The organism is Bradyrhizobium campsiandrae (assembly GCF_014529705.1).
Lineage (GTDB): Bacteria > Pseudomonadota > Alphaproteobacteria > Rhizobiales > Xanthobacteraceae > Bradyrhizobium > Bradyrhizobium campsiandrae.
On sequence record NZ_JAANIH010000009.1, the window covers coordinates 57672 to 114224 of the forward strand.

Consider the following 56553-nt stretch of genomic DNA (forward strand, 5'->3'; position numbering starts at 1 on the left):
CACCGAAAGCGACGTCGCGGCCCACGAGAGTCTTGCTGCGGTCGAGGACAGCCTCGCCACCCCCGCAGCCTTCGCCGAGATCTCCGACGAGTTCTCGCTCGATGCTGCCGCGGAAGCCGAGGACGAAGCCATTCTCGACGCCATCGCGCTGGAGATGGGCGCCCCCGATCCGGAGTTCGACGCGATCGTCGAACCCATGGAGATGGAAGCGCCGGTTCTTGAGCCGATGCCGGAGCCAGTGGCCGCAGCGGTGGCGGCGCCCGTCGCCTTCGAGGCACCGGTCGCGCCGCACGTTGAAGAGCCTGAGGTCGAGGAGCCGGTGACCGAGGCGCCGATTGCGATGGAATCGCTCGCGCGCCTCACCGAGGCCATCGCGGAGGCCGCCGCTGAAGTGATGGAGCAGCCGGCGCCCGCCATGGCGGCCGCGACGATGTCAGCCGCCGCCCCCAGCGCAGCGTTGCCGATGCCGTCTCCCCTGCCCGAGCCCTCGCTCGGCGCCACCATCCTCGCCAGCGGCATCGTGCAAAAGCCCCGCCCCGCCGCCAACGACGGCCTCGCCCCGATCCGCCGCATGACCCAGGCCGAGAAGATCGCATTCTTCTCGTAAGGGCGGTCACGCGCACGACTGCGTAGGGTGGGCAAAGCGCAAGCGTGCCCACCACCTGTCTCCGAACGCAACGGATGGTGGGCACGGCGCTTCGCGCCTTTGCCCACCCTACGCTTCCAAGCACTTGGCGAATAGCTGAGACGGGCGTGACCTAGATCACGCCCTCTCGAGGGTGACCGCAATCACGGACCGCGGGTTCGAACGCGACCTAGTCTCCTCGCAACCAATCTCGCATCGAGATGAGTGCCAAAGGAGCACGCCATGTTCCGCCTGAAATCCACCCTGATGATCACGGGCCTGCTCGGAAGCCTGTTCGGCTTCGCCTGTGGCCCGGTGTCCGCGCAGGTCGCCCCCGTCGAACCCGCCCCGACCGCATTGCAAGGCCCGGAGCAGCGGGTGGCGCTGGTGATCGGCAATTCGAACTACAAGAATGCGCCGCAGCTCGCCAATCCCGACAACGACGCGCAGTCGATGGCGCAATTCCTCAATTCGGCTGGCTTCGAGGTGATCTCGGCCACCGATGTCGGCCAGAACGACATGCTGCGCGTGGTGCAGGATTTCTCGGCCAAAGTGTCGGCGCGCGGCCCGAACACGGTGGCGATGGTCTATTACGCCGGTCACGGCGTGCAGCTCGCCGGCGAGAACTATCTCGTTCCCGTCGATGCCAAGGTCTCGAACCAGACCGAGCTCGTCAACGATTCTGTTCGCCTCGTCGACGTGATGTCGACGCTGGAGACGATTCCGAGCCGGATGCGCATCGTCATTCTCGATGCCTGCCGCAACAACCCGTTCCCGAACGTGAACGACGCGGGCCGCGGCCTTGCCATCGTCGACGCGCCGAACGGCTCGATCGTCGGCTATTCGACCGCGCCGGGCGCCGAAGCGCTCGACGGCACCAATGGTCACAGCCCCTACACGCAGGCGTTCCTGAATATCGCGCGGCAGCCCAACGTGCCGATCGAGCAGCTATTCAAACGCGTGCGCCTCGAAGTGAACCAGACCACCAGCGGCGCGCAAGTCCCCTGGGAGAGCTCCTCGCTCACCTCCGACTTCACCTTCTTCGGCGACACGGCCGTTGCCGCCAACCGCGCGCCGGTGAATACGCCTGTGGTGCAGATGGCCTCCAACCTGCCGAGCCGTTCGGCGCGCCAGGCCTATGACTACGTGTTGTCCGAGGGCAGGCCCGAATATTATCAGGAGTTCGTCGCGATGTATCCGCACGACCCGCTGTGCGATCACATCCGCTGGCTGCTTGCCAATCTCCTGATCACGCAGGCCTGGCACCAGGCGGTGCTCGCGAACTCGCCAATCGCCTACAAGGCCTTCTACGACAGCTACGGCAACAGCCCCTATGCGCAGATCGCCCATAAGCTCGAGGCGCAGCCGAAGCTGATCCCCCTGATGCAGGCGACGAAGTTTTTGGCCCCGCAGAACATTGCCCCGACGCTCAAGATCGGCAATCTCGGCCAGCCCAAATACATGCCGCTGATCCAGCATGGCCAGCAAAGCAATGGTGGCTCACCGATGAACGCCAACCTTCCGGTCGTGCAGAAGCCGGTCGACAGCACCGTCAGCAAGATCGTCACTTTGCCCGCACCGACCAACACCACGACGAACAATGGCGGCATCGGCAAGATCGTGACGCTGCCGGCAACCAACACCGCGCAGAACAACGGCAACAACAATGCCGGCACGGGCAAGGTCGTGAGCATGCCTGTGAGCGTCGGCAAGGGAGGCTCGACCGTCGATGCCAAGCCGGTCGTTCAGACGCAGAGCAACCCGATCCGCATCAACAACGGCGTGAAGCTGAACAACACCCCGGTGAACAAGGTGCAGGTCCAGAACAACGTCCAGAACAACCGGCCGCAGTTCAACACCGTCGTCAGGACCAGCAATGGCGGCGGCAACAACTTCCGCCAGTCGATGAACCAGTCACAGGGCATGGGCGGCGGCAATCACCGCAGCTTCATGCACTGATTGCGGCAAGCGACGAACGACGAAGGGGCAGAGCGGAACCGCTCTGCCCCTTTGTCGTCACTGAGTGCGATGGCCGACGCCGGCCCCCCGGAAGTCGCATGAAAGCATTGACACCACGCGCACCGCCGTCATCCTGAGGTGCGAGTGGCGCGATGCAAGGCATCGCGCCGGGAGCCTCGAAGGATGATGTTGTGGGCATCTATGTCTACATGCTGCGATGCGCGGACGGTTCTTTCTATATCGGGAGCGCCACCGGCGAGGACACGTTCCAGCGGGTGGACCAGCACAATGCTGGCGCCTATCCGGGATATACCCATTCGCGGCGACCGGTCGTCCTGGTGTGGTCCGAGCATTTCGACCGGATCACAGACGGCATCGCTGCAGAGCGGCAGCTCAAGGGCTGGAGCCGGGCGAAGAAGGAGGCGCTCATTCGGTCGGATTGGAAGGCTGTGAGCCACTTTGCGCAGCGGCGCGCGGGAGCGCCTAGATCGAAGAAGTAAATGTGGGTGTGACGGGCAGACGGGCCGTTCATCCTTCGAGGCTCTCCACGCGGCGCGTTGCGCCGCGTGTTTCGCACCTCAGGATGACGGGTTCGAGAGGTACACACCCTTTATCTCGGACGATCGGTCTTCTTGCCCAATTTAAGAGTCCAGCCCTCTGCGCCTCGCACCAGCTCTGCCTCCTGATCGTAGGACGTCTTGCCGTTGATCCACGCCTTCAGCCTGATGTGCGTATCATCTTTCCAGGTCGTGAGTTCCCAATTCTCGTATTGCTTGGCCTGATAGTTGAATTCCAATTCTGGCGGGTCCGTTCGCATCGACCATACAGCGATGTCGTACTTGCGTTCGCAAGCGTCGCTGTCATCGATTGACAGCAGGTACCTGCCATTCGGCGACAACACCGGCATTGCGGACATGACGGTTTCGCGGCCGGTCCGCCGACTGACAAACAGATAGTCGCCGCACTCGTAAAGCCCCTTCTCGACCAAATAAAACTGGCTCTGCGGAAAATAGCGCAGCATTCTGAAGACGAGACATTTGGAGGCGTCGACATTCTCGCCGTCGCAGGCTGCGGAATTGCCGATGTAAGCCTTCGACGTTCCACCATCGAGATTGAGGATCAAGGTATCGCCTTTGCGCTCGAACAAACCCTTCAGCTTGGCTTGGCACGTAGCATCCTCGACTGCAAGACCGTCCTTGAAATCGCACACGATGGGTGATTGAGCCGGAGCGGCTTGTCCCAGGCACGAGCTTGTCAAAAACAGTGTGGCAAGAACAGAGAGCAGAATATGTGATTTCGCGAACATACCGGCACTCGGCGAGGTTGCTGACTTGAACATTGCAGCGTCCTACGCGACGTGCACTATCCTAGTCCAGAGCGACACTGCGCTGCCCTGCTCTATGTCAGAAATTCACGCCACCAGCTCGGCGAACAAATCCGCGTCGACATTGCCGCCTGAAAGCACGATGACGACGTTCTTGCCGGCAGCATCAAGACGGCCCGCCAGCAGCGCGGCAAGACCGACCGCGCCGCCGGGCTCAACAACGAGCTTCAGCTCGTGATAGGCGAAGGCGACAGCCGCACCGACTTCCTTGTCCGATGCGGTGACGCCGCGCGCGAGCAGCTTGCTGTTGATCGCGAACGTCATCTCGCCCGGGATCAGGGCCATCAGCGCATCGCAGATGGTGCGGCCCGCGGGCGGATGCGGCTCGCGATGGCCTGCGGTCAGCGACAGGCCGTGATCGTCGAATGCCTCGGGCTCGGCCACCACGATTTGCGCTTGCGGATAGCGCGCCTTCACGGCCGTGGCGACGCCCGCGATCAGGCCGCCGCCGGAGGCCGGCGCCACCACGATATCAGGCGACAGGCCGAGCATCGCCATGTCTTCCGCGATCTCGCGGCCGGCGGTGCCCTGGCCCGCGATCACGAACGGATCGTCATAAGGCCTGACCAGCGTCGCGCCGCGCTTCTCGGCGATGCCGCGCGAGATGGCTTCGCGATCGTCGTTGTAGCGGTCGTACAGCACGACCTCGGCGCCATAGGATTTGGTGCGCTCGCGCTTCGACAGCGGCGCGTCCGCCGGCATCACGATGGTGGCCTGCATGTCCAAGATCTTGGCCGCCGCCGCCACGCCCTGGGCATGGTTGCCGGACGAGAACGCGACGACGCCGCCGGCGCGCTTGTCCTGCGGGATCGAGAACACCTTGTTGAAGGCGCCGCGGAACTTAAAGGAGCCGGTGCGCTGGAGCATCTCCGGCTTCAGGAACACCTTTGCGCCGACGCGCTCATTGAGCACGGGAAAGGACAACAGCGGGGTGCGGACGGCGAAGGGCGCGAGCACGCGCGCTGCGGCGTCGATATCGGCGGGGCCGATCGGAAGGGGCTGTTCGGACATGGCGCGATGTTATCGCGGCTGGTGAGCCCCGGGCAAGACACCTCCGCGAGGGTTTTACACCCTAGGCCACGAAGCGCGGCTGTTCCGCCCCGTCCCGGCCCGGCAGCACCGCGCCGACCGCGCGAATGCTGTCGATGAACGCCCGGGCCGAGGCTTCCCAGGTATAGGCGGCGGCGAATTCGACGCAGGCCTGCCTGGAAATGTCGAGCGCCGCGAAACAGGCGTTGCGCAGATCGTGATCGAGCGCGCCGACCGGCGCATCGCCGATGACGTCGCGCGGCCCCTTCACCGGGAAGGCCGCGACCGGCAGGCCGCTCGCCAGCGCCTCGAGCAGGACGAGGCCGAACGTATCGGTCTTGCTCGGAAACACGAAGACGTCGGCGGCGGCATAAAGGTCGGCCAGCTCCTCGCCGTGCTTTTCCCCGAGGAAGATCGCCTCAGGATAGGCCGCTTCCAGTGCGTTGCGCGCCGGCCCATCGCCGACGATCACCTTGGTGCCGGGCAAATCGAGGTCGAGGAATGCTTCGAGGTTCTTCTCCACCGCGACGCGGCCGACCGAGAGGAACACCGGCGCCGGCAGGCAGAGGTCGACCGCACGGGGGTGGAACAGATGCGTGTCGACGCCGCGCGGCCACAGCACGACATTGTCGAAGCCGCGCTCGCCGAGCTCCCGGGCCAGCGCCGGCGTCGCCGCCATCACCGCCCGGCTCGGGCTGTGGAAGCGGCGCAGCGCCCGCCAGATCAGCGAGCCCGGAACCGGCACGCGGGCGCGGACATATTCGGGAAAGCGGGTGTGGAAACTGGTCGTGAACGGCAGCTTGCGCTGGCGGCAATAGCGGCGGACCATCAGGCCGATCGGCCCTTCGGTCGCGATGTGGATGCTGTCGGGGCGCGCTTCCTCGATCAGTCTTGCAATGCGCGCCGGGCGCGGCATCGCCAGCCGCACGTCGCGATAGCTCGGCATCGCGAAGGTACGGAACGATTGCGGCGTCAGAAACGTGAACTCGACACCAAGACCCTCCAATTGAAGACCTTTTGCGGCGTCAGCAAGCTTGGTCAGCGTCCGAACCACACCGTTGACTTGCGGGTGCCAGGCGTCGGTCGCGACCAGGATGCGCATCAAGCAGCTCTCGTCAGGCAGCTCTGGCTGCCACTTGCGGAACTTGCGCCGGCTTATGCAGCTGATCCGCCCAGGTGATGATCTCGAACTGGCCGTCGTCGTGCTCGACGATCGCGGTGCAGCTCTCGACCCAGTCGCCACAGTTCATGTAGCGGATGCCGGCCTCGTCCCGGATCACGGCGTAGTGGATGTGCCCGCAGATCACGCCGTCGGCGTCATGGCGGCGCGCCTCGGCGGCGAGCGCCTCCTCGAATGCGCCGATATAGTTGACGGCCTTCTTCACCTTCTGCTTGGCCCATTGCGACAGCGACCAGTAGCGCACGCCGAACATGCGGCGGAAGAAATTGACCAGGCGGTTCATCTGGATCGCGAAGTCGTAAGCCCGGTCGCCGAGATGGGCGAGCCAGCGCGCATTCTGCACTACGAGGTCGAAGATATCGCCGTGGATGACGAGATAGCGCTTGCCGTCCGCGCCGGTATGGACGGCGTTCTCGACGACGTCGATGCCGCCGAAATGCGTGCCGTAATATTTCCGCAGGAACTCGTCGTGATTGCCGGGCACGTAGATGACCTTGGCACCCTTGCGCGCCTTGCGCAGCAGCTTTTGCACCAGGTCGTTATGCGATTGCGGCCAGTGCCAGCTCGATTTCAGCGCCCAGCCATCGATGATGTCGCCAACGAGATAGATCGTGTCGGCATCATGGTAGCGCAGGAAGTCCAACAACAGGTCAGCTTGCGAACCACGGGCTCCGAGATGGACGTCGGAGATGAACAACGTGCGAAAGCGCCGCTCAGGGCTCTCGTCACTCACATCGTAACTTCCCATGCGACAGCCTGTAACAATGTCCCGTGACAGGGGGATGACGATTGAACCTTTGAGGCACCCTCAGATACGAATCAGACCTTGCCTCGCCCTCCCCGCGAATATCAGCCGCATGCGACAATCAGGCGACATGGATAGCGATGCGCCTCCGTGAAAGTCCGGGCTAGCGCGGTGGAAGAGGCCCAAATCCGACGTGATGCAAGCCGCGAACAGGCGGGTTATTTTCCGGAAGCGACCACCGCCCGAACAACCAGCGCGATGCGTTCGCTGCGCACATTGGGCCTTATTCGGCCCGAACGTTCGAGTTCGGCCAGCCCATGGAGCGCCGCCCAAAACGCCTCGGTTGCAACGGCTACATCGGCGCAAAACGGCGTCACGACCGCCGCGAGGGCTTCGAACCCCGCCCTTAGTTCCGGCTTGGTCTCGGCCGAGGCGAAGCGCAGATCCGTCGGAAGGATAAACATGGCCTGATAGAGCGCCGGGTTATGGAGCGCGAAGTCGAGATAGGCCGTCGCGACATTCTTGACGGCGTTTCGTCCAGTCGACCCGTTCGCCGCGTCCCGAAGAGCGACTGCGATCTCCCGAAAACCTTCCAGCGCAACCGCGCTGACAATCGCATCCCTGTTTTCGAAATGCGAATAGAGCACGGGCTGGCTGTGTTCGATCTCGTCGGCAAGCCGACGGATCGTCACGGCGCTCCACCCCTCACGCTCCGCGATCACGCGCGCGGCCGCGATGATGCGACGTTCGCGCTCGGCGCGCTGCCTGTCTTTCCGCTCCGCGATCCCCAACCTTCGATCTCCCACCTCAGGACAGTCGAAATCTATATCGGCGCTTGACGATCTAGCAATGCTAGATTATGTAGTCTAGCAACGCTAGATTATCTCAGATCGGTAGGATGGATCTCATGCACTGGCTTCCGCTTGGAACGGCACTGCTTCTGGCTTTCGGGATTATTGCGATCGGAATCCAATATGTCGTGAGCCCGAGGGCCGCGACACGCAGTTTCGGCCTGCCACTGCCTGAAGACGGCACCAACACCGACTGGTGGCTCCGCCTCAAGGGCGTTCGCGACATCACGGCAGGATTGACCGTTTTGGCATTCATCGCCTGGGGTGTCCCCCGCGGCGTCGGCATCATCCTGTTTGTCGAAACCGCCATCCCCATCGGGGACATGCTGGTCGTGCTTGGCGGCAAGGGGTCTGCAAGAAGCGCGCTCGGCATTCACGGCCTCACAGCGGCCATCATGGTTCTGGCAGCCATCCCCCTGATGATGGATGTGCCGTAGGATCGCCCGCGCTGTTTCAGTCTGCCTGCTCGTTGCCGGATTCTCTGGCTCAGACCGATGTTCCAGGCCCGCGATCCGAAGCTGCGTCAGTAAAACTTGTGGAAATGATGGACCGGGCCATGGCCGCGACCGACGCTGAAGCGGTCGGCGGCTGCGATCGCCGCGCTGATCCAGTCCTTGGCGTTGCGTACGGCCGTTTCGAGATCCTCGCCCTTGGCGAGGCCCGCCGCCACCGCCGAGGACAACGAGCAGCCGGTGCCATGGGTGTTGCGGGTCGCGACGCGCGGCGCGGCGAGCACGATCGTTTGGTCGGCACCGACGAGATAATCGATACTCTCGCTGCCCTCGCCGTGCCCGCCCTTGATCAGGACCGCGCGGCAGCCAAGCCCGAGCAGACGGCGCCCCTGGCTTTCGATCTCGGCCTCGCTGCGCGCGACCGGCGCGTCGAGCAACGCCGCCGCCTCCGGCAGATTCGGCGTGATCACCGAGGCGAGCGGCATCAGCTTCGTGCGCAAGGCATCGACGGCCTCCGCGGCCAGCAGCCGGTCGCCGGAGGTTGCGACCATCACGGGATCGAGCACGACACACGCGGGCTTCCAGCGCGACAGCGCAGCAACGATCGCATCGATGCTGCCAGCCTGCGCGACCATGCCGATCTTCACCGCCCCGACATCGAGATCGGAGAACACCGCATCGATCTGCGCGGTGACGAAATCGGCAGGCACCGCGTGAATGCCGGTGACGCCTTTGGTGTTCTGCGCCGTCAGCGCCGTGATCGCGGACGCACCGTACACGCCGAGCGCGGCAAAGGTCTTCAGGTCGGCCTGAATGCCGGCGCCGCCGCTCGAATCCGAGCCGGCAATGGTGAGCGCCACGGGCGTGCTCATTGCGGGATACGCTCGCTCGAAAAAGGCTCGCTCGAAGAAGGCTCGCTCGAAGAAGACATGGCCCTGTCCTAGCGCGCCGGCGGAGCCCCAGCAAGCCGGCGAATCAGGCGAAGCCGGCACTGCCGGGCATTGTCGTCCCGCAAGCGTGCATATCCTTCGAAAATATGACCACGGCATCGCCCGGCCTTGGCGCCCGGGCGCGTGAATGACACGTTAGCGGGAGGATTCGTCTAGCGACGCTAAATTGCAGGCTGCCTCGGCCCGCAATCTTCTCGGGAAGAGATCATGTGGGCCTATTTCGAACGTCTCCTCGACACCTCGATGTTCTCACCGCACGGCATCTGCCTGCTGTGGGAACCTGAGCTGATTTGGCTCCACGTCGTCTCCGACGCCTGCATTGCGCTCGCCTATTTCTCGATTCCCTTTGCGCTCGCGATCCTCGTCACCAAACGGCGCGACCTCAAATTCGGTTGGGTCTTTTGGGCCTTCGCGATTTTCATCATGGCTTGCGGCCTGACCCATGTGCTGTCGATCTTCACACTCTGGGTGCCGATCTATGGCATCGAGGGGCTGGTCAAGGCGGCGACCGCGCTCGCTTCGATCTTCACCGCGGCCGCGCTCTGGCCGCTGCTGCCGAAAATTCTGACCATCCCCTCCCCGTTCGAACTGCAAAAGGTCCAGGCCGCGTTGGAGGAGGAGGAGATCAAGACCCGCGATGCAACGCTGCTGCTCAAACAGGTCGGAGAGGCGCAGCGCGCGATGCGCGAAAGCGTGACGCGGCTCACCGCGGTCGTCGAGACCGCCGTCGACGGCGTCATCCTGTTCGACGCGCAGAACCGCATCCTGCTGTTCAACCCGGCCTGCGAGCGGTTGTTCGGCTACCAGGCCAGGGAGGTGATGAACCGCAACGTCAGGGTGCTGATCCCCGGCGATGCCGGCACCGGGCCCGACGGCCGCGGCCCGGATTTCACGACCGGCGGCGAGACGATCGGGTTGCGCAAGGACGGGTCCACCTTTCCGATGGACCTGTCGGTCGGCCAAGCCATGCAGGACGGCGAATTGATCTTCGTCGGCATCATTCACGATCTGACCGCGCGCAAGCTGACCGAGCAACAGCTCCAGCAGGCGCAGAAAATGGAGACGGTCGGCCAGCTCTCCGGCGGCATCGCACATGACTTCAACAACCTGTTGACCGTGATCATCGGCAACGCCGAGCATCTCAGCGAGCAGCTCAAGACCCGGCCCGATCTCAGGCAATTCGCCGACGACATCTGCCAATCCGGCGAACGCGGCGCGGAGCTGACGCAGCGGCTGCTCGCTTTCAGTCGCCGCCAGTTGCTGCAGCCGCAGACGATCGATTGCCGCGAGCTGATCGAGTCTATGCTCAAGCTGTTCAAGCGCACCTTGCGCGAGAACATCGAGATCCGCGCCAGTTTCGGATCCGGGACGATCCAGGCCTTTGCCGACCGCTCACAGCTCGAATCGGCCGTACTGAACCTGGCGCTCAATGCGCAGGACGCGATGCCGTCAGGAGGACATCTGACGCTGAGCACTGAGCTCGCCGCGCTCGACGAGGACTATCGCGCCCTGCACCCCGAGGTCGCCTCCGGCGCCTACGCGCTGATTTCAGTCACCGATGACGGCGAGGGCATGACGCCAGAGGTCATCGAGCACGCCTTCGAGCCGTTCTTCACCACCAAGGAGGTCGGCAAGGGGTCAGGCCTCGGGCTCAGCATGGTCTATGGCTTTGCCAAGCAATCCGACGGCCATGTCTCGATCTATAGCGAGCGGGGCCTGGGGACCACCGTCCGGATCTACCTGCCGCGCGCCGGCGGCGGACAATCGCCGAACGTGCTGGACAGCGACGACGACGTGCCGCGCGGCCATGAGACCATCCTGATCGCGGAGGACGATCCGTTCGTGCGCTCCTCGGTGATCCAGCGGGTGGAGGCGCTCGGCTATCGCGTGGTCGCCGCCGTCAACGGCAAGGAGGCCTTGCAGCGGCTGCGTGCCGACCCCGGCATCGACATGCTGTTCACCGATATCGTCATGCCCGGCGGGATGAGCGGCTGGGAGCTTGCCGATCAAGCCCGGCATATCCGGCCCGGCCTGCCGGTGCTGTTCACCTCGGGCTATGCGCTGGAGACCCTGGTCGAGCAGGGCCGTACGCATGCGCAGGCCGTGGTCCTGACCAAGCCCTATCGCAAGGCCGAGCTCGCCCAGCGGCTCCGGGACGCCTTCGCCGCCGCGACCGTGGCTTCGTAGAGCGCCTGCTGGCCTCTGGCGGCCAGCCAGCCCGCTTGCTAAATCGCGCCGGCTTTGGCCTATTAGCCGGCAAAGATGCGCCCTCGGAGTGACTGCAATGGTTCCTTTCTTCGTCCAGATCAAATGCAAGCTTGGCCAGTCCTATACGGTCGCCAACGCGCTTGCCGAAGCCGAGATCGCCTCCGAGATCTACTCCACGGCGGGTCAGTACGATCTCCTGGTGAAGTTCTACGTCGACAAGGACACCGACATCGGCCACTTCGTCAACGAGAAGGTGCAGGTGCTGCCCGGCATTCAGGACACCCTCACCATCATCACCTTCAAGGCGTTCGGCACGGGCTAGCTTTCGCGCCTTCAGCCGCCAGCCTCCTTGCGCTTGGGCGGCGTCGGGCCATCGACCGGCGGCAGCGACTTCAGATAGGCCGCCATCGCGGCGCGATCCTCCGGCTTCAACTGTGCCAGGTTCTTGATCACCGGCCGCATCGCACCCGAGGCGCTGTCCCCCTCGGGCATGTCACCGGTCTCGAGGAAATCGGCGATATCCTTCTCGCTCCAGTCGCCGATGCCCTTCTGCGTGATGTTCGGCACCCAGCCCTCGCCTTCGGGATTGGGACCGCCGGCGAAGCGCTGCGAGCTGATGAGGCCGCCGAGAACATTGCGCGGGCTGTGGCATTCGGCGCAATGGCCAAAACCGTTCACGAGATAGGCGCCGCGATTCCATTGCGCCGATTGCGTTGCCGCTGGCACGAACGGCCCGACATCCATGAACAGCAATTTCCAGATCCCGACATTGCGGCGGATGTTGAAGGGAAACGGCAGATCGTGGTCGCGCACGCGCCCCGAGACCGGCGGCAGCGTCTTCAGGTAAGCGAAGAGATCGCGGACGTCGTCGACCTCGGCGATATGGTAGGAGGTGTAGGGAAACGCCGGGAAATAATGCGTTCCTTGCGGCGAGACGCCACGCGTCACCGCGTTGACGAAATCGGCCTCGCTCCAGCGGCCGATCCCATCGGTCGGATCAGGCGAGATGTTCGGCGCATAGAAGGTGCCGAACGGCGAGCCGAGCGCCAGGCCGCCGCCGAGCCGCAGGCGGTCGGACTGGTTGGGTACGGCATGGCAGGACGAGCAGCCGCCGGCATTGAACAGCTCCTGCCCGTTGGCGAGATCGGGCCCGCGCGTTGGCGCCGGCAAGGCAACGGCAGTCGGCGCGGTCAGCCACCAGTAGACGGCAAAGGCTGCGACAGCAGCAACCAAAACGACATAAATTGTTCGTCGCAGCATTGAGGATCCCATTGAACCGACGCGATTTTACGGATCCTCCCACAGCCGCTCCAGCCACGAATAATTTAGCTGGTTTGATCGTAATCCGGGAATAAAGTCCGCGTCGCACTGTTTGCAGGTTGACAGCAATCAGGCGTCAACAGGGAGAGACCGATGAACAAAGTGCTTTTCGTCACGCTGGCACTGGGAGCCGCCGTCGCGTTCGCAGGGCCGGCCAGCGCGGAGAAACTGAAGGCGACGCTGGACGGCAAGTCCGAAGTCCCCGCGACCACCAGCAGCGGCACCGGCACGGCCGATCTCGACTATGACGCCGCCACCAAGAAGCTCACCTGGAAGGTGAGCTATTCCGGCCTCTCCGGCCCCGCCACCGCCGCCCATTTCCACGGTCCCGCCGAAGTCGGCAAGAACGCCGGCGTCGCGGTGCCGATCCCGGGCATCGCCAACAGCCCGGCGGAGGGCTCGGCGACCCTGACCGAGGCGCAGGCCTCCGACCTTCTCGCCGGCAAGCTCTACGTCAACATTCACACCGCGGCCAATCCGGGCGGCGAAATCCGCGGCCAAGTAACGAAGTAAGCTCGACGAAGTAAGCTCGACGAAGTAAGTCTCAAAAGCAACTTCATCGGCGAAGGCCGGACGCAAGCGTCCGGCCTTTTCGATTCCAGACGCAGTCCCGGCATCGAAAAGGCCATATGACCATGTCTATGCCGCGCTGAGCGCCTGCTCGAGATCGGCGATCAGATCGTGCGGATGCTCGATGCCGATCGACAACCGGATCGTGGAATCCAGTACGCCGATGTTGCGGCGGAGGTCGGCCGGCACGCCGGAATGCGTCATCGTCGCCGGCAGGCTCGCCAGCGATTCCGTGCCGCCAAGGCTGACCGCGAGCTTGAAGATCTGCAAGGCGTTGAGAAACTTCTCCGCCGCCGCCTGCCCGCCGACGATATCGAACGAGAACGTCGATCCGGCCCCTGAGCATTGCCGCGCGAACACGCGCCCCGCGGGCGAGGTCTCCGCGTGATGGCCGAGATAGTGAACCTTCGCCACCTTGGCATGGTCGCGCAGAAAATCCGCCACGAGCCGCGCGTTGCTGTTGGCCTTCTCCATGCGCAGGCTCAAGGTCTCCAGCGAGCGGTTGATCATCCAGCAGGAATGCGGGTCGAGCTGGGTGCCGATGGCGCCGCGCAGCGCCTTGATGCCCTTCATGATCGCCTTGCTGCCGAGCGCGGCGCCCGCGATCAAATCGGAATGCCCGCCGACATATTTGGTCAGCGAGTACAGCGAGATATCAGCGCCGTGCTCGATCGGCCGCTGAAACACCGGGCCCAGCAGCGTGTTGTCACAGGCGATGATCGGCGTGTGGCCCTGGGCCTTGCCGATGGTGTCGGCGACGCGGCGCATCAGCGCGATGTCGACGAGGCCATTGGTCGGATTGGCCGGCGTCTCGACCAGGATCATCGAAACCCGGCCCCGACGCATCGCCTCTTCGGCGGCCTGATTGACCACCGCCTCGTCGACGCCGTCGGCAAAGCCGACCGCGCCGATCGAGAAGCGCGACAGCGTGTTGGTCAGCAGCGTTTCCGTGCCACCGTAGAGCGGCTGGGAATGCAGGATGACATCGCCGGGGCGGACGAATGCCAGGATCGTGGTCGAGATCGCCGCCATGCCTGACGAGAACAGCGCGCAGCTCTCGGTGCGCTCGTAGATCGCGAGCCTGTCCTCGACGATCTCGCTGTTGGGATGGTTGAAGCGCGAATAGACGAGGCCAGCGCCCATGCCCTCCGGCGGCTCGCGCCGGCCGGCGACGAAATCGAAGAAATCCTGCCCGTCCTCGGCGGTCTTGAACACGAAGGTCGAGGTCAGGAACACCGGCGGCTTGATGGCGCCTTCCGACAGCTGCGGATCATAGCCATAGGTCAGCATCAGCGTTTCCGGATGCAGCATATGGTTGCCGATATGGGTCTTCGACGGGAACGGTTTTGTCATGGCCTGTCTCGCTGTTGACTGCGATCGCCGCCGGCGCGTCGGAACTCTGGACAGCGTGAGGCATCAACGCCGCGGCGGCGCGAGCAAACATAGTCGTTCTGACGGCGATCCGTCAGGCCATGGAGGAGAAATAGATGACGCGTGCGTGGCCCGGATGGAGCGCGGCGCAATCCGGGCTACGCATTCGACCGCTACTTCAGCTTCAGCCGGTACGTCTCGTGGCAATCGTTGCAACGGTCGTTGATCGCGGTGTAGGCCGCCTTCAGGCTCGCCACGTCGGTGATCTTGCCCTTGACGTCGGCGAGCGCCTTCTGCACCGGCGGGATTTTGGAATCGAAATCGGCCTTGTTCTGCCAGACCTTCGGCGAGGAGCCGTAGGTGGCGTTCACGACGTCCTGCTTGGGATTGACCTCGAACGTCTTGGCGATCTTGGCAACGTCCGCCTCCAGATTGGCGATCGCCTCGTCGACTGCCTTCTGATTGTAGGGGATGTCGCCCTTCGTCGTCTTCAGGATGACCGTGTACAGGCTCTTGGCCTGCGAGCGCATCAGATTGTCCTGCTGGACCGCAACCTCCTGCTGCGCCATCACGGCGCCCGCACCCAGAAGCAGGGTGCCCGCGACAACAAACATTCGTTTCATGAGTCTTCTTCTCCGGCTCGCAAGTCGGTTTGGGGGAACAGGCGATTGATGGTTAGAACCCGGCGGCGGGCACTTAATTCCCGCCGCGCGGCCGCCGCGCCTTACAGGCTGTGGCGGCGATGGTGCTCGTTGATCGCGATCCACACCCGCTCCGGCGTTGCCGGCATGTCGATGTGGTCGATCTTGTATTCGCGCCAGAGGGCGTCGACGATGGCGTTGACGACGGCCGGACAGGAGCCGATCGCGCCGGCCTCGCCCGCGCCCTTCACGCCCATCGGGTTGGTCGTGCAGGGAATGTTGTTGGTCTCGAACACGAAGGACGGCCCGTCGGCCGCGCGCGGCAGCGCATAGTCCATGAAGGTTGCGGTGATCAGCTGGCCATCGCCGGCGCCGTAGACCACCTGCTCCATCAGCGCCTGGCCGATGCCCTGCATGGCGCCGCCATGCACCTGGCCGGCCAGCAGCAGCGGATTGAGCGTCTTGCCGAAATCGTCGACGATCACGTAGTTGACGATCTTGATGATGCCGGTGGCCGGATCGATCTCGACCTCAGCCAGATGCGTGCCGTTCGGGTAAGTGCCGTCGGCGCTGGCGAAGGTCGCGCTGCCATTCAACTTCGACGGATCGGCGCTGGCGCGCTTGGCGAGATCGGCGAACGAGATCGAGCGGTCGGTGCCGGCGATGCGGATCACGCCGTCGGTGATCTCGAGATCGCCGGCGCTGGCTTCCAGTGCCTGTGCCGCGATCTCCTTCAGTTTCTGCCCGAGCTCACGCGTGGCGCGCTCGACGCTGACGCCGCCTGACGGGATCGAGGCCGAGCCGCCGGTGCCGAGGCCCGTGGCAATCTCCGCCGTGTCGCCCTGGCGGACGTGGACGCGCTCCGGCGCCACGCCGAACTGCTCGGCGACGATCTGCGCATAGGCGGTCTGGTGACCCTGCCCGCTCGACTGCGTGCCGATCAGCACGGTGACGTCGCCGTTGGGATCGAGCCGCACATTGGCGGTCTCCTCGCCCATCACGCCGCAGATCTCGACATAGCTCGCAAGGCCGATGCCGCGGATCAGCCCCTGCTTCTTCGCCGCCTTGGCGCGCTTTGGAAATTCCTTCCACTCGCCGATGTCCATCGCGCGCTTCAGATGCGCGGCGAAGTCGCCGGAATCGTAAACCTTGCCGGTCGCGGTCTTGTAAGGCAGCGCCTTCGGCGGGATGAAGTTCTTGCGACGGATCGCGTCCGGCGTCATGTCGAGTTTGCGCGCACAGGCATCGACCAGACGTTCGATGACGTAGGCGGCCTCGGGCCGGCCCGCGCCGCGATAGGCATCGACAGGCACGCTGTGGGTGAAGATGGTGCGTACGCGGCAGTGGAAGGCCTGGATGTCATAGAGGCCCGGCAGCATGCCGGCGCCGCCATGCGGAATGTAGGGCCCGAAGGTCGACAGATACGCGCCCATGTCGCCCATCAGGTCGCAATCCATCGCCAGGAACTTGCCGTCCTCGGCGAGCGCCATCCTGGCGGTGGTGACGTTGTCGCGGCCCTGCGCATCGCCCATGAAATGCTCGGAGCGATCGGCCGCCCACTTCACCGCCTTCTTCAGCTTGCGCGCCGCAACCGCCATCAGGGCGTATTCGCGGTAGGGAAACAGCTTCGTGCCGAAACCGCCGCCGACGTCGGGACAGATCACCCGCATCTTGTCGGTCGGGATGTTGAGCACGTTCTGGCAGAGGATGTCGCGCAGGCGATGGCTGCCCTGGCTGCCGACCGTCAGCGTCAGATGATCGGCCTTGGCGTCGTATTCGCAGACCGCCGCGCGCGTCTCCATGAAGCTCGCGACCACGCGCGGATTGACGATGGAGATTTCGGCAACCGCATGCGCTTTCGCAAACGCAGCTTCGGTCGCCGCTTTGTCGCCGATCGAGACGTCGAACAGCACGTTGCCAGGCTTGTCCGGCCAGACCTGCGGCGCGCCCTTCTTGACGGCGTTGACGACGCCGGTCACCGCCGGCAGCGGCGACCATTTGACGTCGATGGCCTCGATCGCGTCGCGCGCCTGGTCGATGGTCTCGGCGACCACGAAGGCGATGGAATCGCCGACATGCCGCACCTCGTCCTTGGCCAGGATCGGGTAAGGCGGGCCGGTGAACGGATCGGTCTCGAGGTTGAACAGGCAGGGGAGATTGCCGAGATCGGCGACCTCGGCGGCGGTCAGAATCAGCGCAACGCCAGGAAGGGTGCGGGCGCGGCTCGCATCGATGGTAAATTTGGCATGTGCATGCGGCGAGCGCAGCATCAGGCAGCGCAGCGCGGCTTGCGGCGCGTAATCGTCGGTATAGCGGCCCTTGCCGCGGATCAGCGCGTCGTCCTCCTTGCGCAGCACGCTTTGGCCGACGCCGAACTTGATGGGGGCTGCCATTCGATTGTCCCGTTTCTCATGGTTGTTTTGCCGGCATATTGCCGTGGAAAAACAGGCAGTGCAAACGGGAATAGGCAGGCCGGGCCCGCGAAAAAATGCCCCGTGCCTCGCGCCGCTCCCGGCGAGCCGGCACCATGGCAGGATTATCGTCAAACTCGGACCTGACGCATGCCCGCGAACAAGCCGTGGTGCCGACCACCACTTGCTCGCAAAGCGCATGTCCAAAGCGCATGTCCATGTCTCGTGCTGATCATCTACATCCCGCCGCGGTTCCAGAGGTACCGCGTGTGATCCCTGAGCGCGTCGATGGCTCGCTGAGGCGTGAGGTAGTCGACCTCGCTACGCGTGAGACCGATATCCCTCAGCTCCCGGTCGCTCAAATCCTGCAAGTTGACCTGCGGCCTCTGGTGCCGCTCCCAGATCGCAAGCCAAGCTCGCTTGATTGGCGCAAGAACGCTGCGCCTCGGTGCCGCCGCCGGGCCGGCAGCATCCTTGTCCAGCGCCTTGTCCAGCGCCTTGGCCGACGCCTTGAGGCGCGCGACCAAAGCCTGGTCGATCGTGTCCTTGGCGGACACGATCGCGAGGTTGAGACCGCGCTTTGCGGCATCGACCTCAATTCCGGGTGAGATATCCGTCTGTTGTGGTGGCATCGTACGCTCCTGCTGTTGTGCCGGCAGGGAGCGTGGCCAAACAAAAGGCCCCGTCCGATGCCGGCGGGGCCTGGTGGAAAAGATGTCGTCGTCGACTTGCTAGCGCACGACTCCTTCCACGGCCCAGCCGAAGCGGGTCATGTGGTTGAAGTTGACTTTGCGCGAGCATTTGAACATGCGCTACCAATAGCACCGCAACCGTGCAAAATCAAGAGATGTGCAGAGACTGGGTACACCTTGGGGGCGAGCGCCTCGCTCCGGCGAGCCGAAGTTGAGCTGCAGCACGCTAATGTCGGCTCTGACTATGCAATGGAAGTGTTGGCCATGGTCATCATACGATGAAGGACCACGGTGTTACTTTTGTTACGATCCCGCGCTGATCGAGTTCGAGTTGGGCGGGAATGTCAGAGGATTCGAACAACCAGACGGCCCTAGATAGAGCCTGCCGTTTCTTCCAATCCCCGCCCACTAGCGCATTCACATCCGCTTCAGTCATACCTATGCGCAAAAGCGGCACAAGGTGTTCGTTGTTCAATAAGCGCAACACGCGTTCTGCCCAATGCCTATACCACGCGGCAAACGATAACCCGGTCGGACGAAAATCGTCGTCCTCCGGACGCCCGTCCCAGACCGTCCCGTATGACGCACCTGCAACGACGAGATAAGAGTAATTATCGCAGCCTTGGTGACAGAATTCCAGGATCCCTGGAAGTTCGTAACCCCGAACTCTCTGGCCCAACTCCGCTATTGATTCAACCGATTGACTGAATGGGAATGCCGTTGATAGGTCGCGACCGAAATCTGCCAGAGGTGCCAGACCATAGTACGGACCCGCACCGCCGTTTCCAACGGTCGTCAGAAAGCAATGATAGTCCGGTGGTAGATCAATCCCATGATTGGACTCGAACGCTCTCACTTCCGCCAGCGGCAACACCGGGCCAAATGAGTAGCGGTGTTGACGACTTCCGAATACGCGAAAGGTTCGATCGATAGCCCGGAGGCGGTTAACGAGTTGACCAAGCTCTGCAATCTGCTGTGCGGTTATGAAAGGTCTCCAATCCGTGTTGGTCACCTGTCTATCATGGCCGAGCAAAAGGACAAAGTGCACCTGCATCGGGCGTGGCCGCTTGGTCTGCTTCAGGGCCCATAGCCGAACTGCGCTCTGGTTCGCGACAGCCTTCGCAGGCAGAGCGGACATAACGAAGCTATTGATGCACACCTAGCCGCGAACCAGCGAGACCAGCCAGCTTCGGCCGAACAGCACGAGGATCGCGAGCGCGTAGATGATCGTGCCGCCGACGGCGAGCAGGAGCAGCGTCACCTCATCCCGGAAGTGCATCGCGCCCAGCGCGGAACTGCTGAACCGTGCAATCAGCCAGAACGCGGCGGCGAGGATGATCCCGGTCAGCAGGAATTTGGCGAGCGACAGCAGCCACGCCCGATCCAGCACCAGAAAGCCGCGCCGCACGGCAAAGAACAGCACGAGCAAGAGATTGGTCCAGACCCCGACGGCGGTCGCCAGCGCGAGGCCGATTTGTGCCAGCGACCCCATCAAGGCCACCTTCAGCGCGACGTTGACGGCGATCCCGGTCAGCGACGCCCGGACCGGCGTTGCCGTATCCTTGCGCGCATAAAAGGTCGCGACCGCGCTGCGGATCAGCACGAAGGGGATCAGGCCGATGGCATAGGCCGCGAGCGTGCCGCCGGCGGCGACCGCATCGGCCTTGGAGAACGCGCCGCGGGCGAACAGCGCGCGCATGATCTCGTCGGGCACGGTGAGGAAGGCCGCGACGAAGGGGATCGAGAACAGCAGCGTGAAATCGAAGGCGCGGCGCTGCGCCTTCATGGCGCCGTCGTGGTCATTGGCGGTGATCCGTCTCGACATCTCCGGCAGCAGCACCGTGCCGATGGCGATGCCGATGACGCCGATCGGCAACTGATTGAGGCGATCGGCGTAGTACAGCGCCGACAAGGCCCCCGCAGGCAGGAATGTCGCGATGATGGTGTCGGCGAACAGCGCGACCTGCGTGCCCATCGAGCCGAGCGTCGCCGGACCCAGCGCCTTGAAGAAGCTGCGGACGTCTTCATCGAGCCTGAGCGGCGCAAAGCGCGGCAGGCCGCCATGGCGGGCGAGATCGCCGGCGAGCAGGACATATTGCATGAAGCCGGAGATCAGCACGCCCCAGGCCGCGGCATGGCCCGCGGTCGGAAACCAGACGGCAACCGCCAGCGTCATCATCATCGCGACGTTGAGGAAGATCGAGGCGGCCGCAGCGCTGGCAAAACGCTGCATCACGTTCAGCATGCCGCCATAGAGCGTCACCAGCGTGATCAGCAGCAGATAGGGAAACGTGATCCGGGTCAGTTCGATCGCGAGCTTGCGCTGCTCGGCGTCGTCGGAAAAGCCGGGCGCAAGTAGGCTCATAGCCTGCGGCATGAACAGCCAGGCGACGATCAGCAGCACAACTTGAGAGGCCAGCAGCAGCGTGAAGATGCGGTCGGCGAACAAGTGTGCCGCCGCCTCTCCCTTCTCGCCATGGACATGGGCATAGGCCGGCACCCATGCCGCATTGAAGGCGCCTTCGGCAAAGATCGCGCGAAAATGATTGGGCAGCCGCAGCGCCACGAAAAAGGCGTCGGCCACCGGGCCGGCGCCGAGGATCGCCGCGAGCATGATGTCGCGGGCAAACCCCGTCAGCCGCGAGAGCAGCGTGTAACCACCAACCGTGAAGATGCGTCCGAGCATGGCGGATCAGGCTCGCCGATTGAAGGGATCGAGCACCGCAACGCCCGTGGGTTTGAAGTCGGACACGTTGCGCGTGACGACGGTGAAGCCATTTTCCAGCGCGGTGGCCGCGATCATGAGATCGGCGCTGTCGTTGCCGAGAACAGCGCTCAGTGCGCCCCAGCGACGTGCCGCGCGCAGATCGAAGGGTACGATCCGCTCGCCATAGATGTTGACGAGCTGGTCCAGCCAGGCCGCAAGCGCAGCCGCAAAACCCGGGTCGGACGCGCGCTGCCGGGCGATGCCCCGCTCGATCTCGCCGATGCTGACGACGCTGAGGAAAAGATCGGCGCCGCGCTGGCGCCCGAACCATCTGACGAGCCCTGGATCGCGTTCGCGCCGGCGCAACTCCGACAGGATGACGGTGTCGATCAGGAACATCAGATGCCGGGCTCGCGCATCCGGATCTTCGCCCGCGGAAATTCGCGGTCGTCCTGAGGCATGGCGAGCAGCAATTCGGCAAAGGACGGCGCCTGCGCGCGTTCAAGACGCCGCAGGCGTTCATACTCCGTGATGTCGACGACCATCACCGCCGGCTTTCCGTGCTTCGTGACGGTCTGCGGCGCGCGCCGCGCTGCCTCGACGACCTCGCTGAATCGATTTTTGGCGTCCTGGATGGACCAATCGCGACGGGACATGAGCTGGTCCAATCTAGCTAGAATTTCTAGCCAGAATACGGCGCGGTCGGGTGAGCGTCAATGCGCAAATTCCGGAGCTCGTCCGACGCAGAAGCCCGAAATCAGCCCGCCAGCGCGCCCCGCACGGCCGCGATTACCCGCTCCTGATCGGCTTCGGTCAGATAGGCGTGCATCGGCAGGCTGATGACGTCCTGCGACAGACTTTCGCAAGCCGGCAGCCCGCCTTCGGCGACCGGATACTGCCTGTACGCGGACTGCTGGTGCATCGACTTGCCGTAATAGACCGCCGTCGGCACGCCCTGGGCCTTCAGCGCGGCAGCGAAGCCGTCGCGGTCGGTCCCCTCCGGCAGGCGGATCGTGTACTGCGCCCAGACCGAGGTGTTGCCGGCCGCGAGCCGCGGAATACCGACCACGTTGGACAGGCCGCGCGCGTAGCGCTCGGCGACCTTGTTGCGGGCGGCGATCTCGTCGTCAAAGATCTTCAACTTCTCGAGCAGAATCGCAGCCTGCATCGTGTCGAGGCGGCCGGTCAGGCCGAGACGGATATTGTCGTATTTGTCGGCGCCCTGCCCGTGCACGCGGATGCTGCGCAGCGTCGCCGCCAGATCGTCGTCATCGGTGAAGATCGCGCCGCCGTCGCCGAAGCAGCCGAGCGGCTTTGCCGGGAAGAAGCTGGTCGTGGTGGCGAGCCCGAAGGTGCCGAGCTTGCGGCCCTTATAGCTTGCGCCGAAACCTTGCGCGGCGTCGTCGACGATGAACAGGCCTTCGGCCTTGGCGATCTCGGCGATGGCATCGTGATCGGCGGGCTGCCCGAACAGATCGACCGGAATGATCGCGACCGGCTTCAAGCCGGCCTTGCGCGCAGTCGCAATGCCGCGCTTGAGCGACTCCGGGCTCATGTTGAAGGTCGCTTCATCGACATCGACGTAGACGGGCGTCGCGCCCATTCGCGCCGCCGGCGAGGCCGTCGCGATGAAGGTGAAGGACGGACACAGCACGGCGTCGCCGGGCCCGACATTCTTCGCCATCAGCACCATGAGAAGCGCGTCGGTGCCGCTGGCACAAGCGATCACATGCTTGGCGCCGCAATAGGCCGCGAGCTGCTTTTCGAGCTCCGTAACCTCAGGACCGTTGACGAACTGGCAATGGTCCATCACGCGCTTGACGGCGGCATCGAGCGAGGCGCCGAGCCGGAGCCGCTGCGAGGCGACGTCGATGAAGGGAATGGGTTCGGACCGCAGATGCTGGTTCATGATCTCGTTCTTGGCCTGGCTCTTGACGCCTTCTTGCGTGATCGACATGGACAGGGTTTTAGCCGGCGACGCGGCGCGGGCCCTTGCGGGCGGGCGACGTCGCCGCGGGCCGCGACGGCGTCTCCAGGCACTGCGTTGCGATCTCGAGGCTGGCGACGCCTTCGTCGCCGGTGACCGCCGGAGTCTCGCCGTTGCGCACGGCCTTGAGGAACGCCAGCAGCTCCGCACGCAGCGGCTCGTCGTGGCCGACAGGCAGATGCCGCATCGAATAGCTGCCGTCGGGCTTGAAGCCGAAACATTCGGTGACCTGGCGCGTCAGCAGATCGCCCATCACGTATTTGCCGCGGGTCGCGACCGTGACGCTGCGCGCCTTGAACGGCGTCAGCCAGTTGGTGTTGATGTGCGCGAGCACGCCGCTGGCGGTGCGGAACTGCAGCAGCGCGATGTCCTCGCGCTCGGCGACCGCGCTCGACAGTTGCGGCTGCACCTCGACGATGTCGGATTCTGTGAACCAGCGGATCAGATCGATGTCGTGCACGGCAAGGTCGATGACGACGCCGACATTGGACATGCGCGGCGGGAACGGACCGACACGCGTGATCGCGATGGAGAGAATGTCCTCGCCCGCGATCGCATGCTTGACGGCGGCGACCGCCGGATTGAAGCGCTCGACATGGCCGATCATCAGCGTCACGCCGGCCCTTTGCGCGGCGGCGACGATCTCGCGGCCCTCTTCCACCGTGGAGGCGATCGGCTTCTCGACCAGGAGATGGATGTTTTTCGCAATGCAGGCGAGCGCGACCTCGTGATGCAGATGGGTCGGCGCCGCGATGGTGACGGCATCGACGCCCTCCGCCACGAGTTGGTCGAGCGTCTCGAAGCTGTTGCAATTGGCAAGTTCGGTCGCCCGCGCGCGATGTGCCGGCGACGGATCGACCACGCCGACGAGGGTGACGCCGGGCAGACCGGCGAGCACGCGCGCATGGTTGCTGCCCATCACGCCCGCGCCGATGACGCCGACGCGCAGGCCGGCCTTTGCCGGTTGTGATCCCTTGGAACTCATCTGAGCAAACCCCGATTCACCGCAAATCCCCGGGCCGCTTCTAGCACGGGTGCCACAGATGTGGCGAATGCCGGGCAAACCGCCCGGACACGATTTGATTCAAAAAGTTACACGTTCTCCGGGCCTTAAGCCGCCTAAAGCGGGCTGTTTCGCCCGGATCGCGCGATTCGGAGCTTGCTGGTTACGACCTTTGATAGTCGTCTTCAATCCGGATGATGTCGTCTTCCCCCAGATAGGAACCGGTCTGGACCTCGATCAGTTCCAGCATGATTTTACCGGGGTTCTCCATCCGGTGCACCGCGCCCATCGGGATGTAGATCGACTCGTTCTCGTGCACCGTCTTCACCGTCTCGTTGACGGTGACGCGGGCCGCGCCGCGAACCACGATCCAGTGCTCGGCGCGGTGATGATGCTTCTGCAGCGACAGGCGCCCGCCCGGCTTCACGACGATGCGCTTGACCTGGTGGCGCTCGCCATTGTCGACCGACTGATAGCTGCCCCAAGGGCGATGCACCTTGAGATGCTCCTCGGTCACCTTCGGCGCGACCGCCTTCAGCTTGGTGATGAGACGCTTCAGGCCGTTGGCATCCTGCTGGCGCGAGACCAGAACCGCATCCGCGGTCGCGACCACGACGAGATCGTCGACGCCTTCGAGCGCGACCAGCGCATGATCGGTCGTGACGTTGCAGTTGCGCGTGTCTTCGAACACGGCGGTGCCGTGGGCCGAATTGCCTTGCGCGTCCTTCTCGGACAGCTCCCCCACCGCGCGCCAGGAGCCGACGTCGGACCAGCCGCAGGACACCGGCACCACCGCCGCGCGCGAGGTCTTTTCCATCACCGCATAGTCGATCGAGATCGCCTTGGCGGCGCCGAACGCCTGCGGCTCCAGCGTGACGAAGCCGAGATCGCGGCCGGCATTGGCGACCGCGCTGACCACCGCCTCGACGCTGGCCCCATCCACCTTGCGATATTCGTCGAGCAGCAGGCTTGCGGGGAACATGAAGTTGCCGCTGTTCCAGAGGTAGCCGGAATTGACGTAATCGGCGGCCTTCGCCGCATCCGGCTTCTCGACGAAGCGCGCGACCGCGTGCACCTCGCCCGAGATCACCTCGCCCGGGCTGATATAACCGTATTCGGTCGCCGGCCGCTCCGGCTTGACGCCGAAGGTGACGATGCGCCCCGTGCTCGCGGCAGCGAGGCCCTCGCGGCAGGCGGCGACGAAGGCGGCGTTGTCGCGCACCACGTGGTCGGCGGCGAGCGCGAGCACGATGGCCTCGCTCGTGCGGTTTTGCGCGAACGCCGCGCCGGCGGCGATGGCCGGGCCGGAGTCGCGCCGCATCGGCTCGAGGATCACGTCGGCCTCGATGCCGATCTCGGCGAGCTGCTCCAGCACCATGAAGCGATAGACCGCATTGGTGATGACGACAGGACGGTCGAACAGCGCGGCGTCCGAGACGCGCAGCAGCGTGTCCTGGAAGGTCGAGCGCGCGCCGAACAGCGGCAGGAACTGCTTCGGCCGCACCTCGCGCGAAAGCGGCCACAACCGCGTGCCGGCGCCGCCGCACATGATCAAGGGGATAATGCGTTTGTCCATCGTCATTTCAAACCCTGTAGTGGTCCCGATACCAGGTGACAAAATTGCGGACTCCCTGCGCGATCGGCGTTGACGGCGCAAAGCCGGTGTCGCGCATCAAATCCTCGACATCCGCGAACGTTTCCACCACGTCTCCAGGCTGTATCGGCAGCAATTCCTTGACCGCCGTCCGCCCCAGTTCCCGCTCCAGAAGTTCGACGACATGCATCAACTCTTCGGGGCGGTGATTTCCGACATTGTAGATCCGAGACGGCGCATTTGCGGCAGCCGGATTGTCCGCAGGCACGAGATCGATCAGCTTGGATACTACACGGGTGACGTCATCAATATAGGTGAAGTCGCGGCGCATTTTGCCATGGTTAAAGAGCCGGATCGGCCGGCCCGCCATGATGGCGTTTACGAACAGAAACATGGCCATATCAGGCCGGCCCCACGGGCCGTAAATGGTAAAGAAGCGCAGGGCCGTGACCGGCAGCCGGTAGAGATGGCTGTAGGACTGCGCCATCACCTCGTTCGCCTTCTTGGTCGCGGCGTAGAAGCTCACCGGATGATCGGTTCGGTCCCGCTCGGAAAATGGCAGTTTCGTGTTGGCGCCATAAACGGACGATGACGAGGCGTAGACGAGATGACGACAGTCGTTGTTGCGGCAGCCCTCCAGCACGTTGAGGAAGCCCTGCAGATTTGATTCAGCGTAACTCTGCGGCTGCTCGATCGAATAGCGGACGCCGGCCTGGGCGGCGAGATGGACGACCTGCCGAAAGCGATGCCGCGAAAACAGCGCCGCCATCGTCTCGTGGTCGGCAAGATCGGCCTGCACGAAGGAAAAGCGGGAGGCGTCGGCGAGCTGCGCCAGGCGCGCCCGTTTCAAGGCAGGATCGTAATAGCTGTTGAGATTGTCGAGCCCGACCACGGCGCGCCCCTCGGCCAGCAGCTGGCGGGCGACGTGAAAGCCGATGAAACCGGCCGCCCCCGTGACCAAAACCGTCTGATCCGTCATGCTGTTCCCAAGCGATCTCGAAAGGCGGCCCGCGGCGCCTCTTTAGCTGGTCTCGGGGGGCCAGCGATAGCCCTCAGTGCCTCATATCGGCTTCTCACAACCGCTTCTGACGACCGCTATTGCAAGATCGGCGCCAAGACCATACCAAAGCGGCCGAATTCGGCGCCTCGCGTCGTCGGATTGCCTCCAATCTTCGCAAAACCCTGCGGACGAGATGCGCCGAATCCTGCTGTCGACGGCCAAAATCCTGATCTCTGCGGCGCTGCTCTATCTGGCGCTGCGCAAGGTCGACCTGACCGAGCTGTTGTCGCGCTTCACCGCGACCAGCCTGTTCTGGATCGGCATGGCGATCGCGGCGACGTTCCTGCAGATCTTCGTCGGCGTGCTGCGCTGGCGCGAGATCAGCGCCGCGTGCGGTGCGCCGCTCGAGCTCGGCCGCGCCATGCGTTACAACGTGATCGGCTCCTTCTTCAACCAGACCCTGCCCTCCGCGATCGGTGGCGATGCGGTCCGGCTCTGGCTGGTGGCGCGCGCCGGCGCGGGATGGCGTGCGGCGACCTATTCGATCTTCGTCGATCGCGCCATCGGCCTCGTCGCGCTCGCTATCCTGATCGTGGCCAGCCTGCCCTGGAGCTACCAGCTCATCACCGATCCGCACGGCCGTTCGGCGCTGCTGCTGGTCGACTTCGCAGCGCTCGCCGGCGGCATCGGCTTCTTGATCTTCGGCGCGTTGAAATGGTCGTGGCTGAAGACCTGGTGGGCCACCCACCATATCCACGCCTGCGCAATGATCGCCAACCGCGTCCTGTTCAGTCCGACGCGTGGACCGGTCATTGCAGTCCTGTCGCTGCTGGTTCACGTGCTGGCCGTCGTCATCGCCTGGTGCGTGGTGCAGTCGATCGCGGCTCCCGTCAGCTTCGCCCAGGTCTTCCTGCTGGTGCCGCCGGTGATGCTGATCACCCTGATGCCGATCTCGATCGCGGGCTGGGGCGTGCGCGAGGCCAGCATGGGGCTCGCCTTCGGCTTTGCCGGGCTCGCGGCCAATGAAGGCGTCAACATCTCGCTGTTGTTCGGCGCGGTCTCGTTCATCGTCGGCGCCTTCGGCGGCCTGGTCTGGATCCTCAGCGCGGAGAAAGCCGCGCAGGGCTCGGCGCAGCTCGGGGTGCCGGAGTGAGCGTGCCGACGATGGTGACCTCGCCGCTTGCCATTGCGATCGCCGCGCTGATCTCGGCGCTGATCACCTGGACCGGCCGCCCCCTGCTGCAGCGCTACGCGCTGGCGCGGCCGAACGCACGCTCCTCGCACCGGATCCCGACCCCGCAAGGCGCGGGCATCGCGGTGATATCGGCAACCCTCGTCGTGGCATTGGCGTGGGCGGCTTTCGCGAACGTTGCGATCCCGCCGGCGCTGGTCATCGCGACGGTCGTGATCGCGCTGGTCGGGTTCGCCGACGACATCTTCTCGCTGTCGGTGCTGCTGCGGCTCGTGCTGCAAGCTGCCTGCGTCGGCGCGGTCGTGTTCACCGCGCCCGACGATGCGCGCATCGTGCCGGCTTTGCCGCTGGCACTGGAGCGCGGGCTGATCCTGCTCGCCGGCACCTGGTTCGTGAACCTCGTCAACTTCATGGACGGGCTCGACCTGATGACGGTGGCGGAGGTGGTGCCGGTCACGGCCGCGCTGCTGCTGCTGGGATGGCTCGGCGAATTGTCCTTGCCGGCGGTGTTGATTGCCACCGCCCTGTGCGGCGCCATGCTCGGCTTTGCGCCGTTCAACAGGCCGGTCGCAAAAGTCTTCCTGGGCGATGTCGGCAGCCTGCCGATCGGCCTTCTGCTCGGCTGGTGCCTGCTCGAGCTTGCCTGGCACGGACAGCCCGGCGCGGCGCTGCTGCTGCCGGCCTATTATCTCGCGGATTCCACCATCACGCTGTTCCGCCGCATCGCGCGGCGCGAGCCGTTCTGGTCGGCGCACCGTTCGCATTTCTACCAGCGCGCCACCGACAATGGTTTTTCGGTGCCGCGCGTCGTCGGCGAGGTGTTTGTTCTCAACCTCGTGCTGGCGGCGCTTGCGCTCCTCACCGTGCGCGCCGGCTCGCTGCCGGTCACGCTGGTTGCGCTGCTGGCCGCCGCGATCGCAGTCGCCGTCGTGCTGCGGCGGTTTTCCGGCCCTCAGGCGTCCTGAGCCGCCAGCGCCAGCCGCAGGCCTTCGTCCAAGGAGACTTGAGGCCGCCAGCCGGTACCGATCGCCTTCGAGATGTCGAGCTCGAGCGAACCGAGCAGGCTGTCGCTGGTTTCTTGCCGGCCCATGATGCTGAGAAAGGAGCGGAGCAAACCGGGCGGCACGCCAAAGAGCTTGGGGCGCGTGCCGTATGCTTTGGCAAGACGCGAGATGAATTCCGGAGTCGAGATCTGCTCTTTGTCGGCGACCAGGAAGGTCTCGAAATTGCTGTCGGGATCCGGGTGGGCGAGTCGATAGGCAATGAACGAGGCAAGATTCTGCACCGCCACAAACGCACGCTGATTGTGGATGTCGGCCAGGGGAAGCGGAAGGCCCAGGCTGACTGCGCGTGTCAGCAAGGCAAAATTGCCCTTCGCCCCGGCGCCGTAGACCAGCGGCGGCCTGATCGTCGAGATCTTCATCTCGGTCTCGGACGCCAGGGCCTTCAGGCCCGCCTCCGCCTCGGCCTTCGAGATCCCGTAGACGCCATGCGGCGTCAGGGTATCCTCCTCGCTGAACGGTGCGCGACCTGCATTGCTGCGGCCATGGACGAGAACCGTGCTGACGAAGATGAACTGGCGAACCCCAGCCTGCGCTGCACTGCGCGCCAGTTTGAGCGTGCCGGTGCTATTGATCATCCGATAAAGCTCGGCCGCGTGCTCTTCACGCTTGTGATGAACGCGTGCGGCAAGGTGGACGACGGCGTCGACATCGGCAAGCGCCGTGTGCCAGACCGTGTCAGGCCCAATCGATGGAATGACGACCTCGCCATCGAGGCCATCCGCCGTGCGAACCGCGCGGCGGACGGACCATCCCTCGCGCGCCAATATCGGAACGACATGGCGGCCGACGAAGCCGCTCGCTCCCGTCACCAGCACAACCGGCTTGCGCTCGATCATCTTCGCTCCGAAAGGTCAGGTTGCTGCAGCAATTCGTCAATGAGCGCGGCATAGCCGTCCATTGCGCTCGCGCGGTCGAACCTTGCAGCCGCCTTCACCGCACGCGCCATCATGTCGCCATCGGCGGACCGGGACGCGCTGCGGATCGCCGCGGCGAGCCGATCGGCGCGGCCCGGCGGCACCACCCAGCCGAGCCCGTTCTCCACCACCGTCAACGCCGCCTCCGCCTCCGCCTCCGAGACCAGCACGACCGGCCGGCCGACCGCCAGCAGATTATAGAAACGGCTCGGCACCGATACCCCGGCGACGTCCTTCCGGTACGGGATGATCCAGAGGTCGGCCGCGGTCAGGAACGTCTCGAGCTCGGCATCCTCGACCCGTGCGACGAAGGAGACGTTGGGCAGGTTCGCACCGGCCTGCAACTGCTTCAGCCGCTCGAAGCCGATGCCCCAGCCAGAGAGCAGGAAGTGAATGTCCGCCTCGTCCCCGAGCAGGCGCGCGGCCTCGAACACGATCTCGGGATCATGGGTGAAGCCCAGATTGCCCGACAGGCCGACGATGAAGCGGGCCGCAATCGGCTTGCGGAACGGATTGTCCGGCGTCACCGGACGCGCCGCAGGCACCAGCGTCGCCCAGTTCGGAATGAAGCGGATCTTGTTCCGCGTCATGCCGGAATAGCTGAGCAGCGGCACTTCGGCATCGCGGCCGATGGTGATCACGGCATTGAGCGCGCGGAACATCAGGCTGTTGGCGGCGCGCATCACGCCCGCAACGATCGAGCGCGGCTTCAACAGGCCTGCCATCACCAGCACGTCCGGAAACAGATCGTGCATGATCAGCGCCGAGCGCGCGCCTTTGATCCAGGCCGCGGCAGCCACCGCGTAAGGCAGCATGAACGGGGCCGTGACCGTGAGCACGACGTCGCCGCGCCGCAAACGCAGCAGCAGCGCCGTGAAGATGCGGAGCACGAACAGCAATTCTGAGAGGCCGCGCCGGACCAGCGCCGCCTTTCCCGCCATCCGGTTCTTGACGGCAATGACACGCGGCTTGTCCGCGCCTCGCTGCGAGGCCGGCAACGCCCCTGACGAGCCCGACAGCACCACGACCTCATGCTCGGAGGCGAGCCGGCAGGCGATCTCGGCCATGATCGTCGCGGTCGTGCTCGGATCCGGTGGATAATGCTGGCTCGCGACGATGATCTTGCCTTCGGTCTTGCCTTCGGTCTTGCCTTCGATCTTGCCTTCGACCTTGTCTTGCGGCTGCATGGTCAGGCCGCGGTCGACCCGAATTCGGGGACGGCATCCTTCAGGATGGTTTTGATCGTCGCCCGATCGTCGCGCGCGATTGCCTGGTCGAGCGCTGCGATCCATTTGCGCAGCGTCTGCATCGGCGGTTCGTTCGGCTGCGCGGCCATGATGCCGGCAACGCCGATCTCGCGGGGCGGCTCCTCGGACGCGAACAGGATCTCGTGCAGCCGCTCGCCAGGCCGCACGCCCGTGAACACGATCTCGATATCGTGGCCGGGTTGCAGGCCGGAGAGACGGATCATGCGCTCGGCGAGATCGACGATCTTCACCGGCTGCCCCATGTTGAGCACATAGACCGAGACGTCGGGACGCTGCGTGCCGAGCGCATGCGTCGCCGCGGTGATCACGAGGTCGCAGGCCTCGCGGATGGTCATGAAGTAGCGGACCATGTCCGGATGCGTCACCGTCACCGGACCGCCGGCCTCGATCTGGGCCTTGAATTTGGGCACCACCGAGCCGTTCGAGGCCAGCACGTTGCCGAACCGGACCGAGATCAGTCGCATCGGCGGCTTGGCAGGCGGCTTGGCGCCGGCGGCCCCCGCCGCGAGATCATGGTCCAGCGCCTGGCAGTACATCTCGGCGAAACGCTTAGTCAGGCCCAGCATCGACACCGGCTCGATCGCCTTGTCGGTGGAGATCATCACCATGGCTTCGGCACCGGCGGCCAGCGCCGCATCGGCGACGTTGATCGAGCCGAAGATGTTGGTCTTGACGCCCTCGCTCCAGTCGCGCTCGAGGATCGGCACGTGCTTCAGCGCCGCCGCATGGAACACGATGTCAGGTTTGAACTCGGCCATCAGCCGCATGACGCGCTCGCGGTCGCGGATATCTCCGATCCGCCCCTCGATCGCAGCGTCCGCGCCGTCCGCGGCGAGCGCTTCGGTGACCGCATAGAGTGCCGGCTCGGAATTCTCCAGGATCAGCAGGCGCGCGGCGCCGAATGCGACGACGCGCTCGCAAATCTCCGAGCCGATCGAACCGCCGCCGCCGGTGACGATCACCGCCTTGCCTTTGATGAGGGCCTCCAGGCGCGCGTAGTCGATCTTTTCGCTCGGCCGCAGCAGGAGATCCTCGACCGCGACCGCGGTCAGCCGCGGCGTGTCGCCGCTCTCCAGCGAAGGCATGCGGTTGACGATGACGCCGAGCTTGCGTGCCCGCATCAGGATCGATTCCGGATGCGCCTCAGGCTCGAACGCCGACGGCGTCATCACCACGCGCGTAATCGCCTTGTTGCGCTTGGCGAAGTCGGCGACGACGTCCTCGATGTCGTCGATACCGCCGAGCACCGGCAAATTTCGGATCAGCTGGCCGAGATCCGAGCTCGACGGCGACAACACGCCGACCGGCCAGATCCGCTTGATCGCCCCGCTCTCGATGCCGCGGAGCAGAACCTCGGCATCGGCGGCGCGGCCGATCAGCAGCGTCGGGGCGGCATCCTCGCTGCGGGCATGACGGCGTACCCGCGTATAGCGGAAATAGCGATAGGCCATGCGCGAGGCGCTGAGAGCGAAGATCTCGAGGAACCAGTACAGGACGATCGTCACCTTGCCGAGGAAGAAGGTGCCGCGGACATTGGGGGCGACGAAGATGTAGTCGAGCGCCAGCAGCGCGACCGTCAGCACGGTCGCGACCCGGACGATGTTCATCGCGTCAGGCAGCGAGATGAAGCGCCATTTCGTCGTGGTCAGGTTGAAGACGAAAAAGACCACCACGCTGAAGGCGAGAAAGTACGGCAGGATCTGGAACAGCAGCGGCAGGCGGTCGTAGAATGACTCGCCGCCCTCGAAACGCAGGTAGAAGGCCACGAACAGCGCCGCCGCGGTCGCCAGCAGGTCATGGAGCGCGATCAGAAAATTGCGCAAGGTGAGATGCGAAAGACGCGCCATCCGCCGACCGATGAATATCCAATAGGTACAACCTGACCGCGCTGATAACCCATCTGGGCAAGACTTGCTAGCAACAAGACTTGCCAGCAACAAGACCTGCTAGAACAAGACTTGCTAGAACAAGACTTGCCGGTCGAAGAACGCCCGCAAAGGGACCGTTCAGGAACCGGCTTCTCCCGGCTTCGCCTCGGCCCGTTGTGCCCGGATCACCATGCCGCCGGCGACGCCAACGCCGATCACATACATCCAGCCCTCGTGATAGTCGAACAAGTGGGAGTTGAACAGCGAGGTGAAGACGTTCTGGACCACGACCAGAAGGCCGACCCAGTTGGCCAGCCCATCGCCGCGGAACAGGCGCAGATGCAGGATCCAGATCGCGTAGAGAATGGCGATGCCGATGATGCCCCATTGCACGGCGACGTTCAGCGTCTGGTTATGCGGATTGCCGATCACTTCGGCCGAGGCTTGGTAGCCGCTTCCCGTCTTCGCCTGCTCGAACAATCCGCGCGTCGAGCCGGTACCGTGACCCATGATCGGCGCGTCCGCGAAGAACCTCAGCGATTTCCTCCAGAATTCGAGCCGCAAGCCTGCGGAGGTCGCCTCGCCCTTTTCCACATAGCGCGTGTAATCGCTGGCAAAGCTGTCGGCGGTCTTGCGCAGGTGCGGCGAGGCCTGCCAGGCGATCGCGGCCCCGGCGATCAGAGCGGCTGCGATCATCACGATGCTGCGCCAGCGCAGGTGCAGCAGCGCGAACACGCCGAACATGATCGGAACGGTGACGAGCGCGGTGCGCGATACCACCACGAAAGCCATGTTGACGAAGAAGCTCAGCGCCAGCGCGATCAGTAAGCCCGCGAACCAATAGCGCTTCTGGTGCAGCAGCATCACGATCGGATAAGCCAGCCCGACCGCGCACAGCGCGAATTCCTGGCTCTGGTTGATGTAGTTCTTGACGAAGATGCCGCGTTCGGAGTGGTCGGGCTTGAGCGTCAGGTCGGGATAGAAGGCAACCAGCCAGGACATCACCGACAGCAGCGCGCAGGACACCAGGAAGGCGACGAAGATCCAGTGTCCGCGCGGCGAGCGATCGAAATGATAGAGCAGCGCCGGCAGCACGAGCAGCTTGGCGGTCGGACTGAGCGCATAGAGACGCGTACCCCAGTCCGCGTCCGACCACAGCGTGCCCACCAGCGCGAGCAGCACCAGCGCGATCGGCGCGGCGCAGATCGGTCGCTTCAGCGATTGCAGGAATGCCCCGAGGTCGAGGAACGGCACCATGCAGATGAGGAACGCGACGTTGAAGATCGCCGTCAGCGAGGTCGACCAGGGCAGCGCGACCACGGTCAGGATCGCGAACAGGTCGGCCGTCTCGGACCAGGCTGCCGGGCTGCGCAAGCGCCGCGACAGCATCTGGGTGATCGTCTCCCCGGAAGGCGCCGCCCGGTTGGTCGTTTGAGCTGTCACTTGGTCCCTCCGCGCGCACGATGGACCAGCGCGGTCGTGCTGAACCCCTTGAGAATGTCGATCAGCACGACCACCCCGCCGGCAGCCTCGACGACCTCGTGGCCGACAACCTGCTCGCGGGTGTAATCGCCGCCCTTCACCAGCACGCTCGGCGTGATGCGCGTGATCAGATTGATCGGCGTGTCCTCCTCGAAGATGACGACGAGATCGACGGCTTCGAGCGCGGCCAGCACTTCGGCGCGGGCCTGCTCGTCCTGGACCGGGCGATCCGCGCCTTTCAGGCGACGCACCGATGCGTCGCTGTTGAGACCGACGATCAGGCGGTCGCAGGCGGCGCGCGCTGCGGTCAGGACCTTGACGTGGCCCGGATGCAGGATGTCGAAGCAACCGTTGGTGAAGCCGACGCGCAGCCCCGCCTGCTTCCATGCGGCGAGCCGGGTATCGAGCGCGTCAGGCGCGGTCACGACCTTCTCTTCGGCCGCGAGCGTGGCATGCGGCAGGATCTTTCGCCGCAATTCGTCGGCGCTCACCGTGGCGGTGCCCTGCTTGCCGACGGCGACGGCGGCGGCAGCACTTGCCATCCGCAGCGCTGTGTCCCAATCCGCGCCGGCCGCGCGCGACACCGCCAGCGCCGCGGCGACGGTGTCGCCGGCCCCCGAAACGTCGCGCACCTTCACGGGGAAAGCGGGCACATGAACGGCTTCGCCACGGCGCGGCACCAGCGTCATGCCGTGCTCGCCCTGGGTCACCAGGATGGCCTCGCAATCGGCGAGCCGCATCACGTCCTCACTGGCATCGACGATGCTCTGCGGCGTGTCCGCGCGGCTTCGCGTCGCTTCCGAGAATTCCTTGCGATTGGGCGTGAGCAGCGTGGCGCCGCGATAGATCGCCCAGTTCAGGCTCTTGGGATCGACGATGACAGGCTTGCCGAGCTTTCTCGCAGCATCGATCGTATGGCGGATCACGCGCGCGGTCAGCACGCCCTTGGCGTAGTCGGACAAGAGCACGATGTCGGCGCGCACGATCTGCGGCAGGATCGCTTCGATCAGCTTGGTCTCGACCTCGTCGGACGCCGCGACCGCATGCTCCCAATCCGCGCGCAGCATGTGCGTCGAGAAATGCTCGGAGACGAAGCGAACCTTTCGCGTGGTGGGGCGTCCGGAATCGCATACCAGCACGCTCTCGATGCCGGCATGGTCCGCCAGAGCGGATTTGAGCCGCGCACCGGCGTCGTCCTCACCGACGAGACCGACGAAGACACAGCGCGCGCCGAGGGACGCGATGTTGCGCGCGACGTTGCCGGCGCCGCCGATGTGGATCTCGCTGCGCTGGGCCGCGATGACGGGCGTCGGCGCCTCAGGCGAAATCCGCGACACCTCGCCATAGACGAACTCGTCCAGCATGATGTCGCCGATGCAGAGCACGGTGCGGCCGGAGATGGCTTGCGCCAGGGCATCGAAATCGAGAATGGGCGGCGGCATGGTCAATAAGCCTCAGCGGAAGCGGTCGGGCCGGTCGAGATAATCGGCGACATAGGCCTTCACCGCGTCCTCGAGCGTCGTGAAACCACCGTTATAGCCGGCGCGATGGAGGCGATCGACCTTGCTCTGGGTGAAGTACTGATAGCTGCCCCTGATGCTCTCGGGCATGTCGACATAGTCGATGTTGGGCCTGGTGCCGAGCGCGGCGTAGGCAGCCAGCATCAAGTCCCTGAAGCTGCGGGCCTTGCCGGTGCCGACGTTGAAGAGGCCGGAGACGGAGGGCGTCGCCAGCAGCCACATGATCACGCGCACGACGTCGTCGACATAGATGAAATCGCGGCGCTGATCGCCGTCGGCAATGCCCTCGCGATGCGACTTGAACAGCTGCACGACGCGGCCCGCCTTGACGTCGTCGAAGCGGCGCGCCAGCACGCTCATCATCGAGCCCTTGTGGTATTCGTTCGGGCCGAACACGTTGAAGAATTTCAGCCCCGCCCATTGCGGCGGCAGGGAAGCGCCGTTCGCCACGCGCCCGGCGACCGCGAGATCGAACAGATGCTTGCTCCAGCCGTAGAGATTCATCGGCCGCAGCTTCTTCAGCGCCGGCAGCGAGGCGTCGTCGTCAAAACCTTCCCCACCGTCGCCATAGGTCGCCGCCGACGAGGCGTAGATCAGCGGCACGCCAGCTGCCGTGCACCAGTCGAGCAGGCGCATCGAAAAGCGAAAATTGGTCTCGATCACGAGATCGCCGTCGGTCGCGGTGGTCTCGGAGATCGCTCCGAGATGGACCACGGCATCGAGCTTGCGGCCCGTCAGCCAGGCGGGGAGTTCCGCCGGCGGCACGATATCCACAAGCTGTCGCTTGGCGAGATTGCGCCATTTGCCGTCGCTGCCGAGCAGGTCGCAGACCACGACGTCGCTGCGGCCGGCCTCGTTCAGCGCGGCAACCACATTCGATCCGATAAAACCGGCCCCGCCGGTCACCAGCAACATTCCAATACCCTGCCCGAGTTTTGCGGTCCGACACCCTGCCGTAGCGCATCATCTGCGAAAGTGTAAGCGTTTTGGGCTGACGCTTCGGACCTGCGCTTCTGCCGCTTTACCTGCCGGTCCGGAGCGGCTAACCGAACCGCCACATCAGATCGCCCCCAGAGGTCGCCCAGGCTCGATTTAACGAATGAACCGTGATTCGCAACATAGTCGTGAGGCGGACCAGAGCGACACACGCCCGATCCTGATCATTCCCTACATGTGGATCGGTGATTTCGTCCGAAATCACACCGTGGTTCGGGTTCTGAAGGAGCGCTGGCCCAACCGTCCGGTGGACCTGCTCACCACCTCGCTGTGTGCCCCGCTGGTCGATTACATGCCCGGAGTGCGCGCCGGGATCGTCTGGGACCTGCCGCGCAGCCGGCTCGCGGTTGGCCGCCAGCTTGGCCTCGCAAGGCTCCTGCGCGAGCGCAACTACGGCACCGCCCTGGTGCTGCCCCGGACCTGGAAGGCGGCCATTGCGCCGGCGCTGGCCGGTATCCCCGAACGGGTCGGCTTCGTCGGCGAGTTCCGGTTCGGCCTGCTCAACCGCTGGCGCTGGGGCGAGAAGAAGCTGCCCCGCTTCATCGACAAGAACGCTGCGCTGGCCCAGCCCGATGGCGCCCCCCTGCCCCCCGAATGGCCGGTGCCCCAGCTGCGCGTCCCGGCCGAGGAAGTCGCCCGCTGGCGCCGGACCAACGGCCTCAGTGCCGGCGCCGCCGTGGCGCTCGCCCCCGGCTCGGTCGGGGTCTCCAAACGCTGGACCTCCTATCCGGAGGCCGCCCGCCTGCTGGTCGAACGCGGCCTGGAAGTCTGGGTGGTCGGCGGCCCCGCCGAAAAAGGCCTCGCCCAGGAGATCGTCGCCGCCGCCGGGACCGCGGGCGGCCCGGGGACCGCGAGCGGCCCTGGGGTGCGCGACCTCACCGGCAACGATCTGCGCAACGGCGTGCTGGCGATGGCCGCGGCCGGCGTCGCGATCTCCAACGACTCGGGCCTGATGCATATCGCGGCCGCATTGGGCACGCCCACCATGGGCATCTTCGGCCCCACCAGCCCCTATCTCTGGGCTCCCCTCAACGGCCTTGCCGCGACCGTCGTCCAAAACAAGAGCGTGCTGTCGTGCCAGCCCTGCCAGAGCACGGTCTGCAAGATGAACGACCACCGCTGCATGCGCGACATCGCGGCCGAAGAGGTGGTGGGGATTGCGCAGCGGGTGCTGGCTGAGGCTGGAATGCGGGCGAAGAGTTGAGCGGTCAGCGGCTTGCGAAGAACGTCGCACCGAACCTAACTTATGTTGGATACACCCTCGGGAAGACTTGGCATGCTCTCGCCGCCGGGGAAAAGCCAATGGACGAAGACTTCATCAGGGAACGCGCTCGAGACATCCGCATGCTTGCGGCAAAGGCGGACCCGTTCACCCAAAAGCGCTTGCTTGCTCTCGCCGACACCTACGAGCGCAGGCTTCACCCGGTGCCGCACGCCACGGCAAGAGGCGCGGGCCGGCATTCGCAGCCGCAGATGAAGCGCTAGGCATGCCCAAGGAGAAAGAGCGCGAGAGCCAGCGCGTCTCGTTCGAGCGGCCGTTACAGGCGCAGATGATGGCGATCGACGGCACCTGGCGCCGCGCCTGCCTCGTCAAGGACGTATCGGAGAGCGACGCCACGCTTCGCGTCGAGACGTCGATTGAAGGTCTGGCGCTGACCGAGTTCTTTCTTCTGCTCTCCTCGACCGGACTTGCCTATCGCCGCTGCCAGCTCGATCGCGTCAATGGCGACGAGCTCGAGGTCAGCTTCCTGCGCCAGAAGGCGCGGACGAAGTCGAGCCGCGAGACGCAGGCTTGATCGTGCGGCCAGCGTCGTTCGCCGCCGAGTGCGGCTTGCCTGAGATCTGCCTGATCTGATCGAAGTTCGGGATGATGCCAATCTATCACTGTTTTGCTCGACGCGTCAACGCGATTTCGTAAAATCAGCATTGACCTCGGCGGCACGAGAGCAGGCCGTTGATTTCACGCGGCCGGCTACTGTGCATGGGGTTGTTTTCGCGTTTTGGTCTGTCGCCCCTCAGAGCAGCGGTCGGTAGACTTCGCCGATCCGGGCTGCTTCGGCATCGAGGCTGAACTTCGCCAGCACGCGCTCGCGGCCGCGCTCGCCCATCGCCGTCGCCTTGGCGACATCCCGCATCAAGGGCTCCAGCGCTGCCGCCAGCGCCTTCGCATCGCCGGTCGGGACCAGCACGCCACTCACGCCATCCTCGACCACGAGCTCGGCAGCGCCGGCGCGCGCGGCGACCAGCGCGTTGCCCGATGCCATCGCCTCGATCAGCGTCAGGCCAAAGCCCTCGTTGCGCGAGGTGAAGGCGTAGATCGTCAGCCGCTGATACCAGCGCTGCACTTGTTCGATTGCGAGCTCGCCGGTGATGACGATGCGCGATTGCAGGCCCGCCGCTTCGATGCGTTTCTTCAGCTCGTTGGCAAAGGGCATTTGCTCGGCCGTGACCTGGCCGACGATCACGGCGGTGAAATCAGGATAGCGCGGCAGCATCAGGCACATCGCATCGACGAACACGTCGGTGCCCTTCTGCGCACGCACGCGACCGAAGCAGCCGATCGCGTAGCGCCCCGGCAGGCCGCTTTCCGCAAAGGCCGCGGCGCGATCGATCGGCGGTGCATAGACGTCGGTGTCGACGCCGTGCGGGATCACCGTCGCCTTCGCTTTCAGGAACGAGGCCGAGACGTCTGACGTCGCGATGATCGCGTCCGTCTGCCGGATCAGCCAGCGCGTGATCCAGCTGTGGTGGCGCTGCGCCGCCGAGGTGAACACCAGCTTGAGCGGCCAGCCTAGCGCGCGGAGCACGACGCCTGCGATCATCTCGTTGTTGCGCCGCGCATGCCAGATCAGCGGTGTCCTGCGGCGCCAGAGCTTCAGGACATCGGCGACGCTGAGCCGCGCGATCCCCTCCGGCGCGTCCGAGCCGAACCAGCCTGCGCGATAGAGTTTTGCCAGCCGCGGCGCCACCATCCGGTTGGTCGCGGTGACCCCGGAATAGCGCCTGTGCAGATTTGGCACGATCACCTGCAGATCGTCAGGGAAATTCGCCACGCCATGCTCCATTGCCGAAGTCCCTATACGCAACATTAAGCATAGTGACCAGTTCAGGAGCGCCGATACCCCCTCTTCACCACGCAAACGCTAGCATCCTGCGTTGATCGAAGACGGGTGAGATCATGACTGTGCTAGTCACCGGCGGCGCCGGCTATATCGGAAGTCACACGGTCCTGGCGCTGGCGGAAGCCGGCGAGGACGTCGTCGTGATCGACGATCTCTCAACCGGTTTCTCGGCCTACCTGCCGGAAGGCGTGCCGCTGTTCATCGGCGATGCCGGCGACGAAAACCTGGTCGAGGGCGTCATGGCCCAGCACGACATCGAGAGCATCATCCATTTCGCGGGCTCGGTGGTGGTGCCGGATTCGATGCGCGATCCGCTCGGCTACTACCGCAACAATTGCGGCACCGCGCGCAATTTGCTCAACGTCGCCGTCAGGCGCGGCATCAACCGATTCATCTTCTCCTCGACCGCCGCCGTCTACGGCAATCCGGACCAGGTGCCGGTGCCCGAGCATGCGCCGACGCGGCCGCTGTCGCCCTACGGCTCGTCGAAGCTGATGACCGAAATCATGCTGCACGACGTTGCCGCGGCCTATGGCATGCAATATGTGACCCTACGCTATTTCAACGTCGCCGGCGCCGATCCGCAGGCGCGCATCGGCCTTGCCACCGTCGGCGCCACGCATCTGCTCAAGATCGCGGTCGAAGCTGCGACCGGCCAGCGCGCCAAGATCGACGTGTTCGGCACCGACTACCCGACCCCGGACGGCAGCTGCATCCGCGACTTCATCCACGTCACGGACCTGTCCCAGGCGCACCGCTCGGCGCTGGCCTATTTGCGCAACGGCGGCGCCTCGACCACGCTCAATTGCGGCTATGGCCGCGGCTATTCGGTGCTGGAAGCCATCGACGCCGTCCGCCGGGTTTCGGGCCGCAGCTTCGCCGTGCAATACGCCCCGCGTCGGCCCGGCGACATCATGACCATGGTGGCCGACACCAGCCGGATCCGCGGCCTGCTCGACTGGAGGCCCCAATATGACGACCTCGAAACCATCGCGGCCCATGCGCTCGCCTGGGAGGACAAGCTGTTCCGCGAGCGCCACGGCGAGCTCCGCCATGCCGTCTCGGCCTAGAATCGCTTCCGGCGCAAGCCCTTAATTGGGCTTGAAAAGCGGAGCTTTAGCGGGCACAGAGGCCATTCGATCCCTGACGCGCGGGCAGGCTTTTCCCTGCGCCGTCAATGGACACCGGATGGCTCAGTTTCCAAAGAAAATCACCGACGATCCCTATGCGGCGATGGTCCTCATTCGCCGCCTGGTCACGGAACAGGGGATTGTCTACTGGCGGCGTTACCTAGTCGCCTTTGCGCTGATGGCGCTCGCCGCGGGCTCGACCGCCTGCGCGACCTACGTGCTTGGCCAGGTCATCAACCAGGCCTATGTCGACAAGAACATCCCGGGCATCGCGATGTTCTCGGGGCTCACGGTGCTCCTGCTCTTCATCAAGGGCGTGGCGACCTACGGCCACATGGTGATCCTGACCAAGATCTCGAACGCGATCCTTGCCACCAACCAGCGCCAGCTGTTCGCCAAGCTGATGCGCGAGAGCGTCGGCTTCTTCTCCGAGCGGCACTCGTCCGAATTTCTGGCGCGGCTGACGGCCGGCGCCAAGTCGATCACCGACGTCCTCAACATGCTGGTCAACGCCATCGGCCGCGACTTCTTGATGCTGCTCGCGATGATCGGCGTGATGGTGTGGCAGGATCCGCTGATGTCGTTCATCGGCCTCGTCGCGGTGCCGCCGGCGATGCTGGTGCTGCGCAAGCTGGTCAAGCGCATCAAGGGGCTCGCCTACAACCAGTTCACCGGCACCGCCGACATCATGGAGACGATGCAGGAATCGCTGCAGGGCATTCGCACCGTCAAGGCGTTCACGCTCGAAGAGACCATGCAGAGCCGCATTGACGAGAACATTGCGATCGTCGAGCGCAACGCCAACAAGATGGCCCGGGTCGCCAATCGCTCCAACCCGCTGATGGAGATGCTCGGGGGCTTCGCGGTCGCCGGCTGCCTGATGTATGGCGGCTACGCCGTGGTCGCCCTCAACGCCACGCCGGGTGCGTTCTTCTCCTTCATGACGGCGTTCCTGATGGCGACCGAGCCGGCGAAACGGCTGGCCAGGCTCAACATCGATTTGAACAGCCAGCTCGTTGGCGCACGCATGCTGCTCGAGATCATCGACAGCCCGGCGAGCGAGCATTCCGACGACGACAAGCCGGCACTGAGGCTCACCAGTGCCCGCATCGAGCTGCGCGACGTCAGCTTCTCCTATCGCACGGGCGAGACCATCCTCAACCGCATGAGCTTCACAGCCGAGCCCGGCAAGGTCACCGCGCTGGTCGGTCCCTCCGGCGGCGGCAAGTCGACAGTGCTGGCGCTGCTCTTGCGCTTCTACGAGGTGACGCAGGGCGACATCGTGATCGACGGCCAGTCGATTGGCGCGGTGTCACGCAAATCGTTGCGGGCGCAGACCGCCTATGTCGGCCAGGACGTCTATCTGTTCCGCGACACCATCCGGAGCAACATCGCCTTCGGCAGGCCCGGCGCCAGCGAGGACGAGATCATCGAGGCGGCGAAGGCGGCCTGCGCGCATGATTTCATCATGGGCTTCCCGCTCGGCTACGACACGCCGGTCGGCGAGCACGGCACGCAGCTGTCTGGCGGCCAGCGCCAGCGCATCGCGGTGGCCCGCGCGCTGATCAAGAACGCACCGATCATCCTCCTGGACGAAGCCACTGCCGCGCTGGATTCGGAATCCGAGCGGCAGGTGCAGGAAGCCATCGAACATCTTTGCCAGAACCGCACCACCATCGTGATCGCGCATCGCCTGCACACCATCATGCACGCCGACAGCATCCTCGTGGTCGAGGGCGGCGAGATCGTCGAGCAAGGCCGCCACGACGAGCTGCTCCGCCGCTCCGGCCGCTACGCCTCGTTCTTCCGCCTGCAACATCACGACGCCGGCGCTCTGGCGCCGCTCAGCGCAACCGCATAGAGTTCCCTCCACCTCAAGAGCAGCGAGACCGCTTCATGAACGCCGCCTCCTACGTCATCCCGCTTCCGCCGCAGCCTTCGCTTCCCGTCGTCGGCGAGGCCGGCCGTTATCCGGTGCGCCGCATCTGGTGCGTCGGCCGCAACTATCTCGAACACATCCGCGAGATGGGCAATGACGAGCGCGCCCCGCCGTTCTTCTTCGCCAAGCATGCCGACATGCTGGTGCCCGATGGCGCCACCATTCCCTATCCGCCGCTGACCAAGGATCTGCATCACGAGGTCGAGCTGATCGTCGCGATGAAGAGCGGCGGACTAAACATCCCCGCCGACAAGGCCCTCGACCACGTCTACGGTTATGCCGTCGGCATCGACCTCACCCGCCGCGACCTCCAGATCGCCTCGCGCAAGAAGGAGCGTCCGTGGGAGATCGGCAAGTCGTTCGACGGCTCCGCGCCCTGCTCCGCAGTGCAGCCGGCCTCGAAGATCGGCCATCCCGCCAAAGGCAAGATCTGGCTCACGGTCAACGGCAAGGAAGCTCAAAAGGGCGACCTCACCGAGCTGATCTGGAACGTGCCCGAGATCATCTGGCAGCTCTCGCAGCAGGTGAAGCTCGCCGCCGGCGACATCATCATGACCGGCACCCCGGCCGGCGTGTCGCAGCTCCAGCCTGGGGACAAGCTCGAATGCGGCGTCGACGGCGTCGGCACGCTGAAGGTCTCGATCGGCCAGCCTGAATAAGCAGCGCAACGGCAAAGCATCGAAAGGCCCCGGACGCGTCCGGGGCCTTTTTCATTCTACCAGGCCTTGACCGGCCGATTGGCATGGCTCACCTGCGGCACGCCGCGATTGAGCGACATGTGGGAATGCACACACAGCCATCCGTCGTCCGCCCTGGAAAACACCATCGTCGCCCGGCCGGGTCGCGGAAAGGGGCTGCCGTCGGGATGATAGCCCGTGCTCGTCCACGGTGCGATCACGGTCGCCATCGTGCCATCGGGGGACGCCAGGATGGACGTCTGCTCCAACGCGAAGCGGAAATCGGTCGTCTTCGGCCAGACGTTATTCCATTGTGTCTTGACCCATTGATCAAGCCCGGGGATCACGTCGTTGTGCGTTCCAAAGGCCAGCACGTCGGGATGAAACAGCGGTCGCGCCGAGGCGTAGTCGACCTCGCGGACATAGGCCGCGAAGGTCTCCAGCCACTGACGAAAGAAATGCGCTATATCGGCGTTCGCGGTCGGCAAGGGCGCCATTGCCTGCTCCATGTTCGGCTGCTCAATCGCGGCAAACTCTGTTGCCATGGGGCGAACCATCCAGCAAGAGTCGGGCGCCGAGACCAACCCGACCGCGATAGGGCAAGGTCACAAGCCCGGTGCGATGCTTTGACGTCGGCCGGTTCGATTTGATGGAGCCATTTCATGAGAAGCCTTCTTCTTGCTGCCTCGATCGTCCTCGTCGGCAGCGCTGCCGGCGCGCAGTCCAGCCCCCCTTATGCCGGCCTCGAACAGGCACTGTCGCAACAGCAGGTCGACGATCTTCGCGCGGGACGCGGCATGGGCTTGGCTCTCGCCGCTGAGCTCAATGGATATCCGGGTCCCAGCCACGTTCTCGAGCTGGGTGATCGCCTCGATCTGACCCCGGATCAACGCGTCCAGATTCAGCGGCTGTTCGATGCGATGAAACAGGAGACGATTCCGCTGGGGAACAAGCTCGTCGAACAGGAGAGGACATTGGAGGGTCTGTTCTCTTCGCGGGCGGTGACGTCAGAAACGCTGAAGACCAGCATTGCCGCCATTTCTGAAACTCAGGGCCGGCTCCGCGAGAGCCATCTCAAGTATCATCTGTCGACCGCTGCATTGCTCGATCAGAACCAGCTGCAACGATACGCAGAGCTGCGGGGCTACCAGCATCCCGACAACTCCGCGGCGCACAAGCACCATCCCTGACAGGGCCGCGTGTTCCGCGACCCTTCGCTAAAAGACGATCGCGACAGAGCGGACCGGTGGCTGGTCCGCTCTACGCACCTACGTCACTTCAACGCCGACAGCACGATGAGGCCGAGGATCAGCGCCGTTAGCGAGTACTTCAGCGTGTAGTAGACGTTGCGGTTCCACTCCTTGACCTTGCGGCTGCCGAGATGGATCTCGTAGAGCTTGCCGAACACCTTGTTGAGCGCGCCGACATGCTCGCCGTCGACGTTCTGGGTCGCCGACGCCTTGACGATATGATGGCTGACCCAGCGGTTGATCGCGGTCATGAAGCCATATTTCATCGGCCGCTCGACGTCGCAGAACAGGATGATGCGGTTGACGTCGGTCGCATTCTCTGCGCTGTGGATGAAGGTCTCGTCGAACATGAAGGCCTCGCCGTCGCGCCAGACGCATTCGACGCCGTCGACCAGGATGCGGCACTTGTTCGAGTTCGGCGTGACGAGGCCGAGATGGTAGCGCAGCGAGCCCGCGAACGGATCGCGGTGCGCCCCGAGCTTGCCGCCCGGCGGCAGCATCGCGAACATCGCGCCATGCACTGAAGGGATCGACTTGAGCAGCTCCACCGTCTTCGGGCACAGCGTGTTCGCCGACGGCAGGAAGTCGTCGTACCATTTCAGATAAAAGCGCTTCCAGCCGCTCTTGAAGAACGAGTAGAAGCCCCAATCGTTGTTCTTCGCCGCCGCGCGAATGAAGCCTTCATCGAACAGGCGCACAGCCTCGTCGCGGATGGTCTCCCAATTTTCGCTGAGCGGCTTCAGCTCGGGAAACTGCTCGACCGAGATCACCGGCTTGTTCGGCACGGCCGAGCCCGCATACATCAGCACATTGTAGGGGGCGAGATAGGTCGAGTGGTCGCCAAGCTGGCGCGCGAAGCGCAGCCGCTGCTTGCCGCGGAAGTGAACGTAGATGGTCGATGCCGCAAGCACATACAGAACGACAAGTTGCGGCGCAAAAAGCTGTTTCAGCATTTCCCCAATCCCAAGTGACCCAGCCGGGTGTCGTGTAACCCGGCCCGATCCGACCGGCAAGTATTCACCGGTGGGTTGCAATCACGCTGGGGCGAGCAAGTCCGTGGAACCAGGGAAAATCAGGCGAAATGAGCCGAATCACGCCCGGGACAGCGCCTGGAGACCCTTGAAGGTCAGGCGCTTGGGGTCGGTAATACCGGCGAGATAGAGCCGCCGGATAAAGGCGATGACGGCGTCGCGGTCGCAATCGGTCAGTGCGACGACAGCGTCGACCGCGATCTTCTGGGCTTCCATTGGGCTCACCTCGGCCTTGCGAGTAACCCCGGCCGAGACAGGCTAGGACTCATCCGTTAATCCGGCGTTAACCGTTCGAAACCATGGCCGATTCAGTGCTGCGGCCGTATACGCAAAACAACGCATTGGCGGTCCCACCGCAGCGGCGATGTTCAGCGCGCCTTCAGGCTCTTCTTGAGCTGCGCAAAATGCTTCTTCAGCCGCGGCACGGCAAAGTCGGTGAAGGCGCGCACTTTGGGCACCGAAAGCCTGCCCTGCGGGGTGATCAGATGAGCCGGCATCTCCGGATCCTCGTCGCCGGCTAGAACGATCGCAAGCTCCCCGCGCGCGACCTGCTCGGCCACCTGGTACGAATACATTCGCGCGACGCCGCGGCCCGCTACGGCCGAGGCCACCGCGGCATAGGTGCTATTGACCGTGAACCGCGGCGTGAACTGGACCGTTCGCGGCGCCGGGGAACCTGCCCGAGGCGCAAAGGTCCAGGAATTCGGCAGATGCGCCATCGCCACGATCTGGTGCTTGGCGAGATCGCCGGGCTCGGTGATGCGCGGATGCTGTTTCAGATAGCGCGGCGCCGCCACCACGACACGACTGATCTCGCCAACCCGCATCGCCACCATCGCCGAATCCGCAAGCGGCCCGATGCGAAGTGCGATATCGACACCCTCCTCGATCAGATTGACCGCGCGATCGAACAGCAGAAGTCTTGCTGACACCGTCGGATAGGCGTCCAGAAATGCATCGAGGATCGGCCGCAGCACCATCTCGCCGGACACCACGGGAGCCGTGATCGTCAGCAGTCCGCGCGGGGCCGTCCGTGGTCCGGCCGCGATATCGTCAGCCTCCGCGAGCTCGGTGAGCACCCGGCGACAGACCGCGACATAACGCTCGCCCTCCTCGCTCAGCCTGATCGACCGCGTGGTCCGATGTAGCAGCTCGGTGCCGACCCGCTCCTCCAGGAAGGCGACGGCCCGGCTGACCGCCGCCGGCGAACGGCCGAGCTTGCGGCCCGCCGCCGCGAGGCTGCCTTCGTCCACCGCGAGGACGAACACCTTCATCGCGTCCAGACGATCCATGCCCTTCCATCGCTCCGTGGAATTCCACCGGCAAGCTAGGCGTTTGCGTCATCAGCGACAACTGGCGGCAGGCGCTGATCCGGCATTCATACGCGCCGCGAAAGGATGTCTGCCGGACGGCACGTATTCGCAACCGAGCCACCGCGGCGTAAGTCGGCAGCCAAGCCAGCCATCGCTGGCGCGGATCAACAACAGGAGCCCGTCATGGGTATCGAGCAGAAGGTCGCCATCATCACCGGGGCATCGCAGGGAATCGGCGCAGGGCTGGTCCAGGGTTTTCGCGATCGTAATTATCGCGTGGTCGCCACGGCGAGGTCGATCAAGCCATCAGGCGACGACGATGTCCTCTCCGTTCCTGGCGACATCGCTGACCGCAAGACTGCCGAGGGCGTCGTTGCGCAGGCCGTTGCGCGTTTCGGGCGCGTCGACACGCTGGTCAACAATGCCGGCATCTTCGTCGCCAAGCCGTTCACGCAATACACCGCCGAGGACTATGCGGCCGTGATGGGCACGAATGTCGCGGGCTTCTTCAACATCACCCAGCTCGCGATCGCCGAGATGGAAAAGCAAGGGTCCGGCCACGTCGTCCAGATCACCACAACGCTGGTCGATCAGGCCAATTCGAACGTGCCCTCGGTGCTGGCTTCGCTGAGCAAGGGTGGGCTGAACGCGGCAACCAGGTCGCTCGCGATCGAATATGCCAAGCGCGGCATCCGCGTGAACGCGGTCGCACCAGGGATCATCAAGTCGCCGATGCACCCGGTGTCGACGCACGCCCAGTACGGCGCGATGCACCCGGTCGGCCGCATGGGCGAGATTTCCGACATCGTCGATGCAGTGCTCTATCTGGAGGGTGCCTCCTTCGTCACCGGCGAGATCCTGCATGTCGATGGCGGCCAGAGCGCAGGCCACTGAGCGCAGAGCCGCGCCAACCAGACAGATGATCCGCGCGCTGCGCGCAGGAGGATGAGATGACCAATGCAAACGCGAAGCAACATTTGGAGACCCGGCTGCGTCAGCAGCCGGGATCAGACTCGCAATCAACCTGGCGCTATGCGATGGTGGGACTTTCCGCTTCGCTGGTCGGCCTGGGCCTTGCCCGCTTCTCCTACACGCCGCTGATCCCAGCACTGATCGCGGCGAATTGGTTCAGCGCCTCCGACGTCGTCTATCTCGGCGCGGCAAATCTCGCAGGCTATCTCGCCGGTGCCCTCGCGGCGCGAGCGGTTGCAGCGCGCATTGGCGCAGTCCGTGCGCTACGGGCGATGATGTTCCTTGCCACCGTCTCCTTCTTTGCCAGCTCAGCACCTGTGTCCTTCAGCTGGTTCTTTGCCTGGCGCTTCCTCTCTGGCCTCACCGGCGGCATCATCATGGTGCTGGCAGCCTCCGTCATTCTACCCCACACCTCGCCCGCGCGGCGCGGCATCGTCGGCGGCGTGATCTTTGCCGGCGTTGGTCTCGGCGTTGCCGCATCAGGCACGCTGGTGCCATTGTTGCTGCAGCAGGGCCTGCAGCAAAGCTGGTATGGCCTTGGCGTAGTCGCGGCCGTGCTGACGCTCGCAAGCTGGTGGAATTGGCCTGCGGAAGCCGGGACTGGTACTGTGCCCTCGCATCATGCGAAGCAGCATCGGACGCCGACCGCCGCCCGCGCGCTGCTGATCCAATATGGCCTCAACGCGGTGGCGCTGGTGCCGCACATGGTCTTCGTCGTCGACTTCGTGGCCCGCGGCCTCGGCCAGGGTATCGCCGCCGGATCGCGGTATTGGGTGCTGTACGGCCTTGGCGCCATCGTCGGCCCGCTCGTCACCGGCCATCTCGGCGACCGCTCGGGTTTTGGCGCAGCCGTGCGTGCGGCCTTCCTGATCGAGGCGGCCGCCGTCTTGCTGCCCACCGTCAGCACAGCGCCGGCGTCACTGATCGTGTCGAGCATCGTTGTCGGCGGCTTCACGCCCGGCATCGTGCCGCTGGTGCTCGGACGCATCCACGAGCTTGTGCCACATTCCGGCGAGCAGCAGCGTGTAACCTGGAGCCACGCGACAACGAGCTTTGCGCTTTTCCAGGCGGCCGCCGCTTACGGCTTCTCCTGGATCTACGCACAGACCGGCGGCGACTATCTGGTCCTGTTCGCTCTCGGTGGCGGCGCCGTGGTGCTAGCGCTCGCAATCGATCTCGGCCTCGCGCTCGCGGCGCGCAAGGCCTAGAAGCGAGGGTGGCGTCGTGATCAGGAGTACTGCATCACGCCGTCGTCGATCCGACCGAAGCGCAACGAGACGATGTCGAGAGCATAGTTCTGATACAGCCGCCACGGCCGTTTCGACCCCTGCTTCGGCATCTTGGCGACCGAACGCTGCACATAGCCCGAGGTGAAATTGAGTGACGGTTGGGCGGTGATCGTGGGGTCGTCATTGTGCGGCATGGCTTGCCGAAAATTGTGCCGGTCCATGTAGTTGATGAGACGGCAGACATATTCGCAGGTGAGATCGCATTTCAGCGTCCAGGACGCATTGGTGTAGCCGAAGGCCGAGGCCATGTTCGGCACGTCGGCATACATCATGCCCTTGTAGGTCAGCGTATTGGCGAAATCGACGGCGCGGCCATCGACGCTGACTTCGAGGCCGCCGACGACCTGCAGCACGAGTCCTGTTGCCGTCACGATGATGTCCGCGGCAAGCTCGCTGCCGTCCTTCAGACGGATGCCATCGTGCGTAAACCTGTCGATCTCGCTGGTAACGACAACGGCGCGCTTGTCGCGGATCGCCTTGAACAGATCACCGTCCGGCACGAGGCAGAGCCGCTGGTCCCAGGGGTTGTAGCGCGGCGTGAAATGAGTGGCGACGTCGTAGTCCGGCCCGAGTGCCATACGCACGCCACTGAGGATCAGGTTCTTCACCTTGTCAGGCTTGCGCCGGCTGAGCTGGAAGAAGAACATCCCCCACATCACGTTGCGCCAGCGGATCAGATGATAGGCCAGCCGCGCCGGCAGGTTACGGCGCAGCTTGTTGGCGACGGGATCTTGCGCCGGTCGCGACACCACATAGGTCGGCGAGCGCTGCAGCATGGTGACCTGCGATGCTTTCTTGGCGAGCTCCGGCACCAGCGTCACAGCGGTGGCGCCCGAGCCGATCACGACGACGCGCTTGCCTGTATAGTCGATGTCCTCGGTCCATTTCTGCGGATGCACGATGCGGCCGGCGAAGTCGGCGGCGCCCGCAAACTCCGGCGTGTAGCCCGCCTCGTATTTGTAGTAGCCCGAGCACATGAACAGGAAGCTGCAGGTGAAGCGGAGAAGCTCGGTCGCGCCCTCGCCTGTGGTGCGCTCGACCTCGACAGTCCAGCGCGCATCACTCGTCGACCACGCCGCGCGCTTGACGCGATGGCGATAACGGATGTGCTTGTCGATGCCGTTCTCGGCCGCAGTCTCGCGCACATAGTTCAGGATCTTCGATCCGTCCGCGATCGCCTTCGGATCGGTCCACGGCTTGAAGGAATAACCGAGCGTGAACATGTCGCTGTCCGAGCGGATGCCGGGATAGCGAAACAGATCCCAGGTGCCGCCGATGCAGTCGCGGCCCTCCAGGATGACATAGCTCTTGGCCGGGCACTTGCTCTGAAGATGATAGCCGGCGCCGATGCCGGATAGCCCGGCACCGACGATGAGGACGTCGAAATGTTCTTGTTGCGGTCCGTTCTTCATCGGATCTCCTCCCGAGGCGGATTGTCCGATCGTCGCGGCCGGCAGTCAACGGGCTACGATGGAGGATTTGCTCGGCGATATTCCATCGCAAGCCGCACGAGCAATATGAACGGTGGGATGAAGAATAGCGGACCAAAGGCCAGCCCGCTCCATTTGGCAAGGGCAGCGGCCACGATGGGTAGCGCCAGCACCATGGCGGCGCCGGCATCGAACCAGCGCGCGGAGATTTGCGAGTGCTGCTGAGCGTTCTTGAGCCACACCACCGCGAAAGCGCCAACCACGACGTCGTAGTCCTGAAGATAGGGCGTCGCGAGGCAGGTGCCGACCACCACCAGAGCATAGCGAATATACGCCGGATCATCGCGCAACCAGCTCCGGCCAACGACGAAGGCCGCTGCGAGCGCGAACAGCCCCTGCACTGCGTAGGACAATTCAACGCTTCCACCCAGGCGACGAACCGACACGAACACCGACACCATTCTGTGCCAAACGCCGGAGCCGTCCTCGAGAATCACAGTGCGCAGCACCGAGACATTATGCTGGTACTCGGCCCAGACGGCGGGACCAAAGACCGCCATGCTGGCGGCGATGAGCAGGACCGCCGTGACGCCGGCCGCCACGACCACGCGCCAACGCCGGCCCGCAATCATCGCAACCGGAAGCATCAACGCAAGGTGGGGCTTGTAGATCAGCAACCCGAACAACATTCCGGCCATCGTGGGCCGGCGATCCACCAGCAGCAGTCCCCCACCCATGATGGCAGCCGTCAACGCGCCGTTTTGTCCGCCGATCGCATTGACGAACATTGCCGGAGCGGCGAGCGACAGCAGCAATGCATTCTCCCCCGCGGCGAATTTCAGCGCGCGATAGAAGCCATACCAGGTGGACGCCAGCCAGACGAACAGTGCCGGAACGTAGGGCACGATTGCGAGCGGGGCCGTCAGCAGCAGAAGAACGGGTGGGTAGGAATAATGGTAGAAGTCGATGTGCGGCCCGACAACGGAGGTCTCGAAGCCATGAAAGGCGACGAAATCATAGACCTCGGCTGCACGGCCATGCAAAGCCAGGTAGGCTCCTGACCAGTAGTTGATGAAGTCATCGCCGAACGGGCTGCGAATGCCGTCCGTCAGACCGACGCGGCTCCGCCCCAGCAGATCAATCACATAGGCGATTACCGCAAGCGCGATCCAGCAACGCGCGGCAAGACGCAGCGTGTCCGGATTGAAGGATTCCGCGGCAGATGCCGGGGACTGCGGCGCTCGAAATCTCTCGGGCTGATCTACAGATGTCATGGGGTGGCAGGCCGCTCGCGGTGGTGCCGGAGCATGCAACAAGGCCGTTAGGGCCTCGTTAACAACCAGCGCCCCCTCAAACGCTGGCCAACGCCGTGCGACAAAAAAAAGGCCCCTGATTTCTCAGGGGCCTTTCCAATCTCAGTACCGGTAGTGATCCGACTTGTACGGACCTTCCTGCTTCACGCCGATATAGTCGGCCTGGTCCTTGCGCAGTTCGGTGAGCTTGACGCCGATCTTGGCAAGGTGCAGGCGCGCGACCTTCTCGTCGAGGGTCTTCGGCAGCACGTAGACTTCCTTCTTGTACTTGCCGTCCTTGTTGTTGGCGAACAGCTCGATCTGCGCCAGCGTCTGGTTGGTGAAGGACGCCGACATCACGAAGGACGGATGACCCATCGCGTTGCCGAGGTTCACGAGCCGGCCTTCCGACAGCAGGATGATGCGGTGCTTGTCGGGGAATTCGATCTCGTCGACCTGCGGCTTGATGTTGGTCCATTTCAGGTTACGCAGACCCGCGATCTGGATCTCGTTGTCGAAGTGACCGATGTTGCAGACGATGGCGCGATCCTTCATCGCGCGCATGTGGTCGATGGTGATGATGTCCTTGTTGCCGGTCGCGGTGACGAAGATGTCGGCGCGGGGCGCGGCATCTTCCATGGTGGTGACCTCGTAGCCTTCCATCGCCGCCTGCAGCGCGCAGATCGGATCGACTTCCGACACCATGACGCGGCAGCCGGCCTGGCGCAGCGAGGCCGCCGAGCCCTTGCCGACGTCGCCGAAGCCGGCGACCATCGCGACCTTGCCCGACATCATCACGTCGGTGCCGCGACGAATGCCGTCGACCAGCGATTCACGGCAGCCATAGAGATTGTCGAATTTCGACTTGGTGACGCTGTCGTTGACGTTGATGGCCGGCCACAGCAGCGTGCCGGCCTTCTGCATGTCGTAGAGACGATGCACGCCGGTGGTGGTCTCTTCGGAAACGCCCTTGATGCTCTCGGCGATCGCGGCGAAGTAGCCCTTCGGCTTCTCCTTGAGCTGCTTCTTCAGAAGCGCGAAGAAGACTTCCTCTTCTTCCGAGCCCGGCTTGTCCAGGAACGCGGTGTCGCCCTTCTCGGCGCGCAGGCCGAGATGGACGTACATGGTGGCGTCGCCGCCGTCATCGAGGATCATGTTCGGGTGACCGCCGCCGTGCCAGTCGAACAGCTTTGCGGTGTAATCCCAGTAATCCTTGAGCGTCTCGCCCTTGACGGCGAAGACGGGAATGCCGGCGGCGGCGATCGCAGCAGCAGCGTGATCCTGCGTCGAATAGATGTTGCAGGAGACCCAGCGGATGTCGGCGCCAAGGGCTGCCAACGTCTCGATCAGCACGCCGGTCTGGATCGTCATGTGCAGGGAGCCGGCAATGCGCGCGCCCTTCAGCGGCTGCTTCGGGCCGAACTCCTCGCGGGTGGCCATCAGGCCGGGCATCTCGGTCTCCGCGAGCGAGAGCTCCTTGCGGCCGAAATCGGCGAGCGAAATGTCCTTGACGATGTAATCGGTGAAGCCGGGCTTCGCGTTCATGGGAGGTTCCTGTTTGTTTGACTCGCCATTCCGGGCCGCTCGCGAAACGAGTTAACCCGGAATCCGTAAGGTTCGAGATTCCGGTTCGCCGCTGCCGCGGCGCCCCGGAATGACGCAAGAGAACTAGACGGCGCGCTTGAGCGCTTCGACGAGATTGGTCTTCTCCCAGGAGAAGCCGCCCTCGTTGTCGGGCGTGCGGCCGAAATGGCCGTAGGCCGAGGTCCGCGCGTAGATCGGGCGATTGAGGTCGAGATGGGTGCGGATGCCGCGGGGCGTGAGATCCATCGCCTGGGCGGCCGCCTTCTCCAATTGCTCCTCCGGCACCTTACCTGTGCCGTGGGTATCGATGTAGATCGAGAGCGGGCGTGCGACGCCGATGGCGTAGGAAAGCTGCAGCGTGCAGCGGTCGGCAAGACCGGCGGCGACGATGTTCTTGGCGACGTAGCGCGCAGCGTAGGCCGCGGAGCGGTCGACCTTGGTCGGATCCTTGCCGGAGAATGCGCCGCCGCCGTGCGGGGCCGCGCCGCCATAGGTGTCGACGATGATCTTGCGGCCGGTCAGGCCGGAGTCGCCATCCGGACCGCCGATGAAGAACTTGCCGGTCGGGTTGATGTGCCAGATGGTCTTCGGCGTGATCCAGTCCTTCGGCAGCGCCTCGCGCACATAGGGCTCGACGATGTCGCGGATCTGCTTGGACGAGATGTCCTCGATCAGATGCTGGTGCGACACCACGATCTCGCGCACGCCGACCGGCTTGCCATTCTCGTACTGCACGGTGACCTGGCTCTTGGAGTCCGGTCCGAGCACCTTCTCCTTGCCGGAGTGACGGGCTTCGGAGATCAGGCGCAGGATCTTGTGGGCGTAGAAGATTGGCGCTGGCATCAGGTCGGGCGTCTCGTTGGTGGCGTAGCCGAACATGATGCCCTGGTCGCCGGCGCCCTCTTCCTTGACCTCGCCCGGCTGGAGCGCGTCGACGCCCTGCGCGATGTCGGCCGACTGCGGATGCAGGAGGATCTCGATGTCGCAGGTCTTCCAGTGGAAGCCTTCCTGCTCGTAGCCGATGTCCTTGATCGCGCCGCGCACGACGCTCTCGATCTGCTCGTTGGTGACCGACTTCGGACCGCGGGTCTCACCGGCGATCACCACCTTGTTGGTGGTCGCCAACGTCTCGCAGGCGGCGCGAATGGCCCAGGGGTCGATGCCGGCCTTCGGCCCTTCGCGGTAGAACAGATCGACGATTTCGTCGGAGATCCGGTCGCAGACCTTGTCCGGATGGCCTTCGGACACGGATTCGCTGGTGAAGAGATAGGACGCGCGCATCAAGAAACCCCTTGTTCCACCGCTACCGGCGGACGTTTGCGATGTTTACAGTTGGATTATGTCAATCACGCCGGCGCGAGATGACGTAGGATTCGTCGAGAAACCAGAGCCCGTTGTACTTCCGCAGCACATCCCTGGCGGCATCCAGAGTGCGGCCGTTTTGAGTCATATCTGTCAACCGGTCGTCCTCAATCTGAGCGACATACACCGCCGCATTCCACGCTGCAAAGGCCGTCGAGGTTCCGATGGTACCCGTCACCTCGTTGGGCAGCGCTTCCATATCATACCTGAAGATCGAACGGTTATCCGCATAAGCATTAAAATTTAAGTCGCGGCCCAACGATCCGAGCTCGTACTTAACGGCGCGCAATAGCTCATGACGGCTCACCGAGAAAGGATTTTCTCCGGGCCAGATCGTCTGGATCATTTCCATACCGGGATCGTGACCATGGGAGTGGATTCCGATCAGGCGGCCGCCCGGCCGCAGGGCCCGCGCCAGCGGTGCGATGATCCGCTTGGCGCGGAAATTGACCGAGGACAGGGCACGGTATGGCTGGGATGCAATGACGAGATCGAAATTGGCCTCGGTCTGGCCTGGCCGCGGAATGGTCGAGTCCAGCAGGAACCTGTGATCCTCGCGGTAGAGCACGAGAACGACCGGCCGTTCATAGAGGGGCATGGCCGTGCGCGGGCTGATCGCCGCGCGCCAGTTTTGCTCCAGAAACGGCCGTAACTCGGCGATCTGCTGCTCGAATTCGCCTGACGAGGCGCCCCGCAGCGGAACTTCGTGCCAGAGAGTAGCCGCGGCTGCCGCAGGCGAGGCCGGCGTCAGCCAAGGCGCCTCCGAATAGAACATGTTGGTGAAGACGAACACCGACGCCGGATGCTCGAAAATGCGGTCCGGCACCTTCTCCAGCGTCAGCCGCAGATCTTCGAGACTGAGCTCCTTGCCGGCCACGTAGAACGGCATGTGTGGATAACGTTGATGCGTGGCGCGCAGCACCCGCGCCAGCACCGTGCCGTCGCCGACGCCTGCGTCGAAGATTCGTAGCGCCGGCGGACGCGGATGGATGGTGGCGAGCTCCAGCGCAACGCGGTCGGCGATCACCCGCTTCTCGCTGCAGGTGTGGACAAACAGCAGGTACTTCTGCCGGTTCTCGAAAAAGCGGAAATTGCCGCGGGGATCGCGCCTTTCCGGGGGCACTTGCAGCCCTCGCGGCGGCGGCACGCCGCCGGTCGTCGATGCCGCGATATAGGCCT

At 64.4% G+C, this 56553-nt stretch carries 53 protein-coding genes (2 of these 53 running past the window's edge); 18 read left to right on the forward strand and 35 right to left on the reverse strand.

The annotated features are described in order from the left end of the window. The 3 genes from G8O24_RS08735 to G8O24_RS08745 form a co-directional block, all read left to right on the forward strand. A protein-coding gene (locus G8O24_RS08735; RefSeq protein WP_188098385.1) for a hypothetical protein crosses the window boundary here: on the forward strand, positions 1 to 607 show its 3' end. It extends 761 nt beyond the left edge of the window; 607 of the gene's 1368 nt are visible here — the last part of the coding sequence; its start codon lies off the left edge, out of view; the stop codon is at positions 605 to 607. Between the two features lie 261 nt (positions 608 to 868). Then, complete coding sequence (locus tag G8O24_RS08740; protein WP_188098386.1) at positions 869 to 2584, forward strand: caspase family protein; 1716 nt, start codon at positions 869 to 871, stop codon at positions 2582 to 2584. Positions 2585 to 2775: 191 nt separating this feature from the next. Continuing rightward, on the forward strand, positions 2776 to 3084 hold the full coding sequence (locus G8O24_RS08745) for a GIY-YIG nuclease family protein (protein ID WP_188098569.1): 309 nt from the start codon (positions 2776 to 2778) through the stop codon (positions 3082 to 3084). Between the two features lie 110 nt (positions 3085 to 3194). On the opposite strand, the gene G8O24_RS08750 is transcribed toward G8O24_RS08745, so the two are convergent. The 5 genes from G8O24_RS08750 to G8O24_RS08770 all read right to left on the reverse strand — a co-directional run bounded on the left by G8O24_RS08750 (position 3195) and on the right by G8O24_RS08770 (position 7713). Beyond that, positions 3195 to 3923, reverse strand: coding sequence for a hypothetical protein (locus G8O24_RS08750; RefSeq protein ID WP_188098388.1), 729 nt, complete (start codon positions 3921 to 3923; stop codon positions 3195 to 3197). A 72-nt stretch (positions 3924 to 3995) separates the two neighbouring features. Further along, positions 3996 to 4979: a threonine/serine dehydratase family protein gene (locus G8O24_RS08755; protein ID WP_188098390.1), complete on the reverse strand. Its 984-nt coding sequence runs from the start codon at positions 4977 to 4979 to the stop codon at positions 3996 to 3998. Between the two features lie 61 nt (positions 4980 to 5040). Continuing rightward, positions 5041 to 6099, reverse strand: a complete 1059-nt coding sequence (locus G8O24_RS08760) for a glycosyltransferase family 4 protein (RefSeq protein WP_188098391.1) — start codon at positions 6097 to 6099, stop codon at positions 5041 to 5043. A 13-nt stretch (positions 6100 to 6112) separates the two neighbouring features. Next, a complete protein-coding gene (locus G8O24_RS08765) occupies positions 6113 to 6925 on the reverse strand; it encodes a UDP-2,3-diacylglucosamine diphosphatase (protein ID WP_188098393.1) in 813 nt (270 codons plus the stop codon). Positions 6926 to 7140: 215 nt separating this feature from the next. Then, positions 7141 to 7713, reverse strand: a complete 573-nt coding sequence (locus G8O24_RS08770; RefSeq protein WP_188098394.1) for a TetR/AcrR family transcriptional regulator — start codon at positions 7711 to 7713, stop codon at positions 7141 to 7143. Between the two features lie 116 nt (positions 7714 to 7829). On the opposite strand from G8O24_RS08770, the gene G8O24_RS08775 reads away from it, so the two are divergent. Further along, entirely contained in the window at positions 7830 to 8210 is a 381-nt protein-coding gene (locus G8O24_RS08775; protein ID WP_188098395.1) for a DUF4267 domain-containing protein, read from the forward strand. A gap of 86 nt (positions 8211 to 8296) precedes the next feature. On the opposite strand, the gene thiD is transcribed toward G8O24_RS08775, so the two are convergent. Continuing rightward, positions 8297 to 9097, reverse strand: a complete 801-nt coding sequence (gene thiD / locus G8O24_RS08780) for a bifunctional hydroxymethylpyrimidine kinase/phosphomethylpyrimidine kinase (protein ID WP_188098397.1) — start codon at positions 9095 to 9097, stop codon at positions 8297 to 8299. Positions 9098 to 9382: 285 nt separating this feature from the next. Here thiD and G8O24_RS08785 point away from each other — a divergent pair, with 285 nt between their 5' ends. Together G8O24_RS08785 and G8O24_RS08790 are read left to right on the forward strand one after the other, a co-directional pair. Next, complete coding sequence (locus G8O24_RS08785; protein ID WP_188098398.1) at positions 9383 to 11362, forward strand: PAS domain S-box protein; 1980 nt, start codon at positions 9383 to 9385, stop codon at positions 11360 to 11362. Between the two features lie 97 nt (positions 11363 to 11459). Further along, positions 11460 to 11705 (forward strand): Lrp/AsnC ligand binding domain-containing protein, encoded by a 246-nt coding sequence (locus G8O24_RS08790; RefSeq protein WP_018642903.1) that lies wholly within the window; start codon positions 11460 to 11462, stop codon positions 11703 to 11705. A gap of 11 nt (positions 11706 to 11716) precedes the next feature. On the opposite strand, the gene G8O24_RS08795 is transcribed toward G8O24_RS08790, so the two are convergent. Further along, positions 11717 to 12643 (reverse strand): c-type cytochrome, encoded by a 927-nt coding sequence (locus tag G8O24_RS08795; protein ID WP_188098400.1) that lies wholly within the window; start codon positions 12641 to 12643, stop codon positions 11717 to 11719. A 153-nt stretch (positions 12644 to 12796) separates the two neighbouring features. On the opposite strand from G8O24_RS08795, the gene G8O24_RS08800 reads away from it, so the two are divergent. After that, positions 12797 to 13216 (forward strand): CHRD domain-containing protein, encoded by a 420-nt coding sequence (locus G8O24_RS08800; RefSeq protein ID WP_188098402.1) that lies wholly within the window; start codon positions 12797 to 12799, stop codon positions 13214 to 13216. Positions 13217 to 13342: 126 nt separating this feature from the next. Here G8O24_RS08800 and G8O24_RS08805 read toward each other — a convergent pair whose 3' ends face one another. From G8O24_RS08805 to G8O24_RS08860, 12 genes are all read right to left on the reverse strand, one after another. Next, the gene (locus G8O24_RS08805; protein WP_188098403.1) at positions 13343 to 14626 is read right to left on the reverse strand and encodes a cystathionine gamma-synthase family protein; all 1284 of its coding nucleotides are present in this window, start codon (positions 14624 to 14626) and stop codon (positions 13343 to 13345) included. A gap of 191 nt (positions 14627 to 14817) precedes the next feature. Then, positions 14818 to 15267 (reverse strand): cytochrome c, encoded by a 450-nt coding sequence (locus tag G8O24_RS08810; protein WP_188098409.1) that lies wholly within the window; start codon positions 15265 to 15267, stop codon positions 14818 to 14820. A 101-nt stretch (positions 15268 to 15368) separates the two neighbouring features. Continuing rightward, positions 15369 to 17678 (reverse strand): xanthine dehydrogenase family protein molybdopterin-binding subunit, encoded by a 2310-nt coding sequence (locus tag G8O24_RS08815; RefSeq protein ID WP_188098411.1) that lies wholly within the window; start codon positions 17676 to 17678, stop codon positions 15369 to 15371. A gap of 254 nt (positions 17679 to 17932) precedes the next feature. Further along, positions 17933 to 18328, reverse strand: a complete 396-nt coding sequence (locus G8O24_RS08820) for a DUF1127 domain-containing protein (RefSeq protein ID WP_188098412.1) — start codon at positions 18326 to 18328, stop codon at positions 17933 to 17935. A gap of 331 nt (positions 18329 to 18659) precedes the next feature. Continuing rightward, positions 18660 to 19400, reverse strand: coding sequence for an SMI1/KNR4 family protein (locus G8O24_RS08825; RefSeq protein WP_188098414.1), 741 nt, complete (start codon positions 19398 to 19400; stop codon positions 18660 to 18662). Between the two features lie 147 nt (positions 19401 to 19547). Continuing rightward, positions 19548 to 21074, reverse strand: a complete 1527-nt coding sequence (murJ, locus tag G8O24_RS08830; RefSeq protein ID WP_188098416.1) for a murein biosynthesis integral membrane protein MurJ — start codon at positions 21072 to 21074, stop codon at positions 19548 to 19550. Between the two features lie 6 nt (positions 21075 to 21080). Then, complete coding sequence (locus G8O24_RS08835) at positions 21081 to 21494, reverse strand: type II toxin-antitoxin system VapC family toxin (RefSeq protein WP_188098417.1); 414 nt, start codon at positions 21492 to 21494, stop codon at positions 21081 to 21083. Then, on the reverse strand, positions 21494 to 21751 hold the full coding sequence (locus G8O24_RS08840) for a type II toxin-antitoxin system Phd/YefM family antitoxin (RefSeq protein ID WP_188098418.1): 258 nt from the start codon (positions 21749 to 21751) through the stop codon (positions 21494 to 21496). Before G8O24_RS08840 ends, G8O24_RS08835 begins: the two co-directional genes overlap by 1 nt. A 101-nt stretch (positions 21752 to 21852) precedes the next feature. Continuing rightward, complete coding sequence (locus tag G8O24_RS08845) at positions 21853 to 23052, reverse strand: DegT/DnrJ/EryC1/StrS family aminotransferase (RefSeq protein WP_283815539.1); 1200 nt, start codon at positions 23050 to 23052, stop codon at positions 21853 to 21855. A gap of 10 nt (positions 23053 to 23062) precedes the next feature. Beyond that, positions 23063 to 24067 (reverse strand): Gfo/Idh/MocA family protein, encoded by a 1005-nt coding sequence (locus G8O24_RS08850; protein WP_188098419.1) that lies wholly within the window; start codon positions 24065 to 24067, stop codon positions 23063 to 23065. 181 nt (positions 24068 to 24248) lie between these two features. After that, positions 24249 to 25661: a mannose-1-phosphate guanylyltransferase/mannose-6-phosphate isomerase gene (locus G8O24_RS08855; RefSeq protein ID WP_188098420.1), complete on the reverse strand. Its 1413-nt coding sequence runs from the start codon at positions 25659 to 25661 to the stop codon at positions 24249 to 24251. 7 nt (positions 25662 to 25668) lie between these two features. Continuing rightward, positions 25669 to 26658: an SDR family NAD(P)-dependent oxidoreductase gene (locus G8O24_RS08860; protein ID WP_188098421.1), complete on the reverse strand. Its 990-nt coding sequence runs from the start codon at positions 26656 to 26658 to the stop codon at positions 25669 to 25671. Positions 26659 to 26872: 214 nt separating this feature from the next. On the opposite strand from G8O24_RS08860, the gene G8O24_RS08865 reads away from it, so the two are divergent. Both G8O24_RS08865 and G8O24_RS08870 read left to right on the forward strand, forming a co-directional pair. Beyond that, the gene (locus G8O24_RS08865; RefSeq protein ID WP_188098422.1) at positions 26873 to 27832 is read left to right on the forward strand and encodes a lysylphosphatidylglycerol synthase transmembrane domain-containing protein; all 960 of its coding nucleotides are present in this window, start codon (positions 26873 to 26875) and stop codon (positions 27830 to 27832) included. Between the two features lie 11 nt (positions 27833 to 27843). Continuing rightward, positions 27844 to 28836, forward strand: a complete 993-nt coding sequence (locus tag G8O24_RS08870) for an MraY family glycosyltransferase (RefSeq protein WP_188098571.1) — start codon at positions 27844 to 27846, stop codon at positions 28834 to 28836. On the opposite strand, the gene G8O24_RS08875 is transcribed toward G8O24_RS08870, so the two are convergent. From G8O24_RS08875 to rfaD, 6 genes are all read right to left on the reverse strand, one after another. Continuing rightward, complete coding sequence (locus G8O24_RS08875; protein ID WP_188098424.1) at positions 28824 to 29771, reverse strand: NAD-dependent epimerase/dehydratase family protein; 948 nt, start codon at positions 29769 to 29771, stop codon at positions 28824 to 28826. The two genes, G8O24_RS08870 and G8O24_RS08875, sit on opposite strands and share 13 nt — an antisense overlap. After that, on the reverse strand, positions 29768 to 31036 hold the full coding sequence (locus G8O24_RS08880; RefSeq protein WP_244645787.1) for a glycosyltransferase family 4 protein: 1269 nt from the start codon (positions 31034 to 31036) through the stop codon (positions 29768 to 29770). Before G8O24_RS08880 ends, G8O24_RS08875 begins: the two co-directional genes overlap by 4 nt. A gap of 2 nt (positions 31037 to 31038) precedes the next feature. Continuing rightward, the gene (locus tag G8O24_RS08885) at positions 31039 to 32964 is read right to left on the reverse strand and encodes an SDR family NAD(P)-dependent oxidoreductase (RefSeq protein ID WP_188098428.1); all 1926 of its coding nucleotides are present in this window, start codon (positions 32962 to 32964) and stop codon (positions 31039 to 31041) included. Between the two features lie 159 nt (positions 32965 to 33123). After that, on the reverse strand, positions 33124 to 34374 hold the full coding sequence (locus tag G8O24_RS08890) for an O-antigen ligase family protein (RefSeq protein ID WP_188098573.1): 1251 nt from the start codon (positions 34372 to 34374) through the stop codon (positions 33124 to 33126). A gap of 50 nt (positions 34375 to 34424) precedes the next feature. After that, positions 34425 to 35909: a D-glycero-beta-D-manno-heptose-7-phosphate kinase gene (gene rfaE1, locus G8O24_RS08895; protein WP_188098430.1), complete on the reverse strand. Its 1485-nt coding sequence runs from the start codon at positions 35907 to 35909 to the stop codon at positions 34425 to 34427. A 12-nt stretch (positions 35910 to 35921) separates the two neighbouring features. After that, positions 35922 to 36902, reverse strand: coding sequence for an ADP-glyceromanno-heptose 6-epimerase (gene rfaD / locus G8O24_RS08900; protein WP_188098433.1), 981 nt, complete (start codon positions 36900 to 36902; stop codon positions 35922 to 35924). A gap of 184 nt (positions 36903 to 37086) precedes the next feature. Between rfaD and waaF the strand changes: the two genes are divergently transcribed. The 3 genes from waaF (at position 37087) to G8O24_RS08915 (ending at position 38779) form a co-directional block, all read left to right on the forward strand. Then, positions 37087 to 38187 (forward strand): lipopolysaccharide heptosyltransferase II, encoded by a 1101-nt coding sequence (gene waaF, locus G8O24_RS08905; protein WP_188098435.1) that lies wholly within the window; start codon positions 37087 to 37089, stop codon positions 38185 to 38187. Between the two features lie 98 nt (positions 38188 to 38285). After that, complete coding sequence (locus G8O24_RS08910) at positions 38286 to 38468, forward strand: hypothetical protein (RefSeq protein WP_188098438.1); 183 nt, start codon at positions 38286 to 38288, stop codon at positions 38466 to 38468. A gap of 2 nt (positions 38469 to 38470) precedes the next feature. After that, the gene (locus tag G8O24_RS08915) at positions 38471 to 38779 is read left to right on the forward strand and encodes a hypothetical protein (RefSeq protein ID WP_188098440.1); all 309 of its coding nucleotides are present in this window, start codon (positions 38471 to 38473) and stop codon (positions 38777 to 38779) included. A gap of 219 nt (positions 38780 to 38998) precedes the next feature. Here G8O24_RS08915 and G8O24_RS08920 read toward each other — a convergent pair whose 3' ends face one another. Beyond that, positions 38999 to 40036, reverse strand: coding sequence for a glycosyltransferase family 4 protein (locus G8O24_RS08920; RefSeq protein ID WP_188098442.1), 1038 nt, complete (start codon positions 40034 to 40036; stop codon positions 38999 to 39001). A 125-nt stretch (positions 40037 to 40161) separates the two neighbouring features. On the opposite strand from G8O24_RS08920, the gene galE reads away from it, so the two are divergent. The 3 genes from galE to G8O24_RS08935 all read left to right on the forward strand — a co-directional run bounded on the left by galE (position 40162) and on the right by G8O24_RS08935 (position 43833). Continuing rightward, positions 40162 to 41175: a UDP-glucose 4-epimerase GalE gene (gene galE, locus G8O24_RS08925; RefSeq protein WP_188098443.1), complete on the forward strand. Its 1014-nt coding sequence runs from the start codon at positions 40162 to 40164 to the stop codon at positions 41173 to 41175. A gap of 118 nt (positions 41176 to 41293) precedes the next feature. Beyond that, entirely contained in the window at positions 41294 to 43096 is a 1803-nt protein-coding gene (locus G8O24_RS08930; RefSeq protein ID WP_188098445.1) for an ABC transporter ATP-binding protein, read from the forward strand. Positions 43097 to 43131: 35 nt separating this feature from the next. After that, the gene (locus G8O24_RS08935) at positions 43132 to 43833 is read left to right on the forward strand and encodes a fumarylacetoacetate hydrolase family protein (protein ID WP_188098446.1); all 702 of its coding nucleotides are present in this window, start codon (positions 43132 to 43134) and stop codon (positions 43831 to 43833) included. Positions 43834 to 43889: 56 nt separating this feature from the next. On the opposite strand, the gene G8O24_RS08940 is transcribed toward G8O24_RS08935, so the two are convergent. After that, the gene (locus tag G8O24_RS08940; RefSeq protein WP_188098575.1) at positions 43890 to 44348 is read right to left on the reverse strand and encodes a YybH family protein; all 459 of its coding nucleotides are present in this window, start codon (positions 44346 to 44348) and stop codon (positions 43890 to 43892) included. A 165-nt stretch (positions 44349 to 44513) separates the two neighbouring features. Between G8O24_RS08940 and G8O24_RS08945 the strand changes: the two genes are divergently transcribed. Then, positions 44514 to 45041: a Spy/CpxP family protein refolding chaperone gene (locus tag G8O24_RS08945; protein ID WP_188098448.1), complete on the forward strand. Its 528-nt coding sequence runs from the start codon at positions 44514 to 44516 to the stop codon at positions 45039 to 45041. Between the two features lie 83 nt (positions 45042 to 45124). Here G8O24_RS08945 and G8O24_RS08950 read toward each other — a convergent pair whose 3' ends face one another. The 3 genes from G8O24_RS08950 to G8O24_RS08960 form a co-directional block, all read right to left on the reverse strand. Beyond that, the gene (locus G8O24_RS08950) at positions 45125 to 46054 is read right to left on the reverse strand and encodes an aspartyl/asparaginyl beta-hydroxylase domain-containing protein (RefSeq protein WP_188098450.1); all 930 of its coding nucleotides are present in this window, start codon (positions 46052 to 46054) and stop codon (positions 45125 to 45127) included. 138 nt (positions 46055 to 46192) lie between these two features. Then, on the reverse strand, positions 46193 to 46348 hold the full coding sequence (locus G8O24_RS08955) for a hypothetical protein (protein WP_188098452.1): 156 nt from the start codon (positions 46346 to 46348) through the stop codon (positions 46193 to 46195). A 152-nt stretch (positions 46349 to 46500) separates the two neighbouring features. Next, on the reverse strand, positions 46501 to 47424 hold the full coding sequence (locus G8O24_RS08960) for a LysR family transcriptional regulator (protein WP_188098453.1): 924 nt from the start codon (positions 47422 to 47424) through the stop codon (positions 46501 to 46503). Between the two features lie 204 nt (positions 47425 to 47628). On the opposite strand from G8O24_RS08960, the gene G8O24_RS08965 reads away from it, so the two are divergent. Together G8O24_RS08965 and G8O24_RS08970 are read left to right on the forward strand one after the other, a co-directional pair. Next, on the forward strand, positions 47629 to 48339 hold the full coding sequence (locus G8O24_RS08965) for an SDR family NAD(P)-dependent oxidoreductase (RefSeq protein ID WP_188098455.1): 711 nt from the start codon (positions 47629 to 47631) through the stop codon (positions 48337 to 48339). Positions 48340 to 48395: 56 nt separating this feature from the next. Next, positions 48396 to 49625: a YbfB/YjiJ family MFS transporter gene (locus G8O24_RS08970; protein WP_188098457.1), complete on the forward strand. Its 1230-nt coding sequence runs from the start codon at positions 48396 to 48398 to the stop codon at positions 49623 to 49625. A gap of 20 nt (positions 49626 to 49645) precedes the next feature. Here G8O24_RS08970 and G8O24_RS08975 read toward each other — a convergent pair whose 3' ends face one another. From G8O24_RS08975 to G8O24_RS08995, 5 genes are all read right to left on the reverse strand, one after another. Then, complete coding sequence (locus tag G8O24_RS08975; RefSeq protein WP_188098459.1) at positions 49646 to 51118, reverse strand: flavin-containing monooxygenase; 1473 nt, start codon at positions 51116 to 51118, stop codon at positions 49646 to 49648. Positions 51119 to 51171: 53 nt separating this feature from the next. Next, positions 51172 to 52281: a glycosyltransferase family 87 protein gene (locus G8O24_RS08980; RefSeq protein WP_311972375.1), complete on the reverse strand. Its 1110-nt coding sequence runs from the start codon at positions 52279 to 52281 to the stop codon at positions 51172 to 51174. A 270-nt stretch (positions 52282 to 52551) separates the two neighbouring features. Further along, the gene (gene ahcY, locus G8O24_RS08985; protein WP_188098462.1) at positions 52552 to 53973 is read right to left on the reverse strand and encodes an adenosylhomocysteinase; all 1422 of its coding nucleotides are present in this window, start codon (positions 53971 to 53973) and stop codon (positions 52552 to 52554) included. A gap of 123 nt (positions 53974 to 54096) precedes the next feature. Next, complete coding sequence (gene metK / locus G8O24_RS08990) at positions 54097 to 55293, reverse strand: methionine adenosyltransferase (RefSeq protein WP_188098464.1); 1197 nt, start codon at positions 55291 to 55293, stop codon at positions 54097 to 54099. A 61-nt stretch (positions 55294 to 55354) separates the two neighbouring features. Further along, a protein-coding gene (locus tag G8O24_RS08995) for a hypothetical protein (protein WP_188098576.1) crosses the window boundary here: on the reverse strand, positions 55355 to 56553 show its 3' portion. 157 nt of this gene lie beyond the right edge of the window; 1199 of the gene's 1356 nt are visible here — the last part of the coding sequence; the start codon falls outside the window, past its right edge — the gene reads right to left on this strand; its stop codon occupies positions 55355 to 55357.

Excerpts from the sequence above, each read along its gene's own strand:
- G8O24_RS08740 (WP_188098386.1), top strand. The coding sequence starts at position 869 with ATGTTCCGCCTGAAATCCACCCTGATGATCACGGGCCTGCTCGGAAGC.
- G8O24_RS08750 (WP_188098388.1), bottom strand. The coding sequence starts at position 3,923 with ATGTTCAAGTCAGCAACCTCGCCGAGTGCCGGTATGTTCGCGAAATCA.
- G8O24_RS08755 (WP_188098390.1), bottom strand. The coding sequence starts at position 4,979 with ATGTCCGAACAGCCCCTTCCGATCGGCCCCGCCGATATCGACGCCGCA.
- G8O24_RS08760 (WP_188098391.1), bottom strand. The coding sequence starts at position 6,099 with ATGCGCATCCTGGTCGCGACCGACGCCTGGCACCCGCAAGTCAACGGT.
- G8O24_RS08765 (WP_188098393.1), bottom strand. The coding sequence starts at position 6,925 with ATGGGAAGTTACGATGTGAGTGACGAGAGCCCTGAGCGGCGCTTTCGC.
- G8O24_RS08775 (WP_188098395.1), top strand. The coding sequence starts at position 7,830 with ATGCACTGGCTTCCGCTTGGAACGGCACTGCTTCTGGCTTTCGGGATT.
- thiD (WP_188098397.1), bottom strand. The coding sequence starts at position 9,097 with ATGAGCACGCCCGTGGCGCTCACCATTGCCGGCTCGGATTCGAGCGGC.
- G8O24_RS08785 (WP_188098398.1), top strand. The coding sequence starts at position 9,383 with ATGTGGGCCTATTTCGAACGTCTCCTCGACACCTCGATGTTCTCACCG.
- G8O24_RS08790 (WP_018642903.1), top strand. The coding sequence starts at position 11,460 with ATGGTTCCTTTCTTCGTCCAGATCAAATGCAAGCTTGGCCAGTCCTAT.
- G8O24_RS08795 (WP_188098400.1), bottom strand. The coding sequence starts at position 12,643 with ATGCTGCGACGAACAATTTATGTCGTTTTGGTTGCTGCTGTCGCAGCC.
- G8O24_RS08800 (WP_188098402.1), top strand. The coding sequence starts at position 12,797 with ATGAACAAAGTGCTTTTCGTCACGCTGGCACTGGGAGCCGCCGTCGCG.
- G8O24_RS08805 (WP_188098403.1), bottom strand. The coding sequence starts at position 14,626 with ATGACAAAACCGTTCCCGTCGAAGACCCATATCGGCAACCATATGCTG.
- G8O24_RS08810 (WP_188098409.1), bottom strand. The coding sequence starts at position 15,267 with ATGAAACGAATGTTTGTTGTCGCGGGCACCCTGCTTCTGGGTGCGGGC.
- G8O24_RS08815 (WP_188098411.1), bottom strand. The coding sequence starts at position 17,678 with ATGGCAGCCCCCATCAAGTTCGGCGTCGGCCAAAGCGTGCTGCGCAAG.
- G8O24_RS08820 (WP_188098412.1), bottom strand. The coding sequence starts at position 18,328 with ATGCCACCACAACAGACGGATATCTCACCCGGAATTGAGGTCGATGCC.
- murJ (WP_188098416.1), bottom strand. The coding sequence starts at position 21,074 with ATGCTCGGACGCATCTTCACGGTTGGTGGTTACACGCTGCTCTCGCGG.
- G8O24_RS08835 (WP_188098417.1), bottom strand. The coding sequence starts at position 21,494 with ATGTTCCTGATCGACACCGTCATCCTGTCGGAGTTGCGCCGGCGCGAA.
- G8O24_RS08840 (WP_188098418.1), bottom strand. The coding sequence starts at position 21,751 with ATGTCCCGTCGCGATTGGTCCATCCAGGACGCCAAAAATCGATTCAGC.
- G8O24_RS08845 (WP_283815539.1), bottom strand. The coding sequence starts at position 23,052 with ATGTCGATCACGCAAGAAGGCGTCAAGAGCCAGGCCAAGAACGAGATC.
- G8O24_RS08850 (WP_188098419.1), bottom strand. The coding sequence starts at position 24,067 with ATGAGTTCCAAGGGATCACAACCGGCAAAGGCCGGCCTGCGCGTCGGC.
- G8O24_RS08855 (WP_188098420.1), bottom strand. The coding sequence starts at position 25,661 with ATGGACAAACGCATTATCCCCTTGATCATGTGCGGCGGCGCCGGCACG.
- G8O24_RS08860 (WP_188098421.1), bottom strand. The coding sequence starts at position 26,658 with ATGACGGATCAGACGGTTTTGGTCACGGGGGCGGCCGGTTTCATCGGC.
- G8O24_RS08865 (WP_188098422.1), top strand. The coding sequence starts at position 26,873 with ATGCGCCGAATCCTGCTGTCGACGGCCAAAATCCTGATCTCTGCGGCG.
- G8O24_RS08870 (WP_188098571.1), top strand. The coding sequence starts at position 27,844 with ATGGTGACCTCGCCGCTTGCCATTGCGATCGCCGCGCTGATCTCGGCG.
- G8O24_RS08875 (WP_188098424.1), bottom strand. The coding sequence starts at position 29,771 with ATGATCGAGCGCAAGCCGGTTGTGCTGGTGACGGGAGCGAGCGGCTTC.
- G8O24_RS08880 (WP_244645787.1), bottom strand. The coding sequence starts at position 31,036 with ATGCAGCCGCAAGACAAGGTCGAAGGCAAGATCGAAGGCAAGACCGAA.
- G8O24_RS08885 (WP_188098428.1), bottom strand. The coding sequence starts at position 32,964 with ATGGCGCGTCTTTCGCATCTCACCTTGCGCAATTTTCTGATCGCGCTC.
- G8O24_RS08890 (WP_188098573.1), bottom strand. The coding sequence starts at position 34,374 with ATGCTGTCGCGGCGCTTGCGCAGCCCGGCAGCCTGGTCCGAGACGGCC.
- rfaE1 (WP_188098430.1), bottom strand. The coding sequence starts at position 35,909 with ATGCCGCCGCCCATTCTCGATTTCGATGCCCTGGCGCAAGCCATCTCC.
- rfaD (WP_188098433.1), bottom strand. The coding sequence starts at position 36,902 with ATGTTGCTGGTGACCGGCGGGGCCGGTTTTATCGGATCGAATGTGGTT.
- waaF (WP_188098435.1), top strand. The coding sequence starts at position 37,087 with ATGAACCGTGATTCGCAACATAGTCGTGAGGCGGACCAGAGCGACACA.
- G8O24_RS08910 (WP_188098438.1), top strand. The coding sequence starts at position 38,286 with ATGGACGAAGACTTCATCAGGGAACGCGCTCGAGACATCCGCATGCTT.
- G8O24_RS08915 (WP_188098440.1), top strand. The coding sequence starts at position 38,471 with ATGCCCAAGGAGAAAGAGCGCGAGAGCCAGCGCGTCTCGTTCGAGCGG.
- galE (WP_188098443.1), top strand. The coding sequence starts at position 40,162 with ATGACTGTGCTAGTCACCGGCGGCGCCGGCTATATCGGAAGTCACACG.
- G8O24_RS08930 (WP_188098445.1), top strand. The coding sequence starts at position 41,294 with ATGGCTCAGTTTCCAAAGAAAATCACCGACGATCCCTATGCGGCGATG.
- G8O24_RS08935 (WP_188098446.1), top strand. The coding sequence starts at position 43,132 with ATGAACGCCGCCTCCTACGTCATCCCGCTTCCGCCGCAGCCTTCGCTT.
- G8O24_RS08940 (WP_188098575.1), bottom strand. The coding sequence starts at position 44,348 with ATGGCGCCCTTGCCGACCGCGAACGCCGATATAGCGCATTTCTTTCGT.
- G8O24_RS08945 (WP_188098448.1), top strand. The coding sequence starts at position 44,514 with ATGAGAAGCCTTCTTCTTGCTGCCTCGATCGTCCTCGTCGGCAGCGCT.
- G8O24_RS08950 (WP_188098450.1), bottom strand. The coding sequence starts at position 46,054 with ATGCTGAAACAGCTTTTTGCGCCGCAACTTGTCGTTCTGTATGTGCTT.
- G8O24_RS08955 (WP_188098452.1), bottom strand. The coding sequence starts at position 46,348 with ATGGAAGCCCAGAAGATCGCGGTCGACGCTGTCGTCGCACTGACCGAT.
- G8O24_RS08960 (WP_188098453.1), bottom strand. The coding sequence starts at position 47,424 with ATGGATCGTCTGGACGCGATGAAGGTGTTCGTCCTCGCGGTGGACGAA.
- G8O24_RS08965 (WP_188098455.1), top strand. The coding sequence starts at position 47,629 with ATGGGTATCGAGCAGAAGGTCGCCATCATCACCGGGGCATCGCAGGGA.
- G8O24_RS08970 (WP_188098457.1), top strand. The coding sequence starts at position 48,396 with ATGACCAATGCAAACGCGAAGCAACATTTGGAGACCCGGCTGCGTCAG.
- G8O24_RS08975 (WP_188098459.1), bottom strand. The coding sequence starts at position 51,118 with ATGAAGAACGGACCGCAACAAGAACATTTCGACGTCCTCATCGTCGGT.
- ahcY (WP_188098462.1), bottom strand. The coding sequence starts at position 53,973 with ATGAACGCGAAGCCCGGCTTCACCGATTACATCGTCAAGGACATTTCG.
- metK (WP_188098464.1), bottom strand. The coding sequence starts at position 55,293 with ATGCGCGCGTCCTATCTCTTCACCAGCGAATCCGTGTCCGAAGGCCAT.